The following is a 55109-nucleotide window of genomic DNA, read 5'->3' as shown; positions in this document are numbered from 1 at the left end:
GCCGAAGGGACAGAAAATTTATCTCCTCGCACCGCAGTGGAAAATCAAAAATTGAAGAAAAAACCGGAAAATTATCGGCTGGCTTGTCAAACTCTGGTCAATGGGCCAGTTAGCGTGATTAGCAAACCATAAGTACTTGGCGTGATATCCTAGTTTTGTCAAATTGCTGTGAACAGAGGTTGGGATTTTATGGAAGTTAACGATCTAGGCTTTGTCGCCAGTATTCTATTCGTGTTGGTTCCTACAGTTTTTCTGTTGATTCTGTACATTCAAACCAACACTCGTGGTACTGATAAGAATATTTAATTAAAAAAAACTTGTGATGAGTAGTGGGTAGTAGGTAACTCAAGTTGCTAGTTACATAGATTGTTGGTTAGATCCCCCCTAACCCCCCTTACCAAGGGGGGAACCGGATTCAAAGTCCCCCTTGGTAAGGGGGATTTAGGGGGATCTAAACCTTCTGGGCTCATAAGTAGCAACTTACGTTAGGTAGAGAAATTCTTACTACCCACTACCTACTATTAGCCTCAATCTTAATAACTAACCGATCGTACGGGCTAACAGAACTGGACAATTGGCGTGAACTCGTACATAGTCAGATAGGGAATTGCCCAGTAAGCGGTCTAAGTCTGGGAGGGTTTTGGCGATCGTCGGACGGCGATCGGGAGAACCTAGCATCAGTAAGTCTACATTGTTCTCTTCCGCAAGACGACAGATTTCTTCCCCGGATTTACCAACACCAGTGACAGACTTATAAGCAATACCCAACTTCTTAGCTTCATCACTTCCAGTCTTTAACACTGACTCAACTCCAGCGGGAGTCTCTTGACCTTTGGCGTTAACGTGAGCCAAAATCAATTGACCGCCTTTGATGTCCCGCAGGAGGAACAAAGCCAGCTTTAAGCATTCTTTTGCGCCTTCCGAACCATCCACAGCCACCATTATTTTGTTAATTTTCTTGACGTAAATATCGTCCTTAACCAATAACATGGGACGTTTGGACAATTGGAAGACGTATTGGCTAACAGAATTCTCCAAAATTGACTCTAGGCGTTTTAAGCCACGAGAACCCATAATAATTAAATCAGCCTCGATTTCGTCAGCGACTTCGCAAACGGTGGTCTTAGGGTCGCCTTGGCGCAGCATTCCTCTGACGTGGGTTGGATCTAATTGTAAGTTTTGAATTGCAGTGGCAAGAAATTTTCCTCCTTCTTCCCACTTGGCGGTCATCTCATCGGCGACAACTTGGGGAGGTACAACGTGCAAAACGCTGACTGAAGCAGGTTTAATGGCGGGAACTTCCATCAAAGCTTTGAGCATTTCTTCAGTGTGACCTGTTCCAGAATCAGCCAGCAATATTTTTTCTATCATGTGTTTGTCTTTGATAGTAATTAAACTGAAGGGTAATGTCGTTTCAATAATTCACGATAGAACGATCGGGGACTTATCTCGCAAGTCTTTTACAAGCTGTTACAAAAAAGCTATTTATTACAGCTATCGCTTTTACCTATAATCATCAAATTTTGCATTTAGGACTTTTGTCCTGGGTGCTATCTTCCGGTGACTGAAAACCTTTCTCCAACCTTGGTTGATTTTACTGGATAAGAGTTAATGAGAATTATCTGCAAAATTGTCGATCGCCCTATCTTGGACTTTCTTCCGTCTTTTTGACTATAGTCCGTTACCGATTAAAACAAAAGGTGCCCAATAATAAGGATGAGAAAACTGAGAACCCAAATTAGCACGAGTCCCAGGTTTCAACACAAGAACTACAGTAGCACGACTTTCTTCAGAAGTACCAGTTTGGTTATTTCCCCGCAAAAAACTTAATTGGGCGTTTCTTAAAGCCTCAGCTTTAGTAATCCGAGACTCAGCAGTATTATTGGCTAGTTGATTATAGAAACTTTGCATTAATAAAGAAGTACTCGCATCATTGACTAGCCACAAAGAAGCAATAGCCGCTTTCGCCCCACCTTCCAAAAAATAAGCACTAATCCCAGAAATTTCTAAACCTTCCGCATCTGCGCCACCCAACGCAGTTTCGCAAGCCGATAATACGACTAAATGCACATCAGTTAAACCAAAGCTAACTAAATCTTTAATTTGGGGAATGGCTAACTTTTCTCCAGTTCCTAATAACAAGTAAGAATCTTCCGGTTTTCCGGCGACAAATTCCCCGTGAGTTGCTATGTGTAAAATCTTTTTTCCTGATAACCTATCTCGCAATATTTGCCAGTTAAAAGCATTATTTAAGAAAGCTAAACCGGGGTAAATACCGTTTTTATCTGCGTCATTTTCGCGGACTACCATATCTACTTCAGCGAGCACATTTGGTAAAGGATTAAAACCTGCAACTGCATTAGATAAACCGAGTCCTAAAACGGGGGTGTTAGCGGTTCCGGGGGGTAGTCTATTACTTACATCTGTCAACCCAGCTGATAAAATAGTAGAAACGGTGTAATTTTCAATTAAATATTTTTCCCCATCAAACAAAGCCGCCATTGGAATATAGCGGGTAACTCGGTCAAGGGAAAAGACCAGATTAGTAACTTTTTTATTCCCTTTAATCTCAGATTCCAAAGGTTTAATCAACCAATCATAAAGTTGTTTGCTGGTAGCTTTTAATTCCTGAATATTGGAAGTAGGGCGTTGCAGTAATTGGCGGAATTTTAACACAGTTTCCCCTAATTGCTTGCGAGAAACTGGGACTTCAACACTTTTGAGAACGCCACCTTCAGCGGCTAAAAGTAACCAAGTTTTATCTTCGACAACGAAGGGATAAATTAACACAGTCCCAGGTTGGGCGGCGATAATTTCTCTAGCTTTGCGTCCGAAGTCGTTCGGGTCGAGAACTTTTTCGTCTTGGGCGCGACGGTTAGCGATAATTTGTTTTAAAGTAGCAATGCTTTGATTATATTGAGTAGTTAAAGCTTGTAATTGGTCGTTGAGTTGGCTTAATTCGCTGCATTGAGTTTGGCGACATTCAGTAACTTTTTGTCCGAAAGCGATTAAACTGCCGTGAGTTTTGCTAATTTGTTCTTCAGTGGAGTTAAGGTCGATGCCGGAAGTTTGGTTACTCGCTTTAGCGTTACGAGTGTAGTCGCGAATTTCTTGGAGTTTTAGGAGTTCTAAAACTTGTTGCGCTTCTAAGATTCTGCCTTGTCCAAGTAAGAGATTGGCTAAATCGCGATAGGTAGATGCAACAGTTTCGGTGTAAGATTTTTGTTGTTCTTGGGGTAGTTGGCGTAAATCTTGGCGAATAGTTTCGATAACGTTGACTGATTGTTTGTAAAAAACAATAGCTAATTCTGGTTGGTTTTGTTTGTTTAATAAGTAACCAAGATTATTGAGAGTCGTCCCTTCCATCGCCTTGTCGCCCACTTCCCTGAGAATCGCTAAAGCTTGCTGATAGAATTCCAAAGCTTTCGGGTACTCTCCGAGACTGCGGTAAACTAACCCAAGATTATTGAGAGTCGTCCCTTCCATCGCCTTGTCGCCCACTTCCCTGAGAATCGCTAAAGCTTGCTGATAGAATTCCAAAGCTTTCGGGTACTCTCCGAGACTGCGGTAAACTAACCCAAGATTATTGAGAGTCGTCCCTTCCATCGCCTTGTTGCCAACTTGCCTGTGAATCGCTAAAGCTTGCTGATAGAATTCCAAAGCTTTCGGGTACTCTCCGAGACTGCGGTAAACTAACCCAAGATTATTGAGAGTCGTCCCTTCCCCCGCCTTGTCGCCAACTTCCCTGCGAATCGCTAAAGCTTGGCTAAAGAATTCCAAAGCTTTCGGGTACTGTCCGAGACTGTCGTAAACTGCCCCAAGATTATTGAGAGTCGTCCCTTCCCCCGCCTTGTTGCCAACTTCCCTGAGAATCGCTAAAGCTTGCTGATAGAATTCCAAAGCTTTCGGGTACTGTCCGAGACTGCGGTAAACTCCCCCAAGATTATTGAGAGTCGTCCCTTCCCCCGCCTTGTCGCCAACTTCCCTGTAAATTGCTAAAGATTGCTGATAGAATTCCAAAGCTTTCGGGTACTGTCCGAGATTGTCGTAAACTAACCCAAGATTATTGAGAGTCGTCCCTTCCCCCGCCTTGTCGCCAACTTGCCTGTGAATCGCTAAAGCTTGGCTAAGGAATTCCAAAGCCTTCGGGTACTGTCCGAGACTGCGGTAAACTAACCCAAGATTATTGAGAGTCGTCCCTTCCCCCGCCTTGTCGCCAACTTCCCTGTAAATTGCTAAAGATTGCTGATAGAATTCCAAAGCTTTCGGGTACTGTCCGAGATTGTCGTAAACTAACCCAAGATTATTGAGAGTCGTCCCTTCCCCCGCCTTGTCGCCAACTTCCCTGCGAATCGCTAAAGCTTGCTGATAGAATTCCAAAGCTTTCGGGTACTGTCCGAGACTGTCGTAAACTGCCCCAAGATTATTGAGAGTCGTCCCTTCCCCCGCCTTGTCGCCAACTTCCCTGAGAATCGCCAAAGCTTGCTGAAAGAAATCCAAAGCCTTCGGGTACTCTGCGAGATTGTTGTAAACATTCCCAAGATTATTGAGAGTCGCCCCTTCCCCCGCCTTGTCACCAACTTGCCTGCGAATCGCTAAAGCTTGCTGATAGAAATCCAAAGCCTTCGGGTACTGTCCGAGATTGCGGTAAACTGCCCCAAGATTATTGAGAGTCGTTCCTTCCCCTCTTTTATCTCCTACTTCTCGATAAATTACCAAAGCTTGCTCAAAATTTCCTAATGCTTCTCGGAATTGACTTTGACGATACTGCTTATACGCTTGTTCAAGTAACCTATCTGCCTCAGCTTTTCGTTGTTGATTCGTTGTCGTCTGTGCCATTGCACTTAATATAGTTGGCGTAGTTTCTCCTAATGGCAAAGTAGAAGCAACTGCAAAGATCAAACTAGCAGCGAAAACATTCAGGCGACTCATATATAACTCCGCAATTAATAGTTATCCGCTGGCTGTTCAATTACATATATCTCTCATCGCTGAGAAGGTATGCAAGTTTATTTACTGTAGCGCGTGATATGCTCAAATTTATGAGTGGCATTGAACGTGAATTAATTCTCGATACTCGTCATATTCCCAAACATTTACCCGATACGCCTCAAGTGCAAAGGTTGTTGCGGCGTGGAAGGGCTGCTCATATTTTCAATGATGAAGCCACAATGAATCGAGTTGCTCAAGCCGTAATTGAAAGAGGAAATTACACTGGAACTATCCGAGGCTATGAGCGTTATGGTCTGTTATTTGAGGAAGCCATTGGTTATAGAATCAGTCCAGATGGTTCAATCATCCCACTATTTTATGCAGAGGTGAAAATTGATGCAGAAAATCGATACTACGTCACTCCCCGCACCAGATTTAGTGAATAATAACTGGGAATTTGCCGAAGTTTGGATGGATGCAATGCTGTTTCCTCCTTATATATTGTTGTTACTTGGTGACAAAGCTGGGAATTGTTGTATATACGATCCTACTGAAGGTTACAAAATTATCTTTACTAGTTCAACTTACGAAGAAGCCCAACTTTGGTTGTTAGAAGATGAATATGAACCAATTGAAGGGCGAGTTTTTAGTGATAATTAGGCTTGGATAAAGGCTTGATTTATAATAAAAGCACTCTCCCTAAACTTGGAGGTAGCCGAGTGACAAAGATTCTGGAAGCCACCTACACTAAGGGCAATCTGATTTTAAGTGAAGCCCTCAGTCCCAACTTGGAAGGCAAAAAACTGCGAGTTTTGATTCTCGAAACTCCTGAAACAGATGAAGAATTAACCAGAGAAGAAAAGCTGACACGCTTCTTAGAACACGCAAAACAGTTTTCATTTAAGTTGCCTAAAGATTATAAATTTGTGCGAGATGAAATCTATGACATATAGAGTGTTTCTCGATACAAACTTGTGGATCTATTTCTATGCCAAAGAACCGATAGAAAAATCTCAAAAAATCGAAGAGATCATTAGTAATAACATTCAACAAATCCAAGTCAGTGTTCAAATATTGGGCGAACTTTTCCATGTGTTAACGCGAAAAAAATTAACTTCTCAATCTGATGCCGCAAGCATTGTATTAGAATTAATTAACAACTTCTCTATTTTGGAAGTAGACCATCCAAAAGTCATACAAGCTTTACAAATTAACTCAAAATATGGTTATTCATACTGGGATAGTTTAGTCATTGCTACTGCCCTGCTGAGTGATTGCGCTATCCTGTATTCAGAAGATATGCAGCACAATCAACTAATTGAAAACAAAATTCAGATTATTAATCCTTTTACAATATAAGTTACCAAATGAATCACGCTGTCGGGCAGAGTAAGTTATACGAAAGTGACTTTTGCTTGTGGGTAGAAGATACCGTCTCCAAGTTGAAAGCGCAAAACTTTGATGAACTAGATTTAGAAAATTTAATAGAGGAGATTGAAAGCTTGTCCAAAGGAGACAAAAGAGAGTTAAAAAACCGTCTGGACGTTCTCCTAAATCATTTACTAAAACGCTGCTACATTCCCACCCCGGAAAACTACCGAGGTTGGGAATTAACTATCAGAGAACAACGCAAACAATTACAAAGATTACTAGAACAATCTCCCAGTTTACAAGGTTATTTATTAGAAGTGTTTGCCGAAATTTGGCAAGTTGCTTTAGCAGATGCCCAAAAAGATTATCCTCAAATCAAATTCCCTGATGATTGTCCATTTCCCAAAGATGTAGAAGCAATTTTATCAGCAGAATTTTGGATTATTTAGTAACGCAAGTTGCTAGTTATAAATGTAGATTTTTCTTAGCCCCCCTTATCAAGGGGGGTTGGGGGGATCTAAACTTGGAAACACAGCGTTAGATCCCCCCTAGCCCCCCTTGCAGAAGGGCAGGGCTGTTTCACGCTAAATTTTTCCAGTTCTCTAACCCTACCGTAGTCAGATGTTTAGCCAATAATTCCTAGTAAAAAGGTTGAAATTATTAAAAAAGCCTGTTTTGCTTACTGGGAGAGGTTTTGAAAACCCAAAAGCGAAAATTAGACCTTAGCGTGAAACAGCCCTGCTTGCAGAAGGGGGGAACAAGAAAAAATTAATAACTAGCAACTTGCATTAGTATAAAGGCTTAATTTATACTAAAACCACTTCCTCAAAACTTGGAGGTAGCCGAGTGACAAAGATTCTGGAAGCTACCTACAGTAACAGCAATGTGATTTTAAGATATAATTAACAGAAATTTCAGTAAAAATATAGAAACGAATGAAAGCCGTTGAAGTAACAGGAATTCTGGATGAAACTGGTCAATTATTGCTCGATCGCCCTATCGAAAATTTCCCCCCTAGTCGGGTGCGAATTCTGATACTTTTTCCCGATGTTACTGAAGAAGAGGAAACCGATCCTGATGATACTCCGATCGAAGAAGTAAAAGCAAGTCTCAGGAGAGCATTGGAGGAAGCAAAAGCCGGACAACGCTTACCCATTTCGGAAATGTGGTCAGGAATAGATGTGGAATGAAACACCTTTAGTTAAAGTCGATTTAACGCCAGAGTACAAACGGAATTTGCGGGAATTGGCAAAAAAATATCGCCAAATTCGATCGGACCTTCAACCAATAATTGCCCAATTACAAGGGGGGAATTTTATTTCAGTTCTAACGAAATTCGCAGTATCTTAGCTGAGTTTGATGTTCCAGAATAACCTAAAGATTGAATAATTTTTGCTTGAATTATCATATTATAAATCTATCTCTCACAAATTTACTTCTATGTCGGCTGGACAAAAACTACGTCAATTAATTGTACGTCCCGAAATTATCGTTATCCCTGGAGTTTATGATTGTTTGGGGGCGAAAATTGTCGAACAATTAGGTTTTGAAGTTGCGGCTACCAGCGGTTTTGGGATTGCTGCTTCTACTCTTGGTTTACCAGATAGAACAAGAATTCATTCCTGTGGAAGAAGCTTAAGTTAGGTATTAATGCTATAGTAAAACAAAAGAATCACAATTTAACTAAAAACTTAACTGTGGATAATAAAATAGCAAAAAACTGGTTAGTAATTCTGGGTTTAGAACTACTTCTTTCTTTACCTTGCGGTTTTGTTTTTGGTAAACTTCTCCCCATTGGAGGAATTAGTTGGATATTCGGTGGAATTGCGGCTGGTGCTTTAACAATTTATACTTCGCGCTTCACAAAATTGGATATTCAACCACATCCACTAGCCAGAAAAATTGGACAAGCATTGGTGGGAACTGCGATCGGATTTTCTATAGCTAATAGTAATCTCGAAGCAGTTTTTACAGAATTACCCACATTCCTATTTCTAACAGTTTTTATTATGATAACTGGCGTATTTATTGGCTGGTTTTTCTCCAAAGTTAGCCGCACAAATATCTTTACAGCCATGTTAGCCACCACCCCTGGCGGTGTCGGAATTATGTCCAGTTTTGCCGCCGAATATAATAAAGATGTTTCCCTAGTTTCACTAGTTCAAGTAATCCGAGTTACCAGCGTTGTTATTGTTATACCAATATTAGCTCGGTCATTAGCTAATAATCATGGTAGTTCAGTAAGCAGTTTAATAAAAAATTTGTTTCCTAGCGATCCTTTATCATCTTTCTTACTAATTATCCTCTTAACCTGCACCTTTTTGGGAGTGAAACTAGCTAAAAAGTTGCAAATTACCACTCCTTTTTTCTTTGGTGCATTAATAGTAGGGACAAGCTTTTGCTATTTCTTAAATACAGTACCATTTCTGCATGAAATTAACTTTACTCCACCTTATATAGTTAATCTAATCGGTCAATCATTACTGGGAATTAGCATTGGTGAATCTTGGGGAAATAATCCAAAAATTGGTAAAAAAACCATACTTTATGCTGGAATTCCTGTAAGCTTAACTATAGTAGCAGGATTTATAGCAGCTGGTTTCGCTACGCTGTTAACTCCTTGGGATTGGCTAACTTGTATGCTAGTCACCGCACCTGGAGGCGCAGCAGAAATGATCTTAGTAGCTCTGTCCTTAAATCATAATGTAGAAATAGTTACAGCAGGACATTTAATGAGATTAATTGCTTTAAATGCTTCTCTACCTTTATGGTTATTGTTTTTTCGTTATCTTGATGAGCGATCGACAAAAACTCCTGAGAAATTCAGAGGATTAACCAATGATCAACAAAGTGAAAGAATTTGACACTAAAGAATGGGTAAAAGTGCGTTCTTCCTTAGATGGAAATCAAACCTTTCTCACTTGGACGGGTGCAATTTATTCTTTCGTTCCTAATGAAAAAAAGAAGCGTCTGTTTAACATTGTAGGGATGAGTGTTAGTAGATGTATCGCCAATGATGATGATACTTGGGATTTCACATCGCGAGAATTAACCTATTATTTAGACCCAGAAACAGGCGAAATTTTGCATAAATGGCAAAATCCTTGGACAGGAGAAACTGTGACTGTGGTTCATGTAGCTAATAGTCCGGTAGAAGGACATTTCAAAGGTAAATTTCCCGGACAAGTTAACGAAAAAATTACTACTTTTGTGTTTGATTTATTCCCTACTTATCCCAATTCTTTAGCAGCAGATGAGAAATTTAAAGATTACAGTCCTCAAGAAACCTATCAAGCTGCGGAATTATTTAAATTGACAGTTCCTACTAAAGACTTAGAAAATTCACAGACTGTTACTGTTTCAGAAATGTTTATTTCTTGGGATAGAATCGGCCCTTGGCTACCTTGGATGAAAATGGGAGATAGAGCAGGTAATTTAATATATAGTGCTAGTGGTTTGAAGGTGAAAGATTTTACAGAATTGCCTCAATTATTGCAAGATGAAATTAACACGCGAGTTCCTTTATATAAAAATGCGCCGAAATCTCCTTTAGACGATGATATGACTTCTTGGACGTACTTTAAGAAGCATTTTGCCGCTTATTTAGCTAAGGAAAGATTTCCGATTCCTGAAGCTGAGGAAACATAACCAGATTCTAAAGACAACCTTCGACAAATTCAACTTCTGGAAGTTTACCCGATCGGTAACGAGTAACGCGAGTTCCATCAGTTTCAAATAACAAGCGATAATTTTTATCAACATTATCTTTGGGAACAAAAGTTAAATAATGCCCATTTTGGACATATTTATGGGGAGTTACTTCAATTTGTCGCGGATATAGTGACTTAATTCTAGTTTCACTATCCCCAATTTTTGCCCCTTTTGCCGTAGTAATTCGTTGATTTTCTCGAATATCAATTCTAGCAATTCGATTATTAATTACCATGAAACTGACACCCTTTGGTTGTCTTTGGGGTTGAAAATATAAACAACCATTCTCCTCACCTCCGCTTGGTGTTTGAACTAACTTTGTTCCCGCTGCTTGTGTAGCTTGATTTACAGTCATTCCCACTCGAATTGGGCCGATTCCATTGATAAATACTTTTGATTCTTCGCTTAAATTTGCTTGTGCTTTTACCCAACTTCCCAGGCAAATAACTAGAATTAAACTCATTAAAAGTATGGAACTGTTAATTTTGTTGAACATAAACAACTTACCGTAAATTATTTCGCGATCGAAGTCCAAAAGTAACCATCTGGCGCAACAAAAGAAAAGCTTTTTTCGCCAAATTCGTTAATTTCAATTTCCGAAAATCTTTTCACATTACTTTCTTTAATTCGTTGAAAATACTCTTGAATATCACTGACTCGATAAGTGTACAAAGACATTCCTAAACATCCTGGTTGTGCTTTTTCAAAGCAACTTTCTAAATTCATCGATTCAGGAAAACGAACTATATAAAGTCTCCCTGAACGTGCAGCTTTAAAATCAGTCGTGGAAGAACGAGGATCGTCAAAAACTGTAACAATAAACTTTTCTTCCGGTTGCAAATCATAAAATTCTTTTCCCGCCTCCGAACTTTCATAAGTAGTTTCTACATCATCTCTTACCCGCAGTAAACCCAATGTTTCTTCATAAAAACGCAGAGTTTCTTTACTATCATCTTGAACAACTATTCCCAAATGAGTAATTTGACTTGCTTTGAAAGTCGAATTTTCGTTAATTTTTCCGTAGTCAGGTAAACTGTAGTTGAAACGTTGAAACAAAACTTGTCGAGTTAAAGGTTGCAACAATAGCATTTCTCTAACTCCCACAGGTGGATCGATAAAAGGGCGAATTTGTCTATCTTTGTTATAAATAATTTCCCAATAGGGAAAGGTATATTTAATCGGTAAACCTGCTTTTGCTGCCTCTTCAGTATGATTTAAAATATTCATGACATCAGCAGTTAATGTAGTAGTCCAACGGTTGCCTTTTGCCTTCATTGAACTTAATTGTAATCCTTCGTTTGTCGGGGTTTCCCAAAGCATCAGGCGGACTAAACCGTGATCTGAATCTTGGTGAAATAAGCGAAAGGAACGCAAACCAGAATTAACACCATATAAGTTGTATGCTTGTTCTGCTGATAATTCTCCAGTTTGTCCGATCGCATAACCAAATTGTCCCCAATATTGAATTAGAGGCATAGCATCCTCTACTCCAATACATACTTCATAAATTCCGGCAATTGGGGTAGATGTTTCCATAAACAGCGCCAATTTTTGCTATTGATTTGTTGTTACATATTCTACTTGCCAAAGGTTCATAAATCTATAGCAAATCTACAATAAGCGAATAATAAATGGATAGTAATAGGGACGCTGGGGATTACGATAAACTTCCATTATAGCAATAATGGGCATGACAAAACTGGCGATCGCTAATATAAACAACAGCGGAATGCCTATTAACAGAAAAATGAGTAAGGCAAATGCGATCGCATACACATAAAGATTAATGTGAAAATTCAAAGATTCCTTGGCATTCGCTTGCACAACCGGATCTTCGTTGAGTAACCAAACAGCAATTGGCAGCAATTCTCATTTTGAAATAAACAGAGTATTAACCTCCATTTTGAAATTCAAAATATAGTACAAAATAACTAGTTTTTTAGAGAGAGGCGATGCTTGCGGCGAGCGAAGCTATGGCTAAAAAACATTTGACCCAATAAATCAAGTATAAATACTCAATTTATTGGCGGGAATTGGCTAACAACGAAGGGGGAAAGTCAGGAAAATAGTTCGGTTTTGAGAAAAGAAAATTCAACGGAAATAAAAATTTATAATTATTGTCAGCTAAGGTAAAATTGGTGAGCTAGCATCCTCAACTCGCGTCAAATTATTCCAAGATGACCCAAAAAGCAGCGACCCTTGAAATTTCTGAATTAATCCAATTTCTCCGTGAAGAATTACATGACTTACCCGATGAAAGGAAGCCGGGAAATAATACCAAATATCGGGTAGAAGATGCAGTGATGGCGGCGTTTTCAGTGTTTTTTACGCAGTCACCATCTTTTTTAGACCATCAACGTTTAATGAAAAGCAATAAGGGAAAAGATAATGCTGAAAGTTTATTTTCAATTGGGAAAATTCCCGGAGATAATCAAATAAGAAACCTGTTAGATCCAGTGCCAGCAACTACTCTGTCTATGACTTTTCAAAAAGTCTATCAATGGTTAGAGTCAAAGGGAGTTTTGAACAAGTTCCTCTACTTAAATGGAGGAATTTTAGTGGCGTTAGATGGCACAGAATATTTTTCATCATCAAAAATTAATTGCCCTCATTGTAATTGTCGTAATCATCGAAATGGAACGACAACTTATTTTCATGGCTGTGTCACACCTATAGTGGTTTCTCCTAATCAAAAACAAGTAATTAATTTAGAACCAGAATTTATTAAAAAACCCGATGGATATCAAAAGCAAGATTGTGAAAATGCGGCGGTAAAAAGATGGTTAAATAAAAATAATCAAAATAAGTATGGTTATCCTGTAACCCTTTTAGGGGATGACTTATATTCTCACCAACCTATTTGTGAATTAGCTCTAAAACAAGGGTATAATTTTATTTTTGTTTGTCTGGAAAATTCACATAAAACTTTATATGAATGGCTAGAGTTTTTAGAAAGAAGTGGAGAAGTTACCACCGTTGAAAAGAAACAATGGTCTGGGCGAAAAAATCTAATTTATCGTTATCGTTATGCTTCTAGAGTTCCCTTAAAAGATGAAGACTCAAGTCTGGAAGTTAATTGGTGCGAAGTGACTGTTATTGAGGAGAAAACACAGAAAATTATCTACCAAAATAATTGGATCACTAATCATAAAATCACTGAAAATAATGTTGAAGAAATTGTCAAAGCTGGGCGCAGCAGATGGAAAGTTGAGAACGAAGGCAATAACGTTCTGAAAAATCACGGCTATAATTTAGAGCATAACTTTGGTCATGGTCAAAATCATTTGTGCGAGTTCTTATTGTCTTTGAATTTACTAGCTTTTTTATTTCATACTGTTTTGGATTTAGTTAATTACACCTATCAAAAGATTCGTGAGCTATTAGTAACTCGGACTTCTTTCTTTAATGATATTCGTACCCTATTAAAATTTATTTGGTTTCCGAGTTGGGTGGAGTTGTTCTCATTTATTCTCACCGAATATGTCCCATTAAAAAAAGTAAATTCTAGTTAAAAATGTCAATATATTGAAAGAGGAACTGAAAGTTATTTATGAAAAAAAACTAAAAAGTTGTTGAGAATTTCATCGGGATTTATCAGTTGAAATCGATTTTTTATGGACAAATTTCTGAAAATCTGTCTATCTTCAGCATCGGATGATAATTATCTGTCAAAAAACAATGCTTCGACAGAAGTTCTCTATTTAAGTAAGGGAATTTTCTCTGATTTTCTTTCAAAATGAGAATTGCTGCTGACTCTGGAATATATTTGCTTGCCTGTCTGAAAATTGCTTTACAAGTTCCCGTATCTAACTCTGCATGATTAGGTAGTGTAAGAGTTTCCTTTTCCGCAATTCCTTGGCGACGCAGTTTGATGTGACTCCCTTTTTGGCTGTGTATCTGAAAGCCAAAATTAGCGAAAATATCAACTACTTCTGCACCCGATAATATTTTGAGTTTAGGCATATTCTGGTTGTAATTCAAAAGTTAATATAATTGTCGGTTTAGCCACTAATCCAAATTCAGCCGGATCTTCATCTTCCAAATGTAGAGTAACAGCTTCAACGATATTTGTTGCCACTTCATCTAATGTATCTCCCTGTGTTACCACAGAAATTTCTAAGCACTCAGCTACATAGCCTTTCTGTTCGCCAAGACGGATAAAGGCATTTATGTTTTGTCGCAGTTTCATTGTTCTGTTGATTCAAGGTAAAGTTCAATTGTTTCTTGGATATTTGCTTATTTTAGCATTATTTACAGTATATTTATGATAATAAATTAACAATTTTTCCTATCAATGACGATTCCTTCAGAAATATTAGAACTAGTCGATCGCCTGAATCAAGAACTAAACGAAACCGAACAAGAATTAATCAGTGGACTCAACAGAGTTAGACCTTTATTGTCTATTTTTCCAAACAACAATCTGTTGATGGGCTATTTCAGTTACTTTAATAATGTGCTATTTTTTATAGATAGCTCTAGAAGACGGATACAAGCTACAATTGAAACAATTGAACCAGAAGATATAAAAGAGGAGTTAATTCAGGAAGCAGGCGAAGATTTGGGAGAACAACTAGGTCGGGTAATAGAAGCTAAAATGGGTGTCAGACGTATTATGAATACTTTGGAGGAATTACCGTGAAACAGTTACCAAACGCAAAGAGACAAGCTGAAATTCTTAAAGAGATCGAAATTGCCGAACAGAAAGCTAGAGAAATGGCAGAATTTGCCGACAAAATAGCGAAAAAGTGGGAACAACGCCTACCAAAAAACCCTGCTGCAAAACAAAAAGTCGGTGAAACGAATTAGAATTAGGTAGGTAATAAATTGGAATTTACCATGAACACAAATCCCAAAATACCGGATGCTGAGACACGCGCAAAGTCTGTGGCGCGTTTGCGGGAAGTTTGTTTGATGTTTGATGCACTAAATATGACATTAGATGAAGCTATTGCTAGTGCAGAAGCACATATTAGAAACAGTTCTCTTAACCGTCGTCGTCAAGAAAGAGGAAATAAATTAAATTAATATCAATTAAAGGGATTAACTATTTCAACTTTATCCAAAACTTTTAACCCATCTTGCATATCTTCAGAGTAAATAATTTTAGTATCTGCGTGCAAAGCACTAGCCACAATCAAACTATCCCAAAATGAAAAACTATATTGTTTTCGTAATTGAGAAGCTTTTAACAATATGGGCAAATTTATCTCTATGACACGATACTTTTTGTAAAAAGATTTGATTAAGTCTTCGATTTGCTGTTCATCCAGCAGAGATTTCTTAATCAGATTGACGCAAACTTCATTTACTATTTGCGTACTGATTACTATTACATCCTCTTGACTGGATAGCAAAGATTTTGCTTTTGCTTGTCTGCTATCTGGTGCAGAGGTTTTGATCATGGCATAAAGCCAGATGTTAGAATCTACAAAGCAAGAATATTTGGTAGCTTCACTCATAAATTTCATCCCGTTTCATTGGGGTAAATTCATTCACCTGAATGGGATGATCGAGAAGGTGTGCTATCATATCTCGATTTGGTGATTGTTCATCTTTAAGCAGAATAACTTTGATGCTTTTTTCTTGCTGAAATTGATGTTTGTATTCTTCGGGGATTTCGATAAATCCATTTTTAATATTGGCTTGGAATTCTATGGCAAACATAGCTTAAATTTTGAAAAAATATTGATAATTTTTATTATACAGCATATATAATAGATTGCTATAACATGAATTTAGGTAGATTGGTTTACCGACAAACCACCCATGAACAATCGCCGCAACTGCACAGGTAAATAATCTGACGCTGGTAACTAATAATGTTTCAGACTATGCCGATTTTCAAAACTTGAAAGTAGAGAACTGGTTTGTTGTATAATTCACGTTAAAGTATTGGGCTATGCCAATTTTGTTTATTCATTTGGGAGATTTTCGGGGAGAAATTCCCTCATAATTTCCAAAAACAAAGGGTTCTTTTGCAACACTTCTAAATCAGCGCCACTTTCAACAAGCTTTTGTTTCAAAAAGGTTGCATAATCTCTCAAAAACTCTGCATAATTTCCTCGAACTGTGATTGTATCACGATGAGCTACTCCTAATTGGGATTCACAAATGTTTAATGACTCTGTATATAATGGTTCCGCTTCGCTGTATCTGCCTTGGGAACGGTAAAGTTCGGCTAAGTTGTTGAGGTGGGTAGCTATACTGGGATGATTTTCTGGCAAACTCTGGCGATCGATTGACAAAGCTTGCAGATATAATGGTTCCGCTTCGCTGTATCTGCCTTGGGAACGGTAAAGTTCGGCTAAGTTGTTGAGGTGGGCAGCTAATTCGGGATGATTTTCTGGCAAACTCTGGCGATCGATTGACAAAGCTTGCAGATATAATGGTTCCGCTTCGCTGTATCTGCCTTGGGATTCGTAAAGTCCGGCTAAGTTGTTGAGGTGGGTAGCTAAACTGGGATGATTTTCTGGCAAACTCTGGCGATGGATTGACAAAGCTTGCAGATATAATGGTTCCGCTTCGCTGTATCTGCCTTGGGAATAGTAAAGTTGGGCTAAGTTGTTGAGGTGGGTAGCTAAACTGGGATGATTTTCTGGCAAACTCTGGCGATGGATTGACAAAGCTTGCAGATATAATGGTTCCGCTTCGCTGTATCTGCCTTGGGATTCGTAAAGTCCGGCTAAGTTGTTGAGGTGGGTAGCTAAACTGGGATGATTTTCTGGCAAACTCTGGCGATGGATTGACAAAGCTTGCAGATATAATGGTTCCGCTTCGCTGTATCTGCCTTGGGAACGGTAAAGTTGGGCTAAGTTGTTGAGGTGGGTAGCTATACTGGGATGATTTTCTGGCAAACTCTGGCGATGGATTGACAAAGCTTGCAGATATAATGGTTCCGCTTCGCTGTATCTGCCTTGGGAATAGTAAAGTTGGGCTAAGTTGTTGAGGTGGGTAGCTATACTGGGATGATTTTCTGGCAAACTCTGGCGATCGATTGACAAAGCTTGCAGATATAATGGTTCCGCTTCGCTGTATCTGCCTTGGGAACGGTAAAGTTCGGCTAAGTTGTTGAGGTGGGTAGCTATACTGGGATGATTTTCTGGCAAACTCTGGCGATCGATTGACAAAGCTTGCAGATATAATGGTTCCGCTTCGCTGTATCTGCCTTGGGATTCGTAAAGTCCGGCTAAGTTGTTGAGGTGGGTAGCTATACTGGGATGATTTTCTGGCAAACTCTGGCGATCGATTTCCAAAGCTTGCTTATATAATGGTTCGGCTTCGCTGTACCGGCCTTGGAAATAGTAAAGATTGGCTAAGTTGTTGAGGTAAATAGCTAACTGGGAATGATTTTCTGGCAAACTTTGGCTATCGATTTCCAAAGCTTGCTTATATAATGGTTCGGCTTCGCTGTAACGGCCTTGAGAAGAGTAAAGTGCGGCTAAGTTGTTGAGGTGTCTTGCTAAATGGAGATGATGTGATTGCAAACTTTGGCTATCGATTTCCAAAGCTTGCTTATATAATGGTTCGGCTTCGCTGTATCGTCCTTGGGAACAGTAAAGATTAGCTAAGTTGTTGAGGATGTCGGAGAAATCGCTATGTTTTTCACCCAATCTTCGTTTAGCCACCTCTACACATTGATGAAGCCAAACTTCTGCCTGCTGATAGAAACTTTGACCTTCATAAAACCAGCCTAAGCCTGTGAAAGGCTTAATTATATCCTCATCTTTGAGATATTGAATCAAATCGCTATCCAGATTCATCAATTCTTCCAAGTGAGGAATCCAAGGGCTGAACTTAATGATATCATCACGAGTAGTGTCATATTTAATTTGCTTTGCGACTGCCACGATTTGTGCAGCAAAATTTCGTTTCATTTCCTCTGCTTGAGTCAACTCATCCAACCGCTTTTGCAAAAATTGCCGAATCAAAGGATGTAAACGATAGGTTTCCTGACGCACTTCCTGAAGCAAATGCCAATGTTGCAAATCCCGCAGCGCCTTTTCCCATGCTTCCTGTTCATCTTCATCTTCTATCCCATCAGTTGAAAAAGGAATCGCCGCCAAAGCAAACAAACTCAAATAACAACCGACATTTTTCGCATTTTCATCCAACTGTTCCCAACTTAAATTAATCGCCTCTTCCACCCCAAACTCATACCGCATCAAAGGATTCGCCGCGATTAAAGCCGCATGTTCTAATCGCTGTTTTTCCAATCGCCGCAACAACCTAGCCAAAGACAAATTCGGCTGTAAATCGAGATAACGTCCCACCAATTCCAACGCCAAAGGCAAATATCCCAAAAACTGACAAAGACTTCTGGCAATCTTTGGTTCTTGTTTCAGTCTTTCTCTACCAACAATGGATTTTAATAACCGCATCGCCGCCAAAGGTTTCAGCACATCCAACCGTAACTGCTGCAAAGTCGAATCAAACTGAAATCGCGTCGTCAGCAACACCTTAAACCGAGATTGATTTGGCAAAAAAGGTTTAACTTGTTGTTTGTAATTAAACACATCATCAAAAATAAACAGCACATTCCCCGGCTGCCATTTTTGCCAACAATACTGCAACTTATCTGCTAATTCCCAATCATCAGGAGGAACAATATTAAATTGAATTTCCGCAAATCTGAGAATTTGCAGTCCCGCCAAAAGTCCCTGCGCGTTTACCCAACAAATCCCACCGGGATAATCTAATAAATGTTGTGTCGCATATTGAATCGCCAACTCAGTTTTCCCCACTCCCCCCATCCCATTAATCGCCGCAATTACCACTTGGCTATTTTTTTGTAAAAGTTGGTGTAATTCTGTTAGTTGTTTGTCTCTTCCGACAAAGGCGATGGAATTACTAGGAGGAATATTTTCAAAAGGGGGATTTAACTTTATCGGTTCCCTTCCCGACGATCGCTGTCAGTATTGGTTGAATGTTATATTATGACCGCTGCCACCTTGAATCACTGGCGCATTAGTACCAATTGCATTATTTTGTTCAGCTTCTCCACCATAAACATTCTGAATATTTTGACCTTTCTGATTTTCGATATTAATTTCTTGCTGAATCTCTTTCGCCAGAGTTTCTATTTCTTTAGCAAACTCCGGTTCTTCAGTCATCACCACTTGTAAATAAAGAGCAACCTTATCTAAATCTACTTTTGAACCTTTTTCAACCTCCGCCAATGCGCTTTCTGCTTTTGTACCTCGCAACTTATTCCAAATTTTCTCACGCAGGCGATCGATTTTTTCCAAAGCCTTTTCTGTAAACTTTTCTATAGTAGTTTCAAATACCTTGGCAAAAGCCAAAGATGCGATCGCGCCAGCCGTCAAGGATACAGGTTCCATCGGTTACTACTCAAAGATAGATTTTAATTTATTTTTAGCCGATCCATTTAACGTTTGACAACTCGATCGCACTCTCGCAGAATAAATTACAGAAATTATTAAGAATTAATTTGGCAGTTAATTGAAAATTGCGATCGCTAATCTCCCCATTAAAAAACTTGTGAGTTAGACGAGAAGATTGGGCGGTTGAAACCGCATCTACACAAACGAAGTCCGCCTTCGCGGACTAAATCATTTAAACTCAATCTATATAAAAAAAGGTACAGATTTTTGTGCCAATCCGTACCTATTTTTCATGTATTGTATGGGCAGTACTGGACTCGAACCAGTGACATCTTGCTTGTAAGGCAAGCGCTCTACCAACTGAGCTAACCGCCCGTGTTTCTCACGCTTATCCAATATAACAGACATTCAAAAAAATGCCAAGTGGTAGGACGCACGATCGCATAACTTTATGGATTTTACCTGTAGTGGCTGTTCTGACGTTCGGACAGACCCAAAGTGGTTCTCTCACCTTGCTAGTCTCCGGGGGTTTTTTGTTTGGCGGGCTGATGTTTGGGCCAGATTTAGATATTTACTCGCGTCAATACCAGCGTTGGGGCTTTTTGCGCTGGATATGGATTCCTTATCAAAAAAGTCTGCGCCATAGGTCATTTTTATCACATGGACCGATTATTGGGACGGCGTTGCGATCGCTCTACCTCACCCTTTGGATCGTCATCTTAGGCGGAATGGTAATCTTAATTGCTGATTTGTTGGGAGTGGAAACTACTGATTGGAAAACTAGCACTAAATTAGCCTTAACCTCTGTAACACAACATAAAGCTGAAGGAATCGCTTTACTTGTGGGATTAGAATTAGGAGCAATGAGCCATTCTTTATCTGATTGGAGTGGTTCAGCTATCAAACGCCTCAAAAGTGGTAAAGCTAGAGTACAAAAGCGATCGACTACTAAACTCCCCAACCAAACAACAGGGAAACAAACCACGAAGACACGAAGAACACGAAGTAAAAGAAGCAGTTCGTAGTACGTTGTTGCGCTTTAGCGCTGAAGCGCAACAACGTACCGATCTACTTGACAAATTGAGGCATAATTTCCGCAGCGGTGAATAAGCCGTAAATACCTCTTTGATTTAAGGCTATTCCAGCTTTTAGATAACCGAAGGCGGGACCACAAACATTGGCTGCCATGCTGGTTTCATCGCCTAAAGTGAAGGTATGGGTGGAAATTTTGCCTTCAAAGGTTCTACCAGTTATTTGAACGTTGGTGCTCAAGGGTTTTTTCGGGTTGCGGGTATCGACGACTCCGCCGACTGTGACGCGATCGCGCGGACAAATTCCCGCCAATTCCAGCATGATATCATCAGCGTGTTCCATATTTTCCAGAGCTAAAATGCCGTTTGTTTTATCTAATAATGCTTCGACTTCGGCATCGCTCATGGCTACCGCTTTCTCTACGCTGTAACCTGGGATATGGGCAATATCTTCCCGAATTGTCGCCCGATAAGCTTCCCAATTAGCAATTCCCACACCAAAGGTTATCTTTACTGAATGAATCTCTGCATAACTTTGTGCTGCTAAAGCTGCTGCTGCGGTTAATAACCCTGGAGTTGCACCACATCCAGTCATGTAAGTAATCCCTGCTGCTTGTAAACTATCTCTTAATTGCAGCATTTGTTCGACGGCACTGGTACGCTTGAGAGCATCAACTAAAACTCCACGCCAACCAGATTGAATGATTTCCTTGACTACAGAAGCCATAAAGGTATTCGGTAGATTAGGTAAGGCGAGGAAGTACCCCTCTACATCTGCTTGGCTGATTAAATCAGAAATGCTGTTGTTGCTTAAAGTACCGCCTGCTTCCAAGTAGCCGAGAGAACCTTGAGCTTGGTAGGTCGTGATGCAAGTATCGGGATTTAAGCCTCTAGCGTCGTAAGCATAACCTTTTTTATCCGCAGCTGCTACCCAAATCATTTCTTGCTTCGGCGCAAGTATTCTAGCGGCTGCTTGTCCTAACCCTCCAAAACCCAGCACTCCTACAGGAATGGGATTTGTGAGTTGTGTTAGATTCATCATTCTTAACCTGAAATTTTAAGACAACCTTTAATTATGGAATGATTTAGCTAAAGTCAGAGTTATTGAAAAAGTTTATTAATACCATCTTAGTTGTCTATGTTACAAATCTTATCATTTATATAGTGTTTTGACTGAAGTAAACACACTATATATAGTGGCTAAAACATGGATAGGAAAAAAGACTGCTGTGATGTGATGAGATATATCAATGCTTGTAAGGCTTGTAGCTATGTCCAGGGGTATCTTGACTGCTGGGGCAAGTTAAGCGAAACTGACAAATAATTGAGGGCTTAATCGCGTAAATAATAAGTTGTGTTGCGCTTTGATTCGATTTGCCACATTAGGTAAAGTGAATTAAAGACAAAATTGTTAGCATCTCGATCGAGAAGCTGCGATCGCACTGTTAAGTGCGCTTCCGCGTAGCTCTTACTTTTGAGAATCGCTAAGTTCAATGAGTATATAGGTGACAACCAAAAGCATGGAAACACTAGAGTTTATCATCTATCCCGATGGGCGAGTCAAAGAAAAAGTTACTGGCATCATAGGGAATTCCTGTGCTGAGGTTACGGCTGCAATTGAAGCTCAACTTGGACAAGTACTTAGTCAGGAGGAAACTTCTGAGTATTTTGCTCAAGTATTAGAGCAATCAAACGCAGCCACAACCCAAGCGACTTTTAGTGAATGGTAAGTTGTTTTTTCAAAAATTTTACTTTGTTTTAATCATCAGAAACTATGTCACACTTTAGCCAAATCAAAACTCAACTCCGTAACCTTGTCTCCCTGCAAACTGCTTTGACAGACTTAGGGATTGATTGGAAATCTGGCCCTTGTCCAGTGCGCGGTTATCGCGGTCAAACCATTAATGCTGAAATTGCGATCGAGCAGGAAAATGGTTACGACATTGGCTTTAGATGGAACGGCAACGAATATGAATTAGTTGCCGACTTACAGTATTGGCAGCAACCCATCACTGTAGATAGATTTTTAAATAAAATCACTCAGCGTTATGCTTTCCAAACTGTATTAAATGAAACCGCTAAACAAGGTTTCCAAGTTGCCGAACAACAAAAAAATGAAGATGGTTCAATTCGCCTAGTTGTACAACGCTGGAGGGGCTAATGTCCGACTTTTCTCCCGTATCAGGAGATAATGGCGGCGTAGCTCGATCGGGTCTAGAACCAGAGTTAGGTGGTTTTCTCAGAAACGATCCCGAACGCTCTGGTTTTGAGCCAGAACTTGGTGGTTCACTCCGGCAAAAAGGTGTTTATGTAGATGAGATTACCTGCATTGGTTGTAAGCATTGCGCTCACGTTGCGCGTAATACCTTCTATATAGAACCTGATTATGGTCGATCGCGAGTAGTTCGGCAGGATGGCGACTCGGAAGAGTTAATTCAAGAAGCAATTGATACCTGTCCTGTTGATTGTATTCACTGGGTAGACTACACAGAGTTGAAAAAACTGGAAGCAGAACGCCAATACCAGGTAATTCCCATACCTGGGTTCCCAGTAGATTCGGTAATGGCTACTGCCAGAAGCCGTCAACATAAGCGCAGGTCAAAAAAGCACTGAATTTGGTTTTCCATGCTTTCTTGGTTGCAAATTATAGAAATTAGGGCTGTTTTGAACAGCCTTTTTTGTTGAAGGAAGAAGGGAAGAAAGGCAGAAGGTTAAACTCAGATTTTACAGCAATGGAGGTAGAACCTCCCAGATCCTCGTTCCCAGGTTCAACCTGGGAACGAGAAACCGAGGCTCTGCTTCGTGGTGCAAGATCTGAGTTTGAGGAATTTGGTATAAGATATTTTTGGCAATAGTCAAAGTCTAAAATCTAAAATCTAAAATCTAAAATCGAATGAGTATTACTTTTGAAATGCGAGTTTCTGTACCAGAAGATGTTTTAATTCGGGAATTAGATGGGGAGTCGGTGATTCTAAACCTGAAGAGCGAACGTTATTTTGGTTTGGATGAGGTGGGAACTCGAATGTGGGAAGTGCTTTCTACTTCGGAGACGATCGCATCTGCATACCAAACTTTATTATCAGAATATGATGTAGTTCCCGAACAGTTAGAAAGTGATTTGTATAATTTACTTCAACAACTGATACAGCATGGGTTGATTAATGTCAGCAGTTAATAATTGGCGTAAGTTAAAAAAACTTTCTTGGTCAGAACTAATGCTGCTGATACAAGCATTTTTATTGCTGCCATTGGTAGCTTTGGGAATAAAGTGTTTTGGGTTTAGAAGCTTTTATGGGAAAATAGCTAACCTTAACCGCAGGAAATATGTTGTGCAAGCGAGGGAGGGAATTAAGGAAGCTAGGGCGATCGCAAAATTAGTAGAAATTGCTAGTAGATATGGTATATATAAACCTAATTGTTTACAAAAATCATTGCTGCTTTGCTGGTTGTTGCGACAACAAGGTATGGAAAGTGAATTGCGAATTGGTGTACGTAAAAAAGAAGAACTTTTAGAAGCTCATGCTTGGGTAGAATATCAGGGTTGTATTTTGAACGATCGCAGCGATGTTAACCAACTTTTTGCGCCTTTTGCTGAGGCAATTCTGCCAGTCGAGGTAAAAATATAATGAGCGGTATTGTCGGGATAATTAATCGAAATGGTCAACCAATTAACCCCGATCTATTGCAGAAAATGACCGATTTCATGAGCTATCGAGGGCCAGATTATCAACAGATTTGGTTAGATGGTAATGTTGGTTTTGGTCATACAATGTTGCAAACTACTAGAGAGTCTTTAGAGGAGAAACAACCTTTTAATTTAGATGGGATTTGGATTACTGCTGATGCGAGAATTGATGGGCGAGAGGAGTTAATTGAAAAGTTAAAGATTAATGCGGGAACAGATGCGGAATTAATTTTGCGTGCTTATCTTGTTTGGGGGGAAGATTGCGTTCAATATTTGTTGGGTGATTTTGCTTTTGCTATTTGGGATGAAAGAGAGCAAAAGTTATTCTGCGCCAGAGATCATTTTGGGGTGAAACCTTTTTATTATGCAGAAGTTGGGAATTGTTTTATTTTTAGTAATACGCTGAATTGTGTGAGGATTCATCCTGATGTTTCAGATGAGTTGAATGATTTGGCGATCGCAGATTTTTTACTATTTGGTTATAACCAAGAACCTACTACAACTACTTTTGCCGATATCCAACGTTTACCACCATCACATTATTTAAGTTTGTCAAGAGAAAGACTTCAAATCAAACGTTACTGGACGTTACCTACAGATGGTTTTATTAGATATAAACGTGCAGAAGATTACATAGAAAATTTTCAAGAATTAATGGAAAAAGCGGTTAGTGACCGACTGCGAACAAATCAAATTGCTGTCTCGATGAGTGGAGGAATGGACTCCACAACTATAGCGGCTACAGCTTGCGAATTTTTTCGTAAAAAAGGTGATAATTTTGATTTAAGAGCGTTCACCGTTATCTACGATCAATTGATTCCAGATCGAGAACGTTACTATTCGGGATTAGTAGCAGAAACTTTGGGAATTCCAATTCACTACTTGGCTGCTGACAGTTATACTTTGTTTGCAAAAGTAGAGCAACCATTGTTACAACGTCCCGAACCTAGCAGTTTTTCTTTGTTAGCAATTGTTGCCGATCGCTTCAAACAAATTGCTACCCATAGCCGAGTTTTGTTAGATGGTAATGGGGGCGATCCAGTTTTTGCTTCTTGGGGCGCTTATTTTTATTTTACTTATCTAATGAAAAACTGGCAATTCGATCGCCTAATTAGAGATACAGTTGAGTATGTTGTCTCTCATAAAAGATTACCCCAACCGGGAGTGCGATCGCGTTTGAAACGATTGTTAGGTATTCGTCCCCCAGTACCCGCTTATCCCAACTGGATCAACTCGGATTTTTCCGCTAAATTGGACTTGCCTGGAAGATGGGAACAGTTTTATCGGGAAAAACCGCTAATTCATCCAATTCGACCAGAGGCATATCAACAGCTTACCAGTTCAGGTTGGCCTTGTCTGTTTGAAAATTACGATTCAGGAGTAACAGGTTTGCCTGTGGAAGTACGGTATCCCTTTTTTGACCTGCGTCTGGTAAATTACTTATTGGCAATTCCACCAGTGCCTTGGTGCTTACATAAAGAACTAATGCGGGTGGCAATGAGAGGCATTTTACCGGAGTTGGTGCGTCAGCGTCCGAAAACCCCAATGTTGGGTAATCCGATAACTGCACTTTTGCAGCAAGCTAAGTCGTCAGGGATCGATCGTTTTACACCTGTACCAAACTTGGCTAAATATGTCGATCGAAATGCGATACCCCTACTTTCTGGAACAGAACAAGATATTAATGAAGTTTGCATTAATTTGCAACCATTGAATCTCAACTATTGGTTAGAACACAGTTATAAAATAGTAAAGGAACAATACTATGCACTCCCCTAACAAATTATCTAAAACACCATATCAAAGCCCCAAATTATTCGTTTATGGTGATATTCGGGAACTAACGAGAGGTCAAAGTATTCCTACTTCTATAGGTGATAATCCTTCTCAGCCTCCCACTCTTCCTAATCAAAATAAGTCAGTAGCTTAATCGTCGTAATTGCTGCAAGCTGGAGGCTAATTACATTAAAACATGACACCTGCACCATTTTTTTATTCTATTTTCGGCCTCTATCTAAATTCTAATTTAGCCATACCAGGCTTAATAGTTTTACCAAGTGTATCGAAAGTAGACGTACAGGTAAGTTTTAATGAATTTCCTCCTGCTTTACAGACAAATATTGAGTTAAAGCAAAAAATCTGGTGGGTGAGTCGTTATAAAGATGAAAACGATCGCCCTCTGGTAACAATTTGGCAACTAGAAAATGGCGATTATTGGCGGTGGGAATATGGCGATCGCACTGAGTTTATTATCGATCGAAAAGGTACTCAAATTTGGGCTAATTGGCCTAACAATTTGACCTTAGAAGATACTGTTACATATTTGCTGGGGCCAATTTTTGGCTTTGTATTGCGGTTGCGAGGCGTTGTTTGTTTACACGCTTCTGCTGTGGCAATAGAGGATAAATCGATCGCAATTCTTGGCCCAGCAGGTGCGGGAAAATCTACCACAGCGGCAGCTTTTGCTCAAGCTGGTTTTGCTATATTATCTGATGATATTGTCCCAATTTTAGAGAGGGATAATCACTTTTTAGTACAACCTGCTTATCCCCGTTTAAGATTGTGGCCTACATCGGTAAAAGCTTTGTACGGTGAAGAGGATGCTTTGCCTTGTTTGACACCAAATTGGGATAAACGGTTTCTAGATCTTACTCAACCAAAATATAAATTTCAGGAGTTACCTTTACCTTTAGGTGTTATTTATATTTTGAGCGATCGCACTACTTCCCCATCAGCCCCTTTCTTGGAAAGAATACCCAGTAACAATGGTTTAATTAGCTTAATTTCTAACACCTACGCTAACAATTTGTTAGATAAAAAAATGCGTGCTACTGAATTCGATTTGTTGAGTCGGGTATTAGCTAAAGTTCCTTTGCGAAGAGTCACACCTCATGCAGATTCAGAAAATATTTCTAAACTATGTGATGTAATTTTAGAGGATTTTCACAAATTAAGTAATAATGTATAGCATTTCTGGATATGGCAGCATGATTGCTGACAAAGGGCGCATGGATGCTTATGTTAAAGCGCTGCGTCAAACAGTAAAACCTGATTCTATAGTAGTAGATATCGGAACTGGTACGGGAATTTTTGCGTTGCTTGCCTGTCAGTTTGGGGCGAGGAAAGTTTACGCGATCGAACCTAGCGATGCTATCCAAGTAGCAAAAGAAATTGCCAGAAAAAATGGAAATGGCGATCGCATTATTTTTATTCAAGATGTTTCAAATAACGTAAAAATTCCCGAACTTGCTGATGTAATTGTTTCCGATATTCGCGGAATGTTGCCATTATTTGGGCAACATATTCCAACAATTATTGATGCCAGAAAGCGGTTGCTTACTGAGGATGGTATTCTAATTCCGCAGCGTGATATCTTGTGGGCAGCAGTAGTGGAAGTGCCGCATTTGTACGATCGCATCGTCAATGTTTGGGAACACAATATTTGTGGTTTAAATATGACAGCGGCACGACAAATTGTAGTTAATAATTGGGGTAAAGGTTGGATAGCACCAGCGCAACTTTTAACTATGCCGCAATATTGGGCGATCTTAGATTATCCTACTATAGAAAATCCTGATGTTAGAGCCGAATTAAGTTGGACTGTAGCGCGGAGTGGAACTGGTTATGGAGTAAGTATTTGGTTTGATGCAATATTGGCAGAAGGGAGCGGTTTTTCTACTGCGCCTGGGATGCCAGAACTTGTTTATGGTAATGGTTTTCTTCCTTGGTTAAAGCCTGTTTTTTTAGCAGTTGGTGATAAAATTTCGGTAAATTTGCAAGCTAATTTAGTTGGTAATGATTATATTTGGCAATGGAATACTTGCATTTTACATCAGGGTGATTTAAGTCAAGTTAAGGCGAATTTTCAGCAATCAACTTTTTTCGCAACGCCGCTTTCTCCAGTAAAATTGCGTAAGAGTAGTTCTGCTTATTTACCGAGTTTGAATGAAGATGGACAGATCGATCGCTTAATTTTAGAATTAATGAGCAACGGTATAATGTTGGGTGATATCGCCACTCAAATTCAGGAGAAATTTCCTACTTGCTTCCCTAATTGGCAAGATGCTTTAACTAGAGTGGGAAATCTGGCTCAGAAATATAGTAAATAATATTTTTACTCAGATCTTGTACCAAGAGGCGGAGCCTCTGTTTCTCGTTCCCAGGTTGAACCTGGGAACGAGTATGGGGAGGTTCTACTTCCCCTACTGCAAAATCTGAAAAGTTGTTACAACAAACCTAATATTGTAATATGAGAAATTTAACTTTTTTAGAGCAGAAATTAAAAAATGGTTTGAATCAGCTTCCTTATTTAGTAAAAGCTTTTGATTTAGTTTGGCAAGCTGCGAAAAAATGGACTGTTATTTGGGCAATTTTGCTAATTATTCAGGGTTTATTACCAGTTGCTACAGTTTATTTAACTCAGCAAATAGTTGATAGGTTGGTAGTTACTTTAAATGTGGGCATTTCTAGGGAAAAGGTGATTCCAATTTTAATTTTAGTTGTTTTAATGGGAGGAGTTTTATTATTAACTCAAATATTGGGAAGTTTCTTAACTTGGGTGCGTACAGTTCAATCAGAATTAGTTAAGGATTATATTAGTGGTTTAATTCATAAAAAGGCAATGTCAGTGGATTTTGCTTTTTATGAGTCAGCGGAATATTACGATCGCCTACATCGCGCCGGACAAGATGCGCTTTTTCGTCCAACAGCCTTGTTAGAAAATAGCGGAAGTTTAGTACAAAATAGCATTACTTTAATCGCAATGGCAGCAGTTTTAACCCAATTTGGTATTTGGATACCTGCGGCATTATTAATTAGTACTTTACCCGCTTTTTTGGTAATTTTAAATTACAGTAAACAAAATTATGATTGGTGGTTAAAAGCAACAGCTGATGAAAGACGTAGCTGGTATTACCATTGGTTACTCACAGAAAAAGAATCGGCAGCAGAATTAAGAATTTTTGAATTAGGCGATTATTTTCGATCTGCTTATCAGAGTTTGCGGCGCAAGTTACGTACAGAAAAAGTTAAGTTGGCGAAGAATGAGAGTTTGGCGAATTTGGGTGCAGGTGCGATCGCTCTTTCCATTACCGCCTTTGCCTTAACTTGGATGGTATGGCAAGTTTTACAAAAACGGGTAACTTTAGGAGATTTAGCATTATTTTACCAAGCTTTTAACCAAGGTCAAACATTGATGCGAAGTTTGCTCCAAAACTTAGGTCAAGTTTACAGTAATATGCTATTTTTAGGCAATCTTTTTGAGTTTTTAGAATTATTCCCCCAAATCATAGATCCGCAAACACCAAATTTAACACCAACAAACTTAACTCAAGGAATTAATTTTGAAAACGTTTCTTTCTGTTATCCAGGTAGCAACAAAGCCGCTTTAGAAAACTTTAATTTAACTATTCCAGCAGGCAAAATTATAGCCATTGTCGGCGCAAATGGCGCGGGTAAAAGTACCTTGCTTAAATTGCTTTGTCGCTTGTACGATCCGCAACAAGGAAAAATAACTTGGGATGGCATTGACTTACGTGATTTGCCAATTCAAAACCTACGAAGATTGATTACTGTTTTATTTCAACAACCAGTTGATTATAATACTTCTGTTGCTGAAAATATAGCTCTTGGTGACTTATTAGCTACTGCCAAATTGCCAGAAATAACTAATGCTGCTGAAGCTGCGGGAGCAACAGAAATAATTGCTCGTTTACCTGATAATTACAATACACTTTTGGGTAAATTATTTACAGGTGGCGTGGAACTTAGCGGTGGTGAATGGCAAAGAATAGCTTTAGCAAGGGCTTTTTTGCGTCAAGCTCCTTTAATTATTTTAGATGAACCAACTAGCGCAATGGATTCTTGGGCTGAAGCAGATTGGTTAGAGCGATTTTGTCACTTAGCTAAAGGGAGAACAGCTATTATAATCACTCATCGTTTTACTATTGCTAGACGTGCTGATATCATTCATGTTATGTCAGATGGTGAAATTGTAGAATCGGGGTGCCACGATGATTTATTAGCTCTTAATAGTCGTTATGCTCGATCGTGGAAAACTCAAATGCAGGTAAACTAAAAGTTAATGAACAACCTAAAAGAAAACCAATCATTAATAACCTTAATTTTACGGGGAAGATGGGATAAAACAGCGTTAAAAGTGGCGCAAGAAATAGCGAAAAATAGTGATTTAGATTGGGATAATTTATGCGAATTTGTATATATTGAAGCTTTGACTCCCTTGCTTTATCGAATTTTGCGAAACGAAGATTGGTTGCCAGAAAATGTACAAGTAGAATGGCGCAATGCCTATTATCAAAATGCTTGTCGCAATACTTTGTTGCTACGAGATTTGGGTAAGGTGTTGCAAAGATTGGCAGATGTTGGAGTAGATGTAATTGTCCTTAAAGGTGCAGCTTTAGCAGAAAAAGTATATCGTGATATTGCTGTTAGACAGATGGTAGATTTGGATTTACTAATTCACCCAGAAGATTTAGCAATTGTGAGAGAAGTTCTAGCAAATTTGGGTTATCAGCTTGCAGGTGTGGAAATGCAATCTGGGTTTAATGAAGAGTTTCGCAATGAGGAAATTCATTGTAAGCAGGGATTAGTAAATGTTAATTTAGATTTACATTGGAAATTAGTTAGTCCGGTTTATTATCAACGGACTTTTTTAACTGATTGGTTTTGGGAAACGGCAATACTAACTAAAATTAGTGATTCTCCAGCTTTTATTTTAGGTAATGAAGCACAAATTGTTTATCTATGCGCTCATTTAATGTTACATCATGGAGGAAATAGTTTACTTTGGTTGCATGATATTGCTGAGGCGATCGCTTTTTCCCCCACAGAAATAGATTGGGATTTAGTGATTACCAAAGCCCAAAATTACAAATTAGTATTATCAGTTCAACAAATTTTGCTGCGAGTAGCTGATGAATGGAAAGCGGAAATTCCGGGAAATGTGCGATCGCAATTAGCTATTTTAAAACCATCTTGGGAAGAAGTTAGAGCCTATTCTTGGCAAAATCAAACAATGGTTTTACGTTTATTTGATGATTTAGCAGGTGCAAAAGATTGGTTGACTCGTTTACATATCGCTTGGGATACACTATTTCCTAGTCGCGCCTATATGCAGCATCGTTACCAAATTTCCCATCCTTTACTTATTCCTTTTTATTACCCCTATCGTTGGTTACGAGGTTTCCGAAAAGTATCTGGGTAATTAGGATAATAGGTATCGAGAAACTAATATTAAAATTAATTTCCCAGTCCCCAATCCCCAATCCCCAATCCCCAGTTCCCTATAATTACTTCAAAGGATGATGTTCAGTTAAAATTTTTTCGACTCTTGCTTCGTCAATTCTAGCTGTTAGTTTTGTCGCTTCATGATTATCTCTAACGGTTTTAGCTAAAGTAAAAGTAGAACCAATTGAAAAAAGTAAACCCATTCCCATATAACCTTTTACCCAACCATCTACAGGTAGATAAAATATCCCGACGGAGGTGGCAGAAACGGAAAGAATAAAAGAGAGCCAAACTTGAATAATCCAAGCTGTAGTATCTTTTTGATTATGAATTGATTGTTTCATAAATATCACCTTAAGGGAGGAGGAAACTATTTGTTGATTTGCTTTATGTTACAATTTTCTATTTACTTTTTATCGCTAATGGGCAGTAAGTGACAGTTTATTAACTGGGTGCAACAAATTAATGTTTGTTAGTTGTAAATTCGGATTTTATCAGTGAGTTTGTTGCTAAAAATGGAGACACTTTCACAACTGGCACAGAAATATGTTATTTAGCAACATTATTAGTTATTTCAAATAATGTATTTTTGTAAAGAAATAGGGCTAAGGAATTAAGTAGAAAAATGCTTTAAACTATATAATATTAATCAGTATTTTGCTTGCAAATATGAATACTTACTTAGGCAACCTGGGTAGTGGACAACAGGTTTACGTTGAGAATCAGGGAACGCAAACGATCGTCACGCTTTTTAGCAGCAGTCCAGGACAACAACAAAGTCAAAGCAACAGTTTTACCACAGGTTCTTGGGTAAAACCGCCAGCTTTGTTTCGCACTGCATCTGGGGCAATTTTGCAAATTGAAACTCAATCAGGTAATCATTTTGTAAGTCTACAAACTAATGGAATGAGTACTCTAAATGAAACTCCTTCTTTGAGTAATGCAGAAAATATTCCCCTACAACAAACAGAAAAAAATCCCATATCGGCAATGCCTCCCATGCCACCGATACAAGCAATGGAACCAATGAAACCAATGGAACCGATGCGAATGGGAAATATGGAAATGCAAATGTCGCCCACAATGCAAATGCGAATGGGAAGTATGGAGTTAAAAATGCCGTCGATCGCCACAGGAACGCCAGCAAAAGGTGGTTTTTGCACTCAATGTGGTAATCCAATAACTGAACAAGATAAATTTTGTGGGCGATGCGGTCATCAACTTAGATAGGTTGGATACATTCAGGGCGATCGTTTTTCGGGCTATTCACTTTTGTACTAACAGGAAAAGCGGTCATTTCTTCTGTAGGGTAGGGTTGCAGCAACGATTGTAACAATTCAGTTTTCTTAACTTCTGGATCTAACCATTGTTCGTAATTTTTAGAATCAATAATTACTGGCATTCTGTCATGAACAGGACGCATTAATTCATTGGCTTCTGTGGTAATAATTGTACAAGATTCGATCGACTCACCCTCCCCTTTTTCCCAATGTTCCCACAAACCCGCAAAAGCAAAAGGTTCGCCATTTTCTAAGCGAAAATAAAAGGGTTGTTTTTCCCCATCTTGAGTATGCCATTCATAAAAACCATCAGCCAAAATTAAACAGCGACGCTTTTTAAAAGCAGCACGAAAAGCAGGTTTTTCGGCAACTGTTTCGCCTCTAGCATTAATTAGTTTTGCGCCCATTTTCGCATCTTTTGCCCAACTGGGAATTAAACCCCAACGCAACATTTTAAACTGACGTTCTGAACTTTCCGAATTTACTAAAACTGTTGCTATTTGTTGAGTTGGTGCGATGTTGTATCTAGGAGAAATTTCAGGAACTTCTTTAACTTGAAACTTGTCAGCTATAGCTTCTGCTACTTGGGTAAAACTGTATCTGCCACACATAAAATTTGGAGGATTGCTGATGTATAAATTATACGAATTTTTTGCTTCTGGTAACTGCTACAAACTCAGGCTTTTGTTAACTCAATTAAATATCCCTTTTCAAAGAATAGAAGTTAATATTCTGAAAGGGGAAAGTCGAACTCCTGAGTTTTTACTTAAAAATCCTAATGGGAGAACTCCAGTTTTAGAAATTGAGACTGGGAAATTTTTAGCGGAATCAAATGCCATCCTTTTTTATTTGAGCGAGGGAACAGATTTTTTGCCAACAGACTCTTTTGAAAAGGCACAAGTGCTGCAATGGTTATTTTTTGAACAGTACAGCCACGAACCTTATATTGCCACTTCTCGATTTTGGATTACTACTGGAAAAGCGGAAGAAAACCGGGAGGCACTCAACCAAAAAAGAGCCGGGGGTGTGGCTGCATTAAAAGTAATGGAACAGCATTTAACTGAGCATCAATTTTTTGTTGGCGATCGTTATACTATTGCTGATATTGCTTTGTTTGCTTATACTCATGTGGCTGATGAAGGAGGTTTTGATTTATCGAAATTTCCGGCTATTCAAGCTTGGATAAAGCGAGTACAAGCCCAGCCAAAACATATTAGCATCACACAACAAGTATAGCAAAAATTATCTTTAAACATCAGTGTCTATTTCTACTAATTTTGTTCTGGAGGATAAACCTGATTTAATAGTAATTTGAGATTTGGAAACGTTAAACTTTTCTGCTAATAGTTTAATCAACTCTTCATTTGCTTTGCCGTCAACTGGTGGTGATTTTAAATGTACAATTAAACTACCGTCGGCTTCTTCTTGAATATTTTGCTGTTTAGAATTGGGTTTAACTTTAACTTGTTTTTTCATGCTCTTTTCCTTTTCGCCAAAGTTGACGCAACCAGAACCAACCGAAGAAACAACCTATTAAATAATAAACAAGGTCTTGCCAATCAAAGTGAGTTCCTAGCGTCATTCTTCCCCAAAATGTATAACGAAATCCTTCTAAAAATGGTGGTTTCCAAAGTTGCAAAAATTCTATTATACTATTAAAAATAAAAACCCAAATGGGAATTTGTTTGATTGCTGGATAAGTAGGAAAGAAGAGAAAGAGTATTAAACACCAAAAGATTTGGTAAAGAATATCGCCAGCATAATTGTCGATCCAGGATTGAGCGGGGCCGTGATAAAATTTAGTTAAAAATCCGAGTGGTGTAACAATTAGTAGTGAAATTAGAGTTAATTTACGAATTTTGCTTTTGTTGTGACTCAATTTTTACCTCTACAAGTGAATCTAGATACACAAAAACCTATCTGAGCTAAATTATCTCTCAGATAGGTAAGTTTTTTGAGAGGCAAATTGTACTGGTGAGAAGTTTGGGTTTTATTATGATTGATTGCGATCGGTATAGCCAATGACAGCTATTTTGTGTCGATATACTAATTCACCACCATACCAACCAGAAAGACCGAGAAGCAATGCCACAATAATCGAGATAATTAATCCTGTGGGTACAATTGCGCCAGCGATTTTTCCCCAACGCAATACTAAGTTAACAATTGTTAGGGTTAAAGCTGCAACATTGAGGATCATGTGTGCCCAACCTGCGGTACGTTTGCGGACTCTTTCTATGCCCAAAAAGTCCATTAATCCGGTAGCTGCTGCTAATAAACCAGTTACTATTCCAGCAACTATTAACCAGAAAGCGCCTCTTGCCCAAAACAAATCTTTTGTCCAAAAATAGAGTAGATCGCAGACTGGTGCAGCAACCAAAAAGGCAATTGGTAAAGTAACAATTGCGGGGTGAATGGGATGTCCTGCGATCGCTACTGTACTAGTGACACCGCTATCTTGATATTCTGATTGATGGCTTTCAATTAATGGGGGAAGATTTGGAGTTTGTGTCATATTCCTCTTAAGTTGTTTGGTTCGCCTAATTTAGTTTTTTGACAGTCAAAACTTTGACTATCAGAAATTGCTTTGGCAAGACAACATATCTCAGTTGCAAATTTTCTGAGGATTATCTTTCTTAGGTTATTATACTATTATTCACAGAGAATCCTACAAATTTAATTTATATCAGTAGTAAACAAAGCGTATCTATCCCACGAAGTATATGATAGAAAAATTTATCTATCTGAGAGTAGAATTTCAAGAAAATATTAGCGTTTTTTCTGAGTTAGACCTCAAATGTAATCTGAAAAACATCAAGATTATTTAATACTAATTGAAGAGAATTTAAGGGTTTTAACTCCGTCAAAAGAGAGAGGTAATTACTGGATTCCTATTGCAGGATAAGACTAGATAACTTTGGCGATATTAAGAGAATAAACACAGAGGAGAACAACATGGTATCGACTCTTGACGACACCAAGCGCATTGCTATTGCTACCAAATTAGCAGACATGAAAGCTATCCAAAACTTAATCATCAGCAATGAGCAAATGCTGTTGAATGCTTGCGGAGATCGAGAAATCTGCGATCGAGTGCGGGAAATGCTGAATGATGACCAGAAAAACCTGGGCGTATTAGACACAGTAATCGTCCAATATGGTGTCAAAGCAGAGCCAAAACAAACGACTCAAGAAATGATTGAGAAAGCTCAAAAAATGATGCAAAGTTCTGAGTTAACTTTATTTGAAAAGTTCTCTCAACATGAACTTTTGAAACACGCTCAAGTAATGAAAGGATTGTTAGTTCATAAAGCTGCACAAGTTGTGGGTGCTGATATTGAAGCTGCAATTACTCCTTTAAATACCATCAATTTTGAAAATCGGGCACATCAAGAACAATTGAAAGGTATTTTAGAAATTTTAGGCGTGCGGGAACTGACTGGAAAAGATCCCGATCAAGGTATTTGGGCGAGAGTTCAAGATGCGATCGCTGCTTTCTCTGGAGTTGCTGGTAGCGTGCTCACCCAAAATTCTGGTATGTCTGATATGACAATTGAGCAAATTATTCGCATGGATCATGCTAAAGCTAACACCTTGTTCATGGAAATTGAAGCTGCGAACGATCCATTAAAAGCACAAGAATTCTTTGGTCAACTTTACAAAGATTTGACAGCACACGCTAAGGCGGAAGAACAAGTTGTTTATCCCGCAGTACGTCCTTATTACTCAAAGACATCAGATTTGTATCAAGAGCAAGCTGAACAAGAAAGAATGCTCAATCAAATTATGTCTATGAGTCCTGGTTCTGCTGAATTCAAAGAGCAAGTTAAGCAGTTAGCACAGATGACTCAGCATCACATTAATCAAGAAGAAAATGAAATGTTCCCCAAAATTCGGGATAATTTCAGCAACGCGCAACAGCAACAAATGGCGAGCGAGTTCAAAGCTGCTAAGAGCAAATTGCAAGACCAAATGGCTGCTATGAAATAAGCTTAACAGCTACACAACAAGCAAGTTAAATCTAGGGAGCTTAACTGTAGCCCCTAGATTTTTCTGGAGTTTTGTAATTGTTCTTTTTACTAATTTGGAAAGATTTATTTTCTTTTTAGAGTCTTTTTTATCGGTCGAGAGAAGGATGAATTAACTGTAAATTGTATGACATTCTCAAAGTATGGACTAATTCCATAATTCATGAGAAAGGAAACACGAGATGGTAAAAAGTTTAGATGATGTAAAACGTTCTGCTATTGCTATGGAATTGGCAGATATGGCAGAACTTCAAAAGTTGTTAATTGCTAATGAGCAACAGTTTATTTCCGAAATTTCTGACTCTGATGTTCGCGATCGCTTTCAAAAGATGTTGGATGACGATCGAAAGAATATGGGTGTTTTAGAAACTGTAATGGTGCAGTATGGTGTCAAGGCGGAACCTCGCGATGTCACCAAGCAAATGATTGAGCAAGTTCAACAATTAATGCAAGGTTCGGAATTAAAATTATTCCAAAAAGTAGGACAGCACGAACTATTAAAGCATAAGCAAGTAATGGCTGGGCTTTTAATTCATAAATGCTCTCAAGTTGTGGGTGCTGATGTTGCAGTTGCGATCGCACCTTTAAACACCATTAACTTTGAAAATCGCGCTCATCAAGAACAACTCAAAGGAGTAATTGAGCTTCTTGGAACTCGTGAATTAACTGGCAAAGACCCTGAACAAGGACTTTGGGGAAGAGTGCAAGATGCAGTCGCCGCTTTATCAGGTGTGTTTGGTAGTGCTGCTACCCAAAACACTGATAAACAAGACATGGATATTCGCGATTTAATCAGATTGGATCACAATAAAGTGAACACAATTTACACCGAAATGGGCGCGACTGAAGATGTTTCCAAACTGGAAGAATTATTCGGTCAAATGTACAAAGATTTGTTAGTACACGCCAAAGCGGAAGAACAAGTTGTTTATCCAAAAGTTCGCCCTTTCTACGGTGATGATAACACCCAAGAACTGTTTGATGAACAAGCAGAAATGGAGCGGATGTTGAATGAAATTAAGTCGATCGATCCTGCTAATTCTCAGTTCAAAGAAAGAATTAAGCAACTGATGGATGTAGTTGGCGATCACATTCGTCAAGAAGAAAGCACTATGTTCGCTGCGATCGGTAACAACTGTAACGAACAACAACGCGAACAGTTAGCTAGCGAATTCAAATCAGCTAAAAGCCAGATTCAAGATCAAATGGCTGCTTCCATGAAGTAATTAATTGCTCATTTAACAACTTGGCTTTCCCACCATTTCTTTGTCAGGTGGTGGGATTTTTGTTAATATTTTTCTTGGAGAAACCGCAATGAATGTTATCGAATTAATTAAATCCGACCATCGCAAAGTCGAGTCTTTGTTTTCAGAAATGGAGAAAGCTAAAGACCCCAAAAAAATGCAAAAATTGTTTGATGAAATCTATACTGAGTTAACTTTACACGCGAAGGTTGAAGAGTTAACCATCTACCCAACTATGCGGAACTACGATGAAACTCATGACATGGTAGAGGAAGCTGAAGAGGAACATACTGAAGTTAAGGAACTGCTAGAAGAACTTAAATCTATGCGTCCTAGCGATTCTGAATTCATGGCTACAATTGAGGAATTAAAAGATGCTGTTCAGCATCACGTTGAAGAAGAAGAAAGCGAAATTTTACCTTCTGTAAGTGATAGCATGGATGAACAAGAAATGAAGGAACTTGCTAAGGAGTTTCAAGAGGCTAAAAGCAAGTTAGAAAAAGAGATTTCTGCTTCTAGTTAATCAAGGGTTATTAAGTAAAAAATGGTGCGTTACGCTTTCGCTAACGCACCCTACAACTATCAACAAGTAAGAGAGAATAACTCTCAAATCTGTTTAAGCGTTGACGACTTCGCCGCCATTGGGATGCAAAATTTGACCTGACATATAAGAAGAATCATCTGATGCTAAAAATACATAGCAAGGTGCAATTTCTTCTGGCTGTCCGGGACGTTGCATTGGTACTTGTTTTCCAAAGGTGGCAACTTTATCTTCTGGGAAAGTTGCGGGAATTAAAGGTGTCCAAATAGGGCCAGGTGCGACACCGTTAACGCGAATTTTCTTTTCAGTTAGGGATTGGGAGAGCGATCGCGTAAAGGCAACAATTGCTCCTTTAGTTGAAGAGTAATCCAGCAATTGTTGATTACCTTTATAAGCTGTAACTGAGGTAGTGTTAACAATTGTGCTGCCTTCTTTCAAATGTTTAAGTGCAGCTTTAGTTAAGAAAAACATTGAGAAAATATTGGTGCGGAAAGTACGTTCTAACTGTTCGGCGGTAATATCTTCTATGCTTGGTTGAGGATGTTGTTCCGCAGCATTGTTAACCAGAATATCGAGCTTTCCTAACTCATTAACTGTCTTTTCTACTGCTTCTTGGCAAAAGTTTTCGTCACCTATATCACCTGCGATCGTAATACATTTACGACCTTCTTGTTCTACTAATCTTTTTGTTTCTTTTGCATCATCATGTTCGTTTAAATAGGCGATCGCCACATCTGCATCTTCTTTAGCAAAAAAGACCGCCACTGCGCGACCAATTCCACTATCACCACCAGTAATTAAAGCTACCTTATTCCGTAACTTTCCACTACCCTGATATTGAGCATCATCTGATTTTGGTTTGGGAGTCATTTCTGACTCAATACCAGGTTGTTTTTCTTGCTTTTGAGGTGGTTGTAACTGTTGCTTTGATGGCATAATATTTTACTGGAGAATCTTCAAAAAACTGCACCCGAAATTGACAGCAACCCAATTGTAAAATTGTGCTTTTCAAACTTTGGAAATAATGGCAACTGAGATTGTTTAATAATGCGTTTACTACCTGCGATCGCTCTGAGGGAAACTTTAATTTCCTCGCCAGTAATAACTAAGTGGAGGAAGCGACAAAAACTCCACACCGCTCTTTAATCTTTGGCATTTTTACACCGTTTATACATCTGCCGTCGCTCTCCTTCGATGCACAACAATGGGACACAGCGATAAAACTCCCATCCGATGTAAAATTCTGCTTTCTCAGCTATGTTTCAGGTTAACGATTACCAGTTTTTACTTTATCAACCTATGGATAGAGAATTGGCTAATTGGTCAGAACTTAATCGTTGAAACAATCCAACTAATACCATCAATTAAATAGTATGAGCCAATTAATATTAAAGCCAAACTACCAAGGTGAGTAATTTTTTCGGAATATTTCAATAAACCGCGAGTTTGTTTAGCTAAACCTGCGAACAAACTAGCAAGAAAAATTACTGCTGTGTAACCGATCGCATAAAAAACCATTGCTAAAGTAGTTTGCAATTGTGAACCTGTCGTAGAGGAAGCAGCTAACACCGCAAACATAATTGGACTCGTGCAAGGAGAACTGACTAAAGCGAAAGTTAAACCCACACCATAAGCTCCAAAAATGGGAATTTTAAAGTTAGTTTTGGGCAGAGGTAAACGGATAATTCCTAATAGGGAAAGTGCCATTAAAATAATGATTATGCCGACAATTAGCTGAACAAAACCTCGATATTTAAGTAAAATAATTGTGGCAAAAGAAGATAATATCCCAAATAAACTGAGCATTGTTACTACACCTAAAACAAATGCTCCAGCTTTGGTAAAAGCATCCCAGCGAGAGGTAATTTCACGAGTACCAATGTAGCTGAGATTGATAGGAAGTAAAGACAGAATACAAGGAGAAATACTGGCAATTAAACCGCCAGCAAATGAGAGAGAAAATAAAACTAGGGGATTATTTGTGTTTTGTTCGGAGAACCATTGCTGATAGCGATCGCCTATTCCCAAAACAAAATTGTCGATCGCTTCTGATATACTATTTGCAATGAAATATTTACTGACTAAGATTACTAAAATTGTCGCCCCAAATAACGAGCCAAAAAAGAACCAATTAGAAAATTTAGGCTTAGTTAATTTTTCTGCAAACCATTTACTAAGAGTCATATATTAATTTCCTGAATTTTTAAAATTACTAGGGCCAGAATAACCAGAAATATTAGCAAGTTCTTTTAAAGGAATACCACCTTCATATAATTTGCCATTAATTTGCCAGGTAGGTAAAGCTCTAATATTGGTTTTGTCACAAAGTTCTGTTTGCGGGTTTTTTCCGCGAGGATCGCATTCAATGCGAATACTTTCTTTAATAATTTTGTCCGCTTCAGTGCCAAATTGTCGCTCTTGCCAATTACAAACTGTACACCAAAAAGTAGCGTACATTTTGGCATTTATTTTTTTTAAATGATTCGCTAAAGCAACTTCTGGAATCACATTAGAATTGGCAGATGGTAATAGAGATACAGATTTTTTAGTAGGAATAGATTTAGTTACTGCTAAGATTGTTGGAGTTGCAGTTGGCGATGTTTGAGCTTTTACTTTTTCAGAGTTATTAATTGAAGAACAGCTAGAAATTAGTGCTAACGAAGTGAGAATCGCTGTGGGTAGGCTAATTTTGACAAATTGCATGATTGTCATTGATTCCATAAGTTTGGCAAATTGGATGAGCAAAAGATCGAGTAGCTGTTAATTGATTAATTTTCCAGCTTACAATAGTATTCCCACAGTTCTACCTGTTTGAACCATTTTTCCTGGTTTTTTTTCATAATCAGGAAGTATTTTAAATTTACCGGACGATCGCTTTATGATCGAAAGAAGGAGAAAGTTTTTTAGCTTAAGTCATGAAACGCATAGTTCTGATTGCTGGATTTGAATCTTTCAACGCCCAATTGTACCGCAAAGCGGCGGAGTTAGCTGTAGTACGCTGTCCTGAGTTGGACATTCGGGTGTTTAGCGATCGCGCGATCGCCACCGAACCCGATAAAGTAGAAGCAGCATTACAAGGCGCAGATGTCTTTTTTGGTAGTTTACTATTTGATTATGACCAAGTTTTATGGTTACAAGAAAGAGTTAAAAACATACCCATTCGCTTAGTTTTCGAGTCAGCATTAGAATTAATGAGTTTAACTCAAATTGGCGCTTTCAAAATTGGCGACAAACCCAAAGGAATGCCCAAACCAGTTAAATTTATTTTAGACAAATTCAGCAACGGCAGAGAAGAAGATAAACTTGCAGGTTACATCAGCTTTTTGAAAGTAGGGCCAAAATTATTAAAATTTGTCCCAGTACAGAAAGTCCAAGACTTACGCAACTGGTTAATTATTTACGGATACTGGAACGCTGGCGGAACCGAAAATGTTTCCGCAATGTTCTGGACAATAGCAGAAAAATATTTAGGGTTAAAAGTTGGCGAAATCCCCCCACCAATAGAAACCCCCAACATGGGTTTATTACACCCAGATTTTCAAGGATATTTTGAATCACCTCAAAAATATCTTGACTGGTATCAACAAAAAATCAAAACCTTACCCAATCCCCAGTCCCCAGTCCCCAGTCCCCAGTCCCCAACAGTAGGAATTCTACTTTATCGCAAGCACGTTATTACCAAACAACCTTACATTCCTCAATTAATTCGTGAATTTGAAAAAGCAGGATTAACACCTTTACCAATTTTTATTAACGGCGTAGAAGGTCATGTTGCGGTTAGAGATTGGATGACTACCGCTTATGAAACCGCGCAAAGAAAGCAGGGAAAAATCGAAACTCCTTCCTTATCGGATGAAGCAGTAGAAGTCGATGCGATTGTTTCTACTATCGGGTTTCCGTTAGTTGGTGGGCCTGCTGGTTCAATGGAAGCAGGAAGACAAGTAGAGGTAGCAAAACGCATTTTAACTGCGAAGAATGTACCTTATATTGTATCAGCACCATTGTTAATTCAAGACATTCATTCTTGGACTCGTCAAGGCATTGGTGGGTTACAAAGTGTAGTTTTGTACGCGCTTCCTGAGTTGGATGGGGCGATCGATCCCGTACCCCTTGGCGGTTTAGTCGGAGAAGACATTTACCTAATTCCCGAAAGAGTAAAACGCCTCACCGGAAGATTGAAAAAATGGATTAACTTACGCCAAAAACCCCCAGCAGAACGGAAAATCGCCATTATTTTATATGGTTTCCCGCCCGGATATGGCGCAGTAGGAACCGCTGCTTTATTGAACGTTCCCAAAAGTTTAATTAACTTCCTAAACGCACTCAAAGAACAAGGTTACAAAGTCGGAGAAATTCCCGAAGATGGCGAAGAATTAATTCGCTTAGTGAAAGAAGCAGATGCAGAAAAGGTAAGTAGGGAAGAATTTAATGAGGTTAATAAAGTTCATGTCCACACTTTAGAGAAATGGTTGGGATATTTATTAACAAATCGTATCGAAAAACAATGGAAGTCGCTCACCGACACAGGAATTAAAACTTATGAAGATGAATACCAAATTGGCGGAATCCAATTAGGAAATATTTGGATTGGCGTACAACCACCTTTAGGGATTTCGGGCGATCCAATGCGGTTAATGTTTGAGAAAGATTTAACGCCACATCCGCAATATGCAGCTTTTTATAAGTGGTTGCAGAATGAGTTTGAGGGGGATGCGATCGTACATTTCGGAATGCACGGAACAGTAGAATGGTTGCCCGGATCGCCATTAGGAAATACAGGTTATTCTTGGTCAGATATTCTCTTAGGAAATCTCCCAAACTTGTATATTTATGCCGCCAACAATCCCTCCGAATCAATGTTAGCAAAACGGCGTGGTTACGGCGTACTAATTTCTCACAACGTCCCCCCTTACGGGCGTGCAGGATTGTACAAAGAATTAGTAACTTTGCGCGATTTAATTTCAGAATATCGGGAAGATCCGCAAAAGAACTATGTCCTCAAAGAAGCAATTTGTAAAAAGATTGTCGATACTGGTTTAGATGCAGATTGCCCATTAGAAGAAGCAAGAAAATTAGGAATTGACTTCACTCCTGAAAACGTCAGAATGTTTAGCGCTGATGTTTTTAATAATTACTTGGTGAAGCTTTACGAATACCTGCAAGTTTTGGAAAATCGTCTCTTTTCTTCCGGTTTGCACGTTTTAGGAGAACCACCAAACGAAGAAGAAATGGCATCTTACCTAAATGCTTATTTTGGGGAGGAGAGGACTGAAGTCCTCACAACAGACACAAATCAAATTCGTAATTTGTTGATGCAAACAACCGATGAATTAACTAATTTATTGCGGGGATTAAATGGCGAATATATTCCCCCTGCGCCCGGAGGTGATTTATTAAGAGATGGTGCGGGAGTTTTGCCAACTGGGAGAAATATTCATGCTTTAGATCCTTATAGAATGCCTTCACCTGCTGCTTACGAAAGAGGGCGAGAAATTGGTCAAAAAATCATCGCCCAAAACCTCAAAGAAAACGGACAATATCCCGAAACAATAGCGGTAATGTTGTGGGGATTAGATGCCATTAAAACTAAAGGTGAATCTCTGGGAATTCTCTTAGAATTAGTAGGTGCTGAACCAATCAAAGAAGGTACTGGGCGAATTGTTCGTTACGAATTAAAACCATTAGCAGAAGTCGGACATCCTAGAATTGATGTGTTAGCAAATCTTTCCGGTATTTTCCGCGATAGTTTTGTTAACATTATCGAACTTTTAGATGATTTGTTTCAACGTGCAGCTGATGCGGATGAACCAGAAGAGCAAAACTTTATCCGCAAACACGCTTTAGCATTGAAAAAACAAGGTGTAGAAAATGCCACTGCACGCTTATTTTCTAATCCTGCGGGTGATTATGGTTCCTTAGTAAATGACCAAGTTACTGCTTCAAATTGGGAAACAGGCGATGAATTAGCGAACACTTGGCAAGGGCGAAATGCTTTCAGTTTTGGCAGAAAAGATAAAGGAGAAGCGCGAACCGAAATCCTCAACCAATTGCTACAAACAACCGAAAGAGTTGTGCAACAAATCGATTCCGTTGAATATGGTTTAACTGACATTCAGGAATATTACGCTAACACTGGCGGATTGAAAAAAGCGGCAGAAAAACAACGAGGAAAAAAGGTTAGTGCGAGTTTTGTGGAAAGTTTTTCTAAAGATACAACTCCCCGCAATTTAGAAGATTTGCTGCGAATGGAGTATCGCACAAAATTATTAAATCCCAAATGGGCAGAAGCAATGGCAGATCAAGGTAGTGGTGGCGCTTATGAAATTTCCCAACGGATGACAGCGTTAATTGGTTGGGGTGGTACTGCTGATTTTACTGATGATTGGGTTTACGATCAAGCTGCGGAAACTTATGCTTTAGATGCAGAAATGGCAGAGAAATTACGCAAAGCAAATCCCGAAGCTTTCCGCAATATTATCGGCAGAATGTTAGAAGCAAATGGGCGTGGTTTTTGGCAACCAAGTAAAGATAAATTGCAAAAATTGCGGGAGTTGTATGAATTGACAGATGAAGAATTGGAAGGTGTTACAGTTTGATTTGGAGGAAATTGAACGATGATTAATCCATTACTAGAAAAAGAACTTATGGCTCAACTTAATAAATTGAGTGATGAACAACAACAGCAAGTGCTGGACTTTGCGCGATTTTTAGCGATGAAAAACCCGGTTGGCGTACCAGGTAAAGAGTTGCTGAAATTTGCAGGTACTATTTCCCATGAAGATGCAAAAATTATGTTAGAGGCAGCAGAGGAAAACTGGGGACAGGCAGATTTGAAAAGTTGGTGTGAATGAGTAGTAGATTCCTGTTAGATACAAATATTGTCATTGCTTTACTTCAAGGAGACGCTTCAGTTCAGCAATACTACGCGGAAGCTGAAGCTATCTTTGTTCCCAGTAATTATCCGATTTAAATTAATCAAAATTATGTCAAACACATTTACTGCAATCTTTGAAAAAGTAAACGACTGGTATATTGGCTATGTTGAAGAGTTATGCGGTGCCAATGTACAGGAAAAAACCTTGGAAGAAGCAAGAGAAAGTTTACAAGAAGCTATAGAATTAATCCTAATATCTAACCGCGAACTAGCTGAAAGAGAACTTTCTGGTAAAGATGTAATCCGCGAACAGATCAAGGTGAATATTTAGTGAAACGAAGAGAACTCATTCAATATTTAGAATTAAACGGCTGCTTGTTTCTTCATGAAGGTAAAAAACCTACCATTCATATTTGCAAAGATTTAGAAATATTTAATTATACAAACCGATCGCATCAATTACACTAAAAACACCAACCCAATTTCAATTAATGATGTATGGATGAGCAACTGATAGCTGCGATCGAAGCTAAAAACTTTCAGCGGGTTGAAGAACTGCTGGCTGCTGGAGCTAATCCTAATGCGAAAAAAGGCGATCGGACTGCTTACCAACTCGTCCCTCACGGCGCTGATAATATCAAATGTGCCCTCATTGAAGCTGGAGCGGAAGACCCCGAACTGAAACACGCCTTAGTGTGGGTAATTTTTACAGGTAGAGTAGAAACAGTTCGCGTTTTGATTGAAAAAGGGGCTGATGTCAACGTTTCTACCTATTCAGGTACACCGATTCAAGCAGCAGCACGTCAAGGATATACAGAAATTGTTGAATTACTGATTGCGGCTGGAGCCGATGTGGATGCTGGGAGTAGTATTAGTACTCCGCTACAAGACGCGATCGAACACGGACATACCGACATAGCTCTCAAGCTGATTGCAGCAGGCGCAAATCCCAATGGGGCATCTAGTTTTAACCCAGCCAAACCGATCGCAATGGCAGCTGCTCAAGGCTCTCCCGAAGTGATTCGCGCTTTGATTGCAGCAGGAGCGAATGTAAATATAAACATATCGCATATTACCTTGAATCGCTTGAAGCTCCAGAGGGAAACTGCCTCTAACTTGCAAGCCGCTTTTGGCGCTATGGAAACCGTTGGACGGATAATGGATTCTTTGGAAGGTTTGGAAGATACCGATGAAGTACCAGCCCAAATCCAAAGCGAAATGGCTCAAATTGAATCAGTATCCGCTCAAAGCCGAGTGCGTTCAACCGAACCTGAAAATGCCGTCGATACAACCCCTATAATTATTGCGGCTCGTTGCGGTCATGCAGAAGCTTTGACTATTTTATTAGAAGCTGGAGCCGATCCCCATTGCAAAGACGGTGAGGGATTGTCAGCTTATGATTGGGCAGTACGGAATGAATATCCTCAGATTTTGGCAGTTTTACGTCAATTTGGGATTGATGGAACCCGGATTAGTCTTGAGGAAAGGCTTTTAGTTGCAGCCGAGAATGGAAATGTTGCTTTGGTGCGAGATTGTTTGGGGCAAGGTGCAAATCCCAATACACGAGATGCTCGACGTAAAACCCGCGATCGCACTCCCTTAATATTAGCCTCCACAGCAGGGCATTTGACCGTTGTCCAGGCATTACTCGCCACAGGCGCAGATCCCAACCTTACCGATCGAGGTGCTGACGCACAACCCGTGCCAAAATCTTTACTCGAACACAGCGATCCAGAAACGATTCTGAGCATGGGGTTTCGTTTCGGACGCAGTGCCTTGATGTATGCCGCAGAAAGCGGACATCCTGAAATTGTACGAGTTTTGCTGCTTTCAGGTGCAAATCCCGATCGTCAAGATGCCGTAAATTATACCGCTCTAGCTTTAGCTGCCGAAAACCGACACTTAAATATTGTTCAAGCATTAGTAGCAGCAGGCGCAAACGTGAATCAGTCCGTCACCTACGGCAAAACTCCTTTGATGCTTGCCTGTGAGAAGGGCACTGTGGAAATGGTAGAGTTTTTACTCGATCGAGGTGCCCAAGTAAATGCTGTTTCTCAAGATAGGAATACTGCACTAGCTTTAGCTGCTGGAGCAAGTCATTATGTAGAAGTCGATCGAGATGTTCGCAGTTCGGGGAGTGGAATTCGGGAATACCGAGATGACGGCAGTTGCTGGGAGTGGCAGGCGTTACCGGAAGAGCGAGTAATTGAAATGGTTCAGTTACTCCTAGAAGCAGGTGCAGATCCAAATTTGCCTAATTGTGAGACTACGCCTTTAAATGAAGCGGCAAGAAAAGGACACCTGGGTTTGCTACAAATATTGTTAGGGGCTGGAGCTAGTCTGGAGGTGCGATCGCGTAACGGAAACACAGCCGTATCTGAAGCTAAACTATACGGTCAACAGCATATTCTGGCATTTTTGCGCGAATATACTGGAACCGACTTGAGCCAATTTCAGCAGCGTCAATCTCAGCGCCCCACTGACAATGATGATTTCGAGGACGAGGAAGATTTTGCAGAAAATGACGAACGATGGGGAGAAGAACTCTTGCCGCCCGACTTCTCCAATGCTGCCCAAAATCCTGAGTATCAGCAAGCAGTCAACGACTTAGCTGAAATTTGTGGCAGTACGCCCACCCTCATCAGTGAAGATCGTCCCGGTTGGTTTTCTATCCACGTCAATAGCAAACGCCGCAAAGATATTAAAACCGAAGAACTGCAACGCCAATTTTTGCAACGGGGTTGCTTTGTCTATGAATTCAAGTACTCCAGAAAGGAGCCAGAAAAGCTTTGCATTTTACCGACTACAGATAAATATGATGCGATCGCCCTACACCAAACCAACGGGTGCAATTATGGCATTGGGCCGGGATATGTTGTTCAATGGTTGAAAGACCTCGAACAGGAACAACCTTTTGTATTAACCTGTATTGCCCACGATACCCTAGCCGGAAGGTTCTTAACTCCTATTGAAAACCCAGAAGAATTAGCAGCACGGATGTATGATTTTTGCTCAGATATTGTCGAGCAAGGTTGCGGTTCAGTCGAATTTTTAGCAGAAGAATTGGCTTCCAGTCAAAAATTATTCTTCTGGTGGGATTAAAGCATCTTCGTAAGTTCAACTCAGGAGGATACTCGCATCATGGCAACCGAGATTCAAACTAATCAAAAAAGCCTCTATGAAATAGATTTTGTCAACTGGGTTGAAACCACAGTAGAACAATTGCAGAATCAAGATTATGCCAATGTAGATTGGACGAATTTAATCGAAGAAATTGCAGATATGTCAAAACGGGAGCGGAAAAGCTTAAAAAATAATCTGATAGTAGTTCTGCTCCATCTTCTCAAATGGCAATATCAACCAGAATTTCGCAGTGGTAGTTGGCGAGGAAGTATTCGAGAACATCGCAGACGCATCAACGATGATTTGCATGATTCACCAAGTTTAAAACCTTATTTGCTAGAAATATTTGCTGAGTGTTACAAAAATGCTCGTGAACAAGCAGCAGATGAAACAGGTTTACCATTAACAACTTTTCCAGAAGATTGTCCTTATACACCTGAACAATCTCTAGATTCTGATTTCTTACCAACAACCGACTAATCAAATGATTCTGTATTTGTCGTTCAAATAAGCTACACTAAAAGCAGTTTTTTCAACCGTTTCTGTGACTATGCGATCGCTCGATCAACTAACCCAAGAACTGCTATCTTTACCCAGTACATCAAGAGCATTACTAGCTGAAAAACTTGTAGAAAGCCTTGAATTCGACACAGATCCAGCAATTCAATCTGCTTGGTTAACTGAAGCAAAAAGACGGCGAGATGAAATAAAAAACAATACTGTTGAGCCAATTTCAGGAGAAGAAGCATTAGCACAAGTAAGGCGACTTCTTGAGCTATGAAATAAGTTTTCCATCCTGAAGCACTCACTGAATATTCTGGATTTTACCATAATCTTTGAACTAAGTAAGCATCAAAAACAGCATCACCGCTCAGAATAGGTATCTGTTCTACTATAGATTGTGCAATTATTAGGCGATCGAACGGATCGCGATGATGAAGAGGTAGAGATACTACCGCATCAATATGATCTAAATTAATATTTAGGATGTTGATACTATTAGCACTAATTTGCTGTTGTATGAACGTCTTAAAAGGCAGATTAAAACTCAGCTTACCTATGCTTTGTTTAATCGCCATTTCCCAAATACTAACTATGCTGAATAGCTTCTCGTTATTTTCATCTTCAATTAACGTTTTTACTGATAAACTAAGTTTAGAACTATCGGTAACAAACCAAATAAATGTATGAGTATCCAACAACAATCTCATTGCAGATAGTCCTCAAAATCTGCTATTGGTTCATCAAAATCATCGGCTATAGTTACCATTCCTTTAGCACTTCCCGCTTTAGCAGGCCAAGTTTTTTTTATTGGTGGAACAGGCACCAATTTGGCAATAGGTTCCTCATCTTTAGTAATTACAATTTCTTCCCCTTTCATTGCTGCTTCAATTAATTTCAATAAATCTTTAGATGCTTCTGAAACATTTACTTTTAGCATAAACTTACCCTTCGATAACCAATTACCAACTAATCAAATATCCGTATCTTCATACAACTCCAACAATTTTTGCTGTTGAGTTTTCCGGGAAGTCCGCCGATATTTTTTCGCCTCTAATCTCGGTTCAAATTGACTCCCACCTTTGCGTTTAGTTTTTACTTTCATAACTGCATCAGGATCGGATTGTTGATTTAAATGTTCTTGGCGGGCGATCGCACTGTCCAAAAACTCCAAATAATGCTCATATCTCTCCCAATCTCCCCGCACCGCACAGTTAGGCTCATCCCGATGTAAACAATCACTAAACTGACAGCTATCTTCAGCCAAACGCTCTCTAATTTCGGGAAAATACTGCGTTAATTCTTCTGGACTACAATCAAGATCTGGCTGATTAAAACCCGGAGTATCTGCTAAATAACCGCCCTTTGGTAACTCAAACAATTCAACGTGCCTAGTCGTATGTCTTCCCTTACTTAATTTCCCCGAAACTTCCCCGACTCGCTGTTCCAAACCAGGAATTAAATAATTAATTAAACTCGTTTTTCCTACCCCAGAAGGCCCTGCCAACACGGTAATTTTATTGTTTAATTTAGCAGTTAATTCATCTAAACCGCTGCCATCATAAACACTAATAAATATTGCTTCATAACCCCAAGCAGATAAGCGATCGCGCCAAGCTTTTTGTACTTCCAAACTCACCAAATCGCTCTTATTCAAACACAAACTCACCTCCAATTCAGTAGATTCTGCCTTCACTAAAAATCTACTCAATTGAAAAGGCTCTAAATCCGGTTCTGCTAAAGCAAAAACTAAGATAATTTGATCGGCATTCGCGATCGGAGGTCGATCGAGTTCCGTATCTCTAGGCAAAACCTGCGCGATCGCACCCCGTCCCCCCGCCCAATCAGGCTCTTCAATCTCCACGCGATCGCCCACCATCACCTGCTGACCGATTTTCTTCAGCCTCGCCCTCCGGGTACATAGTAAAGAGGTGAGGGGATGGGGAGGTAGGGGGATGGGGGGAGTTTCTAGCTCTAGATCTCTCCCCATCTCCCCATCTCCCCATTTCCCCATCCCCCCATCTCCCCATCCCCCCATCCCCCCATCTCCCCATCTCCCCATCTCCCCATCTCCCAACTTCACCCGATAAAAATTCGCCTGCACAGCTAACACAGTTCCCCACAACGGAGAAACTGCCTTATCGTCATCTGCTGCACTCACGCTCAACTCGCAGGTCGCCGGACTAAAATGGCAAAAAAATCAGTCCGGTCTTCTATTTGTTCGATGCGATAACCTTCCATTGTCAGGCTATCAGGAACCTGCTCGATCGGCTCTCCAGGATCTAGCCATACTTCCAACAGAGAACCGGGAGCCATTTGCTCCAAGCGCAATTTCGTGCGGACAAAATTAATCGGACAAGGAGTGCCTCGCAGGTCTAGCTGGGCATCCGGGGTTGATAGGGCAGAGTTACTCATTTGTGGAAAATATTTCCAAAGAATCCTTCAATACCGCCTTTACCAGTGCGTTCGCCCCTAATTTTAGCCAACTTTTCTAACAATTCCCGCTCCTCTGGAGTAATCCGATTCGGGATTTCAATATCCACAGTAATCAGATGATCGCCCCGACTCACTGGGTTGCCTAACTTTGGTACGCCACGATTTTCCAATTTTAAAACAGTATTTGGCTGCGTACCTGGGGGAATCATCAACTCCTGTGGGCCATCCACTGTATTGATTTCCAGCCGACCTCCCAAAATAGCCTGTAAGTAACTAATTTCCACTTGTGACAGGATATTGATTCCTTCCCGTTTAAACTCTGCATCTTCGTTGACGAATAAGTATACATACAAATCACCCGGAGGGCCACCGCGTTGACCGCTATCGCCCTCTGAAGCAACACGCAGACGAGTCCCATCATCCACACCAGCGGGAATGGTAATTTTCAGCTTTTTGGTAATTTGCTTTTGGCCTCGACCATCGCAGTTTTCACACTTATCTTCAATCACCTGACCGCTACCGTTACAGGTAGGACAGACAGAAACTTGAGTAAAGCTGCCAAAAGGAGTGCGTGTCACTCGCCGCACTTGACCGGAACCCGTACAGGTTGCACAAGTTCTAGGTCGAGTCCCTGGTTTAGCACCTGTACCGCTGCAAACTTCACAGGTTTCTAAGTGAGAAATGCGAATTTCCTTCTCGCCACCAAACACAGCTTCGCGAAAATCTAATTTTAAATCTAATCTCAGGTCATCGCCTCTAACCGGGCCTGTGGGTCTTCGTCCAGTGCGAGCCCCCCCGCCTACGCCGCTTTGACCTGCGAACCCGCTAAAGAAACTTTCAAAGATATCGGCAAAACCGCCCATGTCGCCAAAGTCTTGAAAGCCTTGTGCCGCTGCACCTTCTACTCCAGCTTGACCAAAGCGATCGTAACGCGCCCGCATTTCGGGTTCGGAAAGCACTTCGTAAGCTCGGTTAATTTCTTTAAAGCGGTCTTCCGCCCCAGGTTCTTTGTTCACGTCTGGGTGGTACTTACGAGCCAGACGGCGGTAGGCTCGCTTAATTTCTTCTTGGTCGGCGTTGCGAGCAACACCTAGAGTTTCATAATAATCGGTGGACATAGAGGACTGGTACAGGTTTAAGTTTTAAGTTATGAGTTTTGAGTTCTGAGTTTTAAGTTATGAATTTAACTCAAAACTCTCTTCATGATTGGCAGGATAGTTTTTAGTTTCGAGTTATGAATTTTCCGTTATGAATTTAACTCAAAACTCAGAACTCAAAACTCAAAACTACTACTAGTCTACGGCTTCGTAATCTGCACTCACCGTGCTTTCATCTTCAAAGTTGAAATCGAAGTCTTCGTCCTCACTAGCTACGGTTAGGGGATCTTCTACAGGTTCATGATCGGAGGCAGAGTAGGAGTCTACAACTTCTGTTTGACCTTGGTTGGCTTGCTGATATACTGCTGCACCAATATCAAACAGCATTTGTTGGAAATCATCTACTAATTGTTTCATCTCTTCTATAGAAATGCCTGGATCGTTGATCGCGCCTCTTAATTCTGCCGCCCTTTCTTTGGCGTAAGCTTGCATTTCGTCGCTAATGAATTGACTATTATCTTTCATGGTCGATTCATAGCTGTAGAACAAGCTATCAGCTTGATTCTTGATTTCAATTAGCTGTTTGCGTTTCCGGTCATCTTCGGCAAACATTTCCGCTTCTTGCCGCATCCGTTCCACTTCTGCCTGAGTCAAACCACCCGTATTAGTAATCCGAATGCTTTGCTCTCGACCCGTACCTTTGTCTTGCGCTGCCACTTTGAGAATGCCATTCACATCAATCTCAAAAGACACTTCAATTTGTGGCACTCCCCTTGGTGCTGGGGGAATCCCTGCGAGCAAGAATTTACCCAAACTCTTGTTATCACGAGCCATTGCCCGTTCCCCTTGCAAGACGTGAATTTCCACCGATGTTTGTCCATCGGTAGCGGTAGAAAATACTTGAGATTTACTGGTGGGAATTGTCGTATTCCGTTCAATAATTCTCGTAAATACCTCGCCTAAAGTTTCAATTCCCAAGGACAAGGGTGTGACATCCAACAGCAACAGGTCTTCTACTTCCCCACTTAACACGCCGCCTTGAATGGCTGCACCTAAAGCTACCGCTTCATCTGGATTTACCGATCGATCCGGAGTTTTGCCATTAAAAAACTTCTTCAGAGCCTCTTGAACTGCCGGAATCCGAGTCGAACCACCAACTAGAATTATCCGATCGATATCCTCTGGCTTCAAATCAGCATCTTTGAGAGCTTGGTTCATTGGTTCAATGGTGCTTTCCACTAAATGACTCACCAAATCTTCAAAGTTCGCTTTGGTCAGTGACATCTCCAAATGTTTTGGCCCACTGTCATCTGCTGTAATAAACGGCAAATTAATCGAGGTTGTCACCATACTGGAAAGTTCAATTTTTGCCTTTTCCGCTGCTTCCCGCAACCTCTGAAGCGCCATTTTATCAGCACTTAGGTCAATGTCCTCAGCTTCTCTGAAGTTCTCAATCATCCACTGCACTATGCAGTTGTCGAAGTCATCGCCACCCAAATGGTTGTTCCCAGATGTCGCTCTAACTTCAAACACCCCATCGCCTAATTGCAAAATCGAGACATCAAAAGTACCGCCACCCAAGTCAAATACCAATACTTTCTGCTCTTCGTCTTGTTTATCCAATCCATAAGACAGCGCAGCTGCTGTTGGCTCGTTAATAATTCTTAATACTTCTAACCCAGCGATCGTTCCTGCATCTTTAGTTGCCTGCCTTTGAGCATCGGTAAAATAGGCAGGCACCGTAATCACTGCTTGTTCTACGGGTTCTCCCAAGAAATTTTCGGCATCCTGCTTCAACTTTTGTAGAATCATCGCCGAAATTTCCTGGGGAGTGTAAGCTTTTCCCCGCACTTTTACATCAACCGTATCGTCTTTACCCTTAACGCAGTTATAAGGAACTTGGGAGCGCTCTAGTTCTGTATCATCCCAACGACGACCAATAAAGCGTTTAATGCTATAGATTGTATTTTCGGCATTCATTACCGCTTGTCGCTTCGCCAGTTGACCGACCAACCGCTCATCAGATTTGCCAAATCCCACTATACTAGGCGTAGTTCGCCCACCTTCGGAGTTAGGTATGACGATCGGTTGACCGCCTTCTAGAAAGGCAACACAACTATTCGTAGTGCCCAGGTCGATGCCAATAACTTTTCCCATAGATCGCGGCAGTTTCTCGAAGAGTGCTTCTGTTCAGGCTTGTTGTAACTTAGGTTTGGTAGATTGAAATTTTAAAGATTTTCAATTGAATTTACAATCTCAAATCTAAAATCACCACACCCTTAACTTTCCGGTGATTCAGCAGGCTGGCTTTCCTCTGAGGGTATCATGTGCTCACCCTGAGCAGCAACTTTCACCACTGCATGACGCAGGACTCGTTCCCCCAAAAAATACCCCGGAATCAGTTCCTCAATCACCGTTCCTTCGGGATACTCATTTGTTGGTTCCTGAATCGCCGCCTCATGTAAATTCGGATTAAATTCTTGCCCCTTTGGACGCATCGGCGATACTCCCAAACTTTTCAGAGCCGTTACCATTTGCTTGTAAATGCTTTGATAGCTTTTGTGAATATTTTTCTCTGCGTCTGTTTGGGGTTTAATTTGAGCTTGGGCTCGCTCAAAATTATCCACCACTGGTAAGAGCGCACCAAGGGTACTACACTTTACCTG

General features: G+C 39.8%; 66 protein-coding genes, 1 tRNA gene and 3 pseudogenes (2 of these 70 cut by a window edge). 40 read left to right on the top strand and 30 right to left on the bottom strand.

The features are described from left to right. Together ACE1CA_RS23580 and psbM are read left to right on the top strand one after the other, a co-directional pair. Positions 1–132, top strand: partial view of a 2Fe-2S iron-sulfur cluster-binding protein gene (locus ACE1CA_RS23580; RefSeq protein WP_413278172.1) — the 3' portion only. Its footprint begins 165 nt before the window's first position; the window shows 132 of its 297 coding nt (coding positions 166–297); its start codon lies off the left edge, out of view; its stop codon occupies positions 130–132. A gap of 57 nt (positions 133–189) precedes the next feature. Further along, positions 190–306, top strand: coding sequence for a photosystem II reaction center protein PsbM (psbM, locus tag ACE1CA_RS23575; RefSeq protein ID WP_413256598.1), 117 nt, complete (start codon positions 190–192; stop codon positions 304–306). Between the two features lie 234 nt (positions 307–540). Here the strand turns inward: psbM and ACE1CA_RS23570 are convergent, their stop codons facing one another. Both ACE1CA_RS23570 and ACE1CA_RS23565 read right to left on the bottom strand, forming a co-directional pair. After that, positions 541–1371 carry a universal stress protein gene (locus ACE1CA_RS23570; RefSeq protein WP_413278171.1) on the bottom strand — a complete coding sequence of 277 codons (831 nt, stop codon included), beginning with the start codon at positions 1369–1371 and terminating at the stop codon, positions 541–543. A gap of 300 nt (positions 1372–1671) precedes the next feature. Next, a complete protein-coding gene (locus tag ACE1CA_RS23565) occupies positions 1672–4932 on the bottom strand; it encodes a CHAT domain-containing protein (protein ID WP_486517504.1) in 3261 nt (1086 codons plus the stop codon). A 110-nt stretch (positions 4933–5042) separates the two neighbouring features. Here ACE1CA_RS23565 and ACE1CA_RS23560 point away from each other — a divergent pair, with 110 nt between their 5' ends. From ACE1CA_RS23560 to ACE1CA_RS23520, 9 genes and pseudogenes are all read left to right on the top strand, one after another. Continuing rightward, positions 5043–5378: a DUF6972 family protein gene (locus ACE1CA_RS23560; protein ID WP_459563619.1), complete on the top strand. Its 336-nt coding sequence runs from the start codon at positions 5043–5045 to the stop codon at positions 5376–5378. After that, positions 5329–5592 (top strand): hypothetical protein, encoded by a 264-nt coding sequence (locus ACE1CA_RS23555; protein WP_459563617.1) that lies wholly within the window; start codon positions 5329–5331, stop codon positions 5590–5592. The genes ACE1CA_RS23560 and ACE1CA_RS23555 overlap by 50 nt, the downstream gene beginning before the upstream one ends. A 59-nt stretch (positions 5593–5651) precedes the next feature. Further along, positions 5652–5885, top strand: a complete 234-nt coding sequence (locus tag ACE1CA_RS23550) for a hypothetical protein (protein WP_413278167.1) — start codon at positions 5652–5654, stop codon at positions 5883–5885. After that, entirely contained in the window at positions 5875–6291 is a 417-nt protein-coding gene (locus ACE1CA_RS23545; protein WP_413278166.1) for a PIN domain-containing protein, read from the top strand. Before ACE1CA_RS23550 ends, ACE1CA_RS23545 begins: the two co-directional genes overlap by 11 nt. Before the next feature lie 8 nt (positions 6292–6299). Next, complete coding sequence (locus tag ACE1CA_RS23540) at positions 6300–6752, top strand: DUF29 domain-containing protein (protein WP_413278165.1); 453 nt, start codon at positions 6300–6302, stop codon at positions 6750–6752. A 486-nt stretch (positions 6753–7238) separates the two neighbouring features. Beyond that, positions 7239–7493 (top strand): type II toxin-antitoxin system RelN family antitoxin, encoded by a 255-nt coding sequence (locus ACE1CA_RS23535; RefSeq protein ID WP_413278164.1) that lies wholly within the window; start codon positions 7239–7241, stop codon positions 7491–7493. A 250-nt stretch (positions 7494–7743) separates the two neighbouring features. Next, positions 7744–7908 (top strand): annotated as a pseudogene (locus tag ACE1CA_RS23530) (isocitrate lyase/phosphoenolpyruvate mutase family protein); the annotation flags it as partial. 92 nt (positions 7909–8000) lie between these two features. Beyond that, positions 8001–9167 (top strand): AbrB family transcriptional regulator, encoded by a 1167-nt coding sequence (locus ACE1CA_RS23525; RefSeq protein ID WP_413278162.1) that lies wholly within the window; start codon positions 8001–8003, stop codon positions 9165–9167. Beyond that, complete coding sequence (locus ACE1CA_RS23520) at positions 9142–9951, top strand: DUF1838 domain-containing protein (protein WP_413278161.1); 810 nt, start codon at positions 9142–9144, stop codon at positions 9949–9951. The genes ACE1CA_RS23525 and ACE1CA_RS23520 overlap by 26 nt, the downstream gene beginning before the upstream one ends. Before the next feature lie 7 nt (positions 9952–9958). Here ACE1CA_RS23520 and ACE1CA_RS23515 read toward each other — a convergent pair whose 3' ends face one another. The 3 genes from ACE1CA_RS23515 to ACE1CA_RS23505 all read right to left on the bottom strand — a co-directional run bounded on the left by ACE1CA_RS23515 (position 9959) and on the right by ACE1CA_RS23505 (position 11880). Beyond that, positions 9959–10510, bottom strand: a complete 552-nt coding sequence (locus ACE1CA_RS23515; RefSeq protein ID WP_413278160.1) for a hypothetical protein — start codon at positions 10508–10510, stop codon at positions 9959–9961. 17 nt (positions 10511–10527) lie between these two features. Next, entirely contained in the window at positions 10528–11550 is a 1023-nt protein-coding gene (locus tag ACE1CA_RS23510) for a VOC family protein (RefSeq protein ID WP_413278159.1), read from the bottom strand. Positions 11551–11625: 75 nt separating this feature from the next. Continuing rightward, a complete protein-coding gene (locus ACE1CA_RS23505; RefSeq protein ID WP_413278158.1) occupies positions 11626–11880 on the bottom strand; it encodes a DUF4870 domain-containing protein in 255 nt (84 codons plus the stop codon). 311 nt (positions 11881–12191) lie between these two features. On the opposite strand from ACE1CA_RS23505, the pseudogene ACE1CA_RS23500 reads away from it, so the two are divergent. Further along, positions 12192–13440 (top strand): annotated as a pseudogene (locus ACE1CA_RS23500) (ISNCY family transposase). Positions 13441–13626: 186 nt separating this feature from the next. Here the strand turns inward: ACE1CA_RS23500 and ACE1CA_RS23495 are convergent. Beyond that, a complete protein-coding gene (locus tag ACE1CA_RS23495) occupies positions 13627–13977 on the bottom strand; it encodes a type II toxin-antitoxin system HicA family toxin (RefSeq protein ID WP_413277705.1) in 351 nt (116 codons plus the stop codon). Next, complete coding sequence (locus tag ACE1CA_RS23490; RefSeq protein WP_413277704.1) at positions 13970–14203, bottom strand: type II toxin-antitoxin system HicB family antitoxin; 234 nt, start codon at positions 14201–14203, stop codon at positions 13970–13972. The genes ACE1CA_RS23495 and ACE1CA_RS23490 overlap by 8 nt, the downstream gene beginning before the upstream one ends. Positions 14204–14308: 105 nt before the next feature. Between ACE1CA_RS23490 and ACE1CA_RS23485 the strand changes: the two genes are divergently transcribed. Genes ACE1CA_RS23485 through ACE1CA_RS23475 form a run of 3 tightly spaced genes read left to right on the top strand, consistent with a single transcriptional unit; the run spans position 14309 to position 15042 of the window. Next, complete coding sequence (locus tag ACE1CA_RS23485; protein ID WP_413277703.1) at positions 14309–14656, top strand: hypothetical protein; 348 nt, start codon at positions 14309–14311, stop codon at positions 14654–14656. Beyond that, positions 14653–14823 carry a hypothetical protein gene (locus ACE1CA_RS23480; RefSeq protein ID WP_413277702.1) on the top strand — a complete coding sequence of 57 codons (171 nt, stop codon included), beginning with the start codon at positions 14653–14655 and terminating at the stop codon, positions 14821–14823. The genes ACE1CA_RS23485 and ACE1CA_RS23480 overlap by 4 nt, the downstream gene beginning before the upstream one ends. 30 nt (positions 14824–14853) lie before the next feature. Further along, positions 14854–15042 (top strand): hypothetical protein, encoded by a 189-nt coding sequence (locus ACE1CA_RS23475; RefSeq protein ID WP_413277701.1) that lies wholly within the window; start codon positions 14854–14856, stop codon positions 15040–15042. A gap of 2 nt (positions 15043–15044) precedes the next feature. On the opposite strand, the gene ACE1CA_RS23470 is transcribed toward ACE1CA_RS23475, so the two are convergent. Together ACE1CA_RS23470 and ACE1CA_RS23465 are read right to left on the bottom strand one after the other, a co-directional pair. Beyond that, on the bottom strand, positions 15045–15476 hold the full coding sequence (locus tag ACE1CA_RS23470; protein WP_413277700.1) for a PIN domain-containing protein: 432 nt from the start codon (positions 15474–15476) through the stop codon (positions 15045–15047). Further along, positions 15469–15681 (bottom strand): hypothetical protein, encoded by a 213-nt coding sequence (locus ACE1CA_RS23465; RefSeq protein WP_413277699.1) that lies wholly within the window; start codon positions 15679–15681, stop codon positions 15469–15471. Before ACE1CA_RS23465 ends, ACE1CA_RS23470 begins: the two co-directional genes overlap by 8 nt. A 109-nt stretch (positions 15682–15790) precedes the next feature. On the opposite strand from ACE1CA_RS23465, the pseudogene ACE1CA_RS23460 reads away from it, so the two are divergent. After that, positions 15791–15895: pseudogene (locus tag ACE1CA_RS23460) on the top strand (VapC toxin family PIN domain ribonuclease); the annotation flags it as partial. Between the two features lie 34 nt (positions 15896–15929). Here ACE1CA_RS23460 and ACE1CA_RS23455 read toward each other — a convergent pair. From ACE1CA_RS23455 to ACE1CA_RS23445, 3 genes are all read right to left on the bottom strand, one after another. Continuing rightward, on the bottom strand, positions 15930–18791 hold the full coding sequence (locus tag ACE1CA_RS23455) for a tetratricopeptide repeat protein (RefSeq protein WP_486517503.1): 2862 nt from the start codon (positions 18789–18791) through the stop codon (positions 15930–15932). Between the two features lie 135 nt (positions 18792–18926). After that, positions 18927–19355, bottom strand: coding sequence for a hypothetical protein (locus ACE1CA_RS23450; RefSeq protein WP_413277698.1), 429 nt, complete (start codon positions 19353–19355; stop codon positions 18927–18929). A 305-nt stretch (positions 19356–19660) separates the two neighbouring features. After that, positions 19661–19733 (bottom strand) — tRNA-Val (locus ACE1CA_RS23445). A gap of 41 nt (positions 19734–19774) precedes the next feature. Between ACE1CA_RS23445 and ACE1CA_RS23440 the strand changes: the two genes are divergently transcribed. Then, entirely contained in the window at positions 19775–20383 is a 609-nt protein-coding gene (locus tag ACE1CA_RS23440) for a metal-binding protein (protein WP_413277697.1), read from the top strand. A gap of 43 nt (positions 20384–20426) precedes the next feature. Here ACE1CA_RS23440 and bioU read toward each other — a convergent pair whose 3' ends face one another. Together bioU and ACE1CA_RS23430 are read right to left on the bottom strand one after the other, a co-directional pair. Next, positions 20427–21431 (bottom strand): (S)-8-amino-7-oxononanoate synthase BioU, encoded by a 1005-nt coding sequence (gene bioU / locus ACE1CA_RS23435; protein WP_413277696.1) that lies wholly within the window; start codon positions 21429–21431, stop codon positions 20427–20429. Positions 21432–21721: 290 nt separating this feature from the next. Further along, complete coding sequence (locus tag ACE1CA_RS23430; RefSeq protein WP_413277695.1) at positions 21722–21883, bottom strand: hypothetical protein; 162 nt, start codon at positions 21881–21883, stop codon at positions 21722–21724. A gap of 26 nt (positions 21884–21909) precedes the next feature. On the opposite strand from ACE1CA_RS23430, the gene ACE1CA_RS23425 reads away from it, so the two are divergent. The 11 genes from ACE1CA_RS23425 (at position 21910) to ACE1CA_RS23375 (ending at position 31296) form a co-directional block, all read left to right on the top strand. Next, positions 21910–22119: a DUF2997 domain-containing protein gene (locus ACE1CA_RS23425; RefSeq protein ID WP_413273462.1), complete on the top strand. Its 210-nt coding sequence runs from the start codon at positions 21910–21912 to the stop codon at positions 22117–22119. A gap of 44 nt (positions 22120–22163) precedes the next feature. Next, positions 22164–22550, top strand: coding sequence for a DUF1257 domain-containing protein (locus ACE1CA_RS23420; protein WP_413266590.1), 387 nt, complete (start codon positions 22164–22166; stop codon positions 22548–22550). Next, complete coding sequence (locus ACE1CA_RS23415) at positions 22550–23002, top strand: ferredoxin (RefSeq protein ID WP_413277694.1); 453 nt, start codon at positions 22550–22552, stop codon at positions 23000–23002. Before ACE1CA_RS23420 ends, ACE1CA_RS23415 begins: the two co-directional genes overlap by 1 nt. Before the next feature lie 280 nt (positions 23003–23282). Beyond that, a complete protein-coding gene (locus tag ACE1CA_RS23410) occupies positions 23283–23564 on the top strand; it encodes a PqqD family protein (protein WP_413277693.1) in 282 nt (93 codons plus the stop codon). Next, positions 23551–24015 (top strand): lasso peptide biosynthesis B2 protein, encoded by a 465-nt coding sequence (locus tag ACE1CA_RS23405; RefSeq protein ID WP_413277692.1) that lies wholly within the window; start codon positions 23551–23553, stop codon positions 24013–24015. The genes ACE1CA_RS23410 and ACE1CA_RS23405 overlap by 14 nt, the downstream gene beginning before the upstream one ends. After that, positions 24015–25853, top strand: a complete 1839-nt coding sequence (locus ACE1CA_RS23400; RefSeq protein WP_413277691.1) for an asparagine synthase-related protein — start codon at positions 24015–24017, stop codon at positions 25851–25853. The genes ACE1CA_RS23405 and ACE1CA_RS23400 overlap by 1 nt, the downstream gene beginning before the upstream one ends. Beyond that, positions 25840–26004, top strand: a complete 165-nt coding sequence (locus ACE1CA_RS23395) for a lasso RiPP family leader peptide-containing protein (protein WP_413277690.1) — start codon at positions 25840–25842, stop codon at positions 26002–26004. The genes ACE1CA_RS23400 and ACE1CA_RS23395 overlap by 14 nt, the downstream gene beginning before the upstream one ends. 42 nt (positions 26005–26046) lie before the next feature. Beyond that, positions 26047–27042, top strand: coding sequence for a phosphoenolpyruvate carboxykinase (ATP) (locus ACE1CA_RS23390; RefSeq protein ID WP_413277689.1), 996 nt, complete (start codon positions 26047–26049; stop codon positions 27040–27042). Then, complete coding sequence (locus tag ACE1CA_RS23385) at positions 27035–28183, top strand: 50S ribosomal protein L11 methyltransferase (protein ID WP_413277688.1); 1149 nt, start codon at positions 27035–27037, stop codon at positions 28181–28183. The genes ACE1CA_RS23390 and ACE1CA_RS23385 overlap by 8 nt, the downstream gene beginning before the upstream one ends. A 140-nt stretch (positions 28184–28323) precedes the next feature. Next, a complete protein-coding gene (locus ACE1CA_RS23380) occupies positions 28324–30150 on the top strand; it encodes an ABC transporter ATP-binding protein (protein ID WP_413277687.1) in 1827 nt (608 codons plus the stop codon). A gap of 6 nt (positions 30151–30156) precedes the next feature. Next, positions 30157–31296 (top strand): nucleotidyltransferase domain-containing protein, encoded by a 1140-nt coding sequence (locus tag ACE1CA_RS23375; protein ID WP_413277686.1) that lies wholly within the window; start codon positions 30157–30159, stop codon positions 31294–31296. 85 nt (positions 31297–31381) lie between these two features. Here ACE1CA_RS23375 and ACE1CA_RS23370 read toward each other — a convergent pair whose 3' ends face one another. Beyond that, entirely contained in the window at positions 31382–31663 is a 282-nt protein-coding gene (locus tag ACE1CA_RS23370) for a YiaA/YiaB family inner membrane protein (RefSeq protein ID WP_413277685.1), read from the bottom strand. A gap of 325 nt (positions 31664–31988) precedes the next feature. Here ACE1CA_RS23370 and ACE1CA_RS23365 point away from each other — a divergent pair, with 325 nt between their 5' ends. Beyond that, a complete protein-coding gene (locus tag ACE1CA_RS23365) occupies positions 31989–32549 on the top strand; it encodes a zinc ribbon domain-containing protein (protein WP_413277684.1) in 561 nt (186 codons plus the stop codon). Here ACE1CA_RS23365 and ACE1CA_RS23360 read toward each other — a convergent pair. Continuing rightward, positions 32542–33210 (bottom strand): SOS response-associated peptidase, encoded by a 669-nt coding sequence (locus tag ACE1CA_RS23360; RefSeq protein ID WP_413277683.1) that lies wholly within the window; start codon positions 33208–33210, stop codon positions 32542–32544. The genes ACE1CA_RS23365 and ACE1CA_RS23360 overlap by 8 nt on opposite strands. A gap of 19 nt (positions 33211–33229) precedes the next feature. Here ACE1CA_RS23360 and ACE1CA_RS23355 point away from each other — a divergent pair, with 19 nt between their 5' ends. Beyond that, positions 33230–33835 (top strand): glutathione S-transferase family protein, encoded by a 606-nt coding sequence (locus ACE1CA_RS23355; protein WP_413277682.1) that lies wholly within the window; start codon positions 33230–33232, stop codon positions 33833–33835. Positions 33836–33847: 12 nt separating this feature from the next. Here ACE1CA_RS23355 and ACE1CA_RS23350 read toward each other — a convergent pair whose 3' ends face one another. From ACE1CA_RS23350 to ACE1CA_RS23340, 3 genes are all read right to left on the bottom strand, one after another. Next, positions 33848–34075, bottom strand: a complete 228-nt coding sequence (locus ACE1CA_RS23350; protein ID WP_413277681.1) for a DUF167 domain-containing protein — start codon at positions 34073–34075, stop codon at positions 33848–33850. Further along, on the bottom strand, positions 34059–34478 hold the full coding sequence (locus tag ACE1CA_RS23345; RefSeq protein ID WP_413277680.1) for a ribosomal maturation YjgA family protein: 420 nt from the start codon (positions 34476–34478) through the stop codon (positions 34059–34061). Before ACE1CA_RS23345 ends, ACE1CA_RS23350 begins: the two co-directional genes overlap by 17 nt. Before the next feature lie 114 nt (positions 34479–34592). Further along, positions 34593–35114, bottom strand: coding sequence for a DUF2231 domain-containing protein (locus tag ACE1CA_RS23340; protein WP_413277679.1), 522 nt, complete (start codon positions 35112–35114; stop codon positions 34593–34595). Positions 35115–35554: 440 nt separating this feature from the next. Here ACE1CA_RS23340 and ACE1CA_RS23335 point away from each other — a divergent pair, with 440 nt between their 5' ends. The 3 genes from ACE1CA_RS23335 (at position 35555) to ACE1CA_RS23325 (ending at position 38394) form a co-directional block, all read left to right on the top strand. Beyond that, positions 35555–36589 (top strand): hemerythrin domain-containing protein, encoded by a 1035-nt coding sequence (locus ACE1CA_RS23335; RefSeq protein WP_413277678.1) that lies wholly within the window; start codon positions 35555–35557, stop codon positions 36587–36589. Positions 36590–36809: 220 nt separating this feature from the next. Beyond that, entirely contained in the window at positions 36810–37853 is a 1044-nt protein-coding gene (locus tag ACE1CA_RS23330) for a hemerythrin domain-containing protein (protein WP_413277677.1), read from the top strand. 88 nt (positions 37854–37941) lie between these two features. Continuing rightward, the gene (locus ACE1CA_RS23325) at positions 37942–38394 is read left to right on the top strand and encodes a hemerythrin domain-containing protein (protein WP_413277676.1); all 453 of its coding nucleotides are present in this window, start codon (positions 37942–37944) and stop codon (positions 38392–38394) included. Between the two features lie 93 nt (positions 38395–38487). On the opposite strand, the gene ACE1CA_RS23320 is transcribed toward ACE1CA_RS23325, so the two are convergent. The 4 genes from ACE1CA_RS23320 to ACE1CA_RS23305 all read right to left on the bottom strand — a co-directional run bounded on the left by ACE1CA_RS23320 (position 38488) and on the right by ACE1CA_RS23305 (position 41133). Beyond that, positions 38488–39348 (bottom strand): SDR family oxidoreductase, encoded by an 861-nt coding sequence (locus ACE1CA_RS23320; RefSeq protein WP_413277675.1) that lies wholly within the window; start codon positions 39346–39348, stop codon positions 38488–38490. A 20-nt stretch (positions 39349–39368) separates the two neighbouring features. Next, entirely contained in the window at positions 39369–39548 is a 180-nt protein-coding gene (locus ACE1CA_RS23315; RefSeq protein ID WP_486517502.1) for a hypothetical protein, read from the bottom strand. Between the two features lie 187 nt (positions 39549–39735). Next, on the bottom strand, positions 39736–40596 hold the full coding sequence (locus tag ACE1CA_RS23310) for a cytochrome c biogenesis protein CcdA (RefSeq protein WP_413277674.1): 861 nt from the start codon (positions 40594–40596) through the stop codon (positions 39736–39738). 3 nt (positions 40597–40599) lie between these two features. After that, positions 40600–41133 (bottom strand): hypothetical protein, encoded by a 534-nt coding sequence (locus tag ACE1CA_RS23305; RefSeq protein ID WP_486517501.1) that lies wholly within the window; start codon positions 41131–41133, stop codon positions 40600–40602. A 194-nt stretch (positions 41134–41327) separates the two neighbouring features. Here ACE1CA_RS23305 and bchH point away from each other — a divergent pair, with 194 nt between their 5' ends. The 7 genes from bchH to ACE1CA_RS23270 all read left to right on the top strand — a co-directional run bounded on the left by bchH (position 41328) and on the right by ACE1CA_RS23270 (position 49190). Next, on the top strand, positions 41328–45008 hold the full coding sequence (gene bchH, locus ACE1CA_RS23300) for a magnesium chelatase subunit H (RefSeq protein ID WP_413277672.1): 3681 nt from the start codon (positions 41328–41330) through the stop codon (positions 45006–45008). An 18-nt stretch (positions 45009–45026) separates the two neighbouring features. Beyond that, entirely contained in the window at positions 45027–45263 is a 237-nt protein-coding gene (locus ACE1CA_RS23295) for a DUF2281 domain-containing protein (protein WP_413277671.1), read from the top strand. Next, entirely contained in the window at positions 45260–45382 is a 123-nt protein-coding gene (locus ACE1CA_RS23290; RefSeq protein ID WP_413277670.1) for a PIN domain-containing protein, read from the top strand. Before ACE1CA_RS23295 ends, ACE1CA_RS23290 begins: the two co-directional genes overlap by 4 nt. Positions 45383–45395: 13 nt before the next feature. After that, positions 45396–45617 (top strand): type II toxin-antitoxin system HicB family antitoxin, encoded by a 222-nt coding sequence (locus ACE1CA_RS23285; protein ID WP_413277669.1) that lies wholly within the window; start codon positions 45396–45398, stop codon positions 45615–45617. Positions 45618–45784: 167 nt separating this feature from the next. Then, the gene (locus tag ACE1CA_RS23280) at positions 45785–48388 is read left to right on the top strand and encodes an ankyrin repeat domain-containing protein (protein WP_413277668.1); all 2604 of its coding nucleotides are present in this window, start codon (positions 45785–45787) and stop codon (positions 48386–48388) included. A 39-nt stretch (positions 48389–48427) separates the two neighbouring features. Then, positions 48428–48889: a DUF29 domain-containing protein gene (locus ACE1CA_RS23275; protein WP_413277667.1), complete on the top strand. Its 462-nt coding sequence runs from the start codon at positions 48428–48430 to the stop codon at positions 48887–48889. Positions 48890–48959: 70 nt separating this feature from the next. After that, positions 48960–49190, top strand: a complete 231-nt coding sequence (locus tag ACE1CA_RS23270; protein ID WP_413277708.1) for an addiction module protein — start codon at positions 48960–48962, stop codon at positions 49188–49190. A 43-nt stretch (positions 49191–49233) separates the two neighbouring features. Here ACE1CA_RS23270 and ACE1CA_RS23265 read toward each other — a convergent pair whose 3' ends face one another. The 7 genes from ACE1CA_RS23265 to grpE all read right to left on the bottom strand — a co-directional run. After that, a complete protein-coding gene (locus ACE1CA_RS23265; protein WP_413277666.1) occupies positions 49234–49620 on the bottom strand; it encodes a type II toxin-antitoxin system VapC family toxin in 387 nt (128 codons plus the stop codon). Beyond that, the gene (locus ACE1CA_RS23260; protein WP_413277665.1) at positions 49617–49850 is read right to left on the bottom strand and encodes a type II toxin-antitoxin system Phd/YefM family antitoxin; all 234 of its coding nucleotides are present in this window, start codon (positions 49848–49850) and stop codon (positions 49617–49619) included. Before ACE1CA_RS23260 ends, ACE1CA_RS23265 begins: the two co-directional genes overlap by 4 nt. A gap of 33 nt (positions 49851–49883) precedes the next feature. After that, complete coding sequence (gene rsgA, locus ACE1CA_RS23255; RefSeq protein WP_459563604.1) at positions 49884–51077, bottom strand: small ribosomal subunit biogenesis GTPase RsgA; 1194 nt, start codon at positions 51075–51077, stop codon at positions 49884–49886. Beyond that, entirely contained in the window at positions 51074–51325 is a 252-nt protein-coding gene (locus tag ACE1CA_RS23250; RefSeq protein ID WP_413277663.1) for a sulfurtransferase TusA family protein, read from the bottom strand. Before ACE1CA_RS23250 ends, rsgA begins: the two co-directional genes overlap by 4 nt. Next, a complete protein-coding gene (gene dnaJ / locus ACE1CA_RS23245; protein ID WP_413277662.1) occupies positions 51322–52464 on the bottom strand; it encodes a molecular chaperone DnaJ in 1143 nt (380 codons plus the stop codon). Before dnaJ ends, ACE1CA_RS23250 begins: the two co-directional genes overlap by 4 nt. 174 nt (positions 52465–52638) lie before the next feature. After that, on the bottom strand, positions 52639–54600 hold the full coding sequence (gene dnaK, locus ACE1CA_RS23240; RefSeq protein ID WP_413277661.1) for a molecular chaperone DnaK: 1962 nt from the start codon (positions 54598–54600) through the stop codon (positions 52639–52641). A 122-nt stretch (positions 54601–54722) separates the two neighbouring features. Continuing rightward, positions 54723–55109, bottom strand: partial view of a nucleotide exchange factor GrpE gene (gene grpE / locus ACE1CA_RS23235; RefSeq protein WP_413277707.1) — the 3' portion only. Its footprint extends 321 nt past the window's final position; the window shows 387 of its 708 coding nt (coding positions 322–708); its start codon lies off the right edge, out of view; the stop codon is at positions 54723–54725.

The sequence above is a fragment of the Floridaenema evergladense BLCC-F167 genome (genome assembly GCF_041929205.2).
Classification (GTDB): Bacteria; Cyanobacteriota; Cyanobacteriia; order Cyanobacteriales; family Aerosakkonemataceae; genus Floridanema; species Floridanema evergladense.
The sequence above is the reverse complement of the archived record's forward strand: the minus strand, read 5'-3'. Positions and strand labels throughout refer to the sequence as shown.

Bases quoted from the DNA above. Each gene is read 5' to 3' on its own strand.
- ACE1CA_RS23515 (WP_413278160.1), bottom strand. From the start codon at position 10,510: ATGTTCAACAAAATTAACAGTTCCATACTTTTAATGAGTTTAATTCTA.
- ACE1CA_RS23495 (WP_413277705.1), bottom strand. From the start codon at position 13,977: ATGCCTAAACTCAAAATATTATCGGGTGCAGAAGTAGTTGATATTTTC.
- ACE1CA_RS23415 (WP_413277694.1), top strand. From the start codon at position 22,550: ATGTCCGACTTTTCTCCCGTATCAGGAGATAATGGCGGCGTAGCTCGA.
- ACE1CA_RS23390 (WP_413277689.1), top strand. From the start codon at position 26,047: ATGACACCTGCACCATTTTTTTATTCTATTTTCGGCCTCTATCTAAAT.
- ACE1CA_RS23270 (WP_413277708.1), top strand. From the start codon at position 48,960: ATGCGATCGCTCGATCAACTAACCCAAGAACTGCTATCTTTACCCAGT.
- ACE1CA_RS23355 (WP_413277682.1), top strand. From the start codon at position 33,230: ATGTATAAATTATACGAATTTTTTGCTTCTGGTAACTGCTACAAACTC.
- dnaK (WP_413277661.1), bottom strand. From the start codon at position 54,600: ATGGGAAAAGTTATTGGCATCGACCTGGGCACTACGAATAGTTGTGTT.
- bioU (WP_413277696.1), bottom strand. From the start codon at position 21,431: ATGATGAATCTAACACAACTCACAAATCCCATTCCTGTAGGAGTGCTG.
- ACE1CA_RS23265 (WP_413277666.1), bottom strand. From the start codon at position 49,620: ATGAGATTGTTGTTGGATACTCATACATTTATTTGGTTTGTTACCGAT.
- ACE1CA_RS23350 (WP_413277681.1), bottom strand. From the start codon at position 34,075: ATGAAAAAACAAGTTAAAGTTAAACCCAATTCTAAACAGCAAAATATT.
- ACE1CA_RS23540 (WP_413278165.1), top strand. From the start codon at position 6,300: ATGAATCACGCTGTCGGGCAGAGTAAGTTATACGAAAGTGACTTTTGC.
- ACE1CA_RS23400 (WP_413277691.1), top strand. From the start codon at position 24,015: ATGAGCGGTATTGTCGGGATAATTAATCGAAATGGTCAACCAATTAAC.
- ACE1CA_RS23570 (WP_413278171.1), bottom strand. From the start codon at position 1,371: ATGATAGAAAAAATATTGCTGGCTGATTCTGGAACAGGTCACACTGAA.
- ACE1CA_RS23490 (WP_413277704.1), bottom strand. From the start codon at position 14,203: ATGAAACTGCGACAAAACATAAATGCCTTTATCCGTCTTGGCGAACAG.
- ACE1CA_RS23325 (WP_413277676.1), top strand. From the start codon at position 37,942: ATGAATGTTATCGAATTAATTAAATCCGACCATCGCAAAGTCGAGTCT.
- ACE1CA_RS23535 (WP_413278164.1), top strand. From the start codon at position 7,239: ATGAAAGCCGTTGAAGTAACAGGAATTCTGGATGAAACTGGTCAATTA.
- ACE1CA_RS23420 (WP_413266590.1), top strand. From the start codon at position 22,164: ATGTCACACTTTAGCCAAATCAAAACTCAACTCCGTAACCTTGTCTCC.
- ACE1CA_RS23285 (WP_413277669.1), top strand. From the start codon at position 45,396: ATGTCAAACACATTTACTGCAATCTTTGAAAAAGTAAACGACTGGTAT.
- ACE1CA_RS23310 (WP_413277674.1), bottom strand. From the start codon at position 40,596: ATGACTCTTAGTAAATGGTTTGCAGAAAAATTAACTAAGCCTAAATTT.
- ACE1CA_RS23370 (WP_413277685.1), bottom strand. From the start codon at position 31,663: ATGAAACAATCAATTCATAATCAAAAAGATACTACAGCTTGGATTATT.
- ACE1CA_RS23565 (WP_486517504.1), bottom strand. From the start codon at position 4,932: ATGAGTCGCCTGAATGTTTTCGCTGCTAGTTTGATCTTTGCAGTTGCT.
- ACE1CA_RS23335 (WP_413277678.1), top strand. From the start codon at position 35,555: ATGGTATCGACTCTTGACGACACCAAGCGCATTGCTATTGCTACCAAA.
- dnaJ (WP_413277662.1), bottom strand. From the start codon at position 52,464: ATGTCCACCGATTATTATGAAACTCTAGGTGTTGCTCGCAACGCCGAC.
- ACE1CA_RS23375 (WP_413277686.1), top strand. From the start codon at position 30,157: ATGAACAACCTAAAAGAAAACCAATCATTAATAACCTTAATTTTACGG.
- ACE1CA_RS23330 (WP_413277677.1), top strand. From the start codon at position 36,810: ATGGTAAAAAGTTTAGATGATGTAAAACGTTCTGCTATTGCTATGGAA.
- ACE1CA_RS23305 (WP_486517501.1), bottom strand. From the start codon at position 41,133: ATGGAATCAATGACAATCATGCAATTTGTCAAAATTAGCCTACCCACA.
- ACE1CA_RS23450 (WP_413277698.1), bottom strand. From the start codon at position 19,355: ATGGAACCTGTATCCTTGACGGCTGGCGCGATCGCATCTTTGGCTTTT.
- ACE1CA_RS23380 (WP_413277687.1), top strand. From the start codon at position 28,324: ATGAGAAATTTAACTTTTTTAGAGCAGAAATTAAAAAATGGTTTGAAT.
- ACE1CA_RS23475 (WP_413277701.1), top strand. From the start codon at position 14,854: ATGAACACAAATCCCAAAATACCGGATGCTGAGACACGCGCAAAGTCT.
- ACE1CA_RS23560 (WP_459563619.1), top strand. From the start codon at position 5,043: ATGAGTGGCATTGAACGTGAATTAATTCTCGATACTCGTCATATTCCC.
- ACE1CA_RS23360 (WP_413277683.1), bottom strand. From the start codon at position 33,210: ATGTGTGGCAGATACAGTTTTACCCAAGTAGCAGAAGCTATAGCTGAC.
- ACE1CA_RS23340 (WP_413277679.1), bottom strand. From the start codon at position 35,114: ATGACACAAACTCCAAATCTTCCCCCATTAATTGAAAGCCATCAATCA.
- ACE1CA_RS23405 (WP_413277692.1), top strand. From the start codon at position 23,551: ATGTCAGCAGTTAATAATTGGCGTAAGTTAAAAAAACTTTCTTGGTCA.
- ACE1CA_RS23250 (WP_413277663.1), bottom strand. From the start codon at position 51,325: ATGAGTAACTCTGCCCTATCAACCCCGGATGCCCAGCTAGACCTGCGA.
- bchH (WP_413277672.1), top strand. From the start codon at position 41,328: ATGAAACGCATAGTTCTGATTGCTGGATTTGAATCTTTCAACGCCCAA.
- ACE1CA_RS23295 (WP_413277671.1), top strand. From the start codon at position 45,027: ATGATTAATCCATTACTAGAAAAAGAACTTATGGCTCAACTTAATAAA.
- ACE1CA_RS23320 (WP_413277675.1), bottom strand. From the start codon at position 39,348: ATGCCATCAAAGCAACAGTTACAACCACCTCAAAAGCAAGAAAAACAA.
- ACE1CA_RS23385 (WP_413277688.1), top strand. From the start codon at position 27,035: ATGTATAGCATTTCTGGATATGGCAGCATGATTGCTGACAAAGGGCGC.
- ACE1CA_RS23555 (WP_459563617.1), top strand. From the start codon at position 5,329: ATGCAGAAAATCGATACTACGTCACTCCCCGCACCAGATTTAGTGAAT.
- ACE1CA_RS23260 (WP_413277665.1), bottom strand. From the start codon at position 49,850: ATGCTAAAAGTAAATGTTTCAGAAGCATCTAAAGATTTATTGAAATTA.
- ACE1CA_RS23485 (WP_413277703.1), top strand. From the start codon at position 14,309: ATGACGATTCCTTCAGAAATATTAGAACTAGTCGATCGCCTGAATCAA.
- ACE1CA_RS23440 (WP_413277697.1), top strand. From the start codon at position 19,775: ATGCCAAGTGGTAGGACGCACGATCGCATAACTTTATGGATTTTACCT.
- ACE1CA_RS23425 (WP_413273462.1), top strand. From the start codon at position 21,910: ATGGAAACACTAGAGTTTATCATCTATCCCGATGGGCGAGTCAAAGAA.
- ACE1CA_RS23275 (WP_413277667.1), top strand. From the start codon at position 48,428: ATGGCAACCGAGATTCAAACTAATCAAAAAAGCCTCTATGAAATAGAT.
- ACE1CA_RS23520 (WP_413278161.1), top strand. From the start codon at position 9,142: ATGATCAACAAAGTGAAAGAATTTGACACTAAAGAATGGGTAAAAGTG.
- psbM (WP_413256598.1), top strand. From the start codon at position 190: ATGGAAGTTAACGATCTAGGCTTTGTCGCCAGTATTCTATTCGTGTTG.
- ACE1CA_RS23545 (WP_413278166.1), top strand. From the start codon at position 5,875: ATGACATATAGAGTGTTTCTCGATACAAACTTGTGGATCTATTTCTAT.
- ACE1CA_RS23465 (WP_413277699.1), bottom strand. From the start codon at position 15,681: ATGTTTGCCATAGAATTCCAAGCCAATATTAAAAATGGATTTATCGAA.
- ACE1CA_RS23410 (WP_413277693.1), top strand. From the start codon at position 23,283: ATGAGTATTACTTTTGAAATGCGAGTTTCTGTACCAGAAGATGTTTTA.
- ACE1CA_RS23395 (WP_413277690.1), top strand. From the start codon at position 25,840: ATGCACTCCCCTAACAAATTATCTAAAACACCATATCAAAGCCCCAAA.
- ACE1CA_RS23470 (WP_413277700.1), bottom strand. From the start codon at position 15,476: ATGAGTGAAGCTACCAAATATTCTTGCTTTGTAGATTCTAACATCTGG.
- ACE1CA_RS23365 (WP_413277684.1), top strand. From the start codon at position 31,989: ATGAATACTTACTTAGGCAACCTGGGTAGTGGACAACAGGTTTACGTT.
- ACE1CA_RS23290 (WP_413277670.1), top strand. From the start codon at position 45,260: ATGAGTAGTAGATTCCTGTTAGATACAAATATTGTCATTGCTTTACTT.
- ACE1CA_RS23510 (WP_413278159.1), bottom strand. From the start codon at position 11,550: ATGGAAACATCTACCCCAATTGCCGGAATTTATGAAGTATGTATTGGA.
- ACE1CA_RS23280 (WP_413277668.1), top strand. From the start codon at position 45,785: ATGGATGAGCAACTGATAGCTGCGATCGAAGCTAAAAACTTTCAGCGG.